We start from the raw sequence: 55090 nt of genomic DNA on the forward strand, positions 1-55090 counted from the left end.
ACCAAGGGCGCGCTCTACTTCCACTTCACCTCCAAGGAAGAACTGGCCCGCGGTGTCCTCCAAGAGGCCGTCACCACAGACGGAGTCTCCCCGCAAGCCTTCAAACTCCAGGAATGGATAGACGCAGCACTCCTGCTGGCCTACCGCCTCCCCCGAGAGCCCCTCCTCAGCGCGGCCATCCGGCTGTCCGTCGACCCCCGCGCACGCAACCTCTTCGGCACCCGCTGGCCGGACTGGATCGCCTACGGAGCCGAACTCCTCACCGAAGCCAAGGAACGCGGCGAACTCCTCCCCCACGTCAACCCGGCCACCACCTCACGCCTCCTCGTCGGCGCCTGGACCGGAGTACAGGTAGTAAGGGAATCGATGCCCGAGCGCCCACTGGCCCTCGTCACCGAAATCTCCGCCCTCTTCGAAACCATCCTCCCCAACATCACCCAACCCGCCGTGCTGGCTCGCCTCGACACTTCTCCATACCGCGCCGAACGCATCATCGGCCAGACGACAGCTGCCGCCGCCCCCTGACAGTCGGCTCCCCCACCGGCACCCGAACAAGCGCCCGCCCCCCTGCCCATGAAAAACGGCCCTGAGCCCCCTGGTCGGGCCGTGAACGGTGCGTGAGGGAGGGCGACGGGCACAGTGCACCTCGCTTCCGCAAGGAGGAGTGCCGCTGCGGAGGGGGCGGCCCTATGTCTTCAGTGGTGAGTCCGCGTGTACGTACCGGTGGCCCCCTGCTGCGCCGTGGTGAGTTCTTGTCACCGGCCGGGGTTCCGACCCGCGTGCGGGCCCGCGCCGGCGCGCCGGCCCGTGCCGTCGAAGCAGGCGCACGGCGTAGCCCGGTGGTCGCAAGGCCGCCTACGCGGCCGGCGCGCCGCTCTGTTCCGCCTTGCGGTGGCGGGCGGTCAGCCGCGAGCCGGACTCGCGGCGGGCGGCGCGGCGCAGGAGAGGGACCGCGAGGAGGAACCCGAGGACCGCCCAGGCCGTGAGGACCAGGGCGACCATGGGCAGTTCCCAGGAGCCGACCGCCTCGGCGGTCCGTGCCGAGTCCGGGAGCAGCGCCGAACGCAGGCCCTGCGCCATCCACTTGAGCGGAAAGACCGAGGCCACCTGCTGGACCGGCACGGGCAGTGCGGTGATCGGGAACACCGCCCCCGAGGTGAGCAGCAGCCCCATCGTCGGCAGCATGATCAACGCCAGGGCCTCGCGGGGGTTGGGCAGTACGGCGCCAATGGCGGCGCCGAGCGGCACGACGGCGAGCAGACCCAGCGTGGTGACCCACAGCAGCGTCAGCCAGTCACCAGGCCCGTGCGGCAGTGGCCCGTCCACCAACAGCGCCCCGGCGACCAGTAGCAGCGCCAGTGTGCCGATCGCCAGGACGACCACCAGGAGGCACTTGGCGACGAGGTAGGCCGGTATCCCGCCGGGCGTGGCACGCAGCCGCAGCAGGGTGCCTTCCTCCCGCTCGGTCACGAGGATCTGCGGGAGGTTGATCAGCCCGACCTGGAACAGCAGGTAGGCGGCGAAGCCCGCCAGCACCAGATGAGTCATCGGGGTTCTGGTCCCGGGCACGTCGTCGCCGGCGTAGGCGGCGACGAGCAACGCGACGACTACGTTGGTCAGATGGCCGGACATCTCCTTGCCGTTGCGCAGGAGGTGCCGCAGCTCGATTCCGCCGCGTTGGAGCCCGGCACGCCAGCTGTTCGTCATATGTGTCCCCCTCATGCGGCCGGTGTCTCCTCGTCCGCGTCCCTGTCCGTGCCGTCGGCTTCGTCCGTGCCCCCGGCCTCCCGGTGCACCATGTGCAGGTAGGTGTCCTCCAGCGTCGGGCGGCGGACCTCCAGGTCGGCGATCGGGCTGTCCGTGTGCCGGTGGAGTTCCCAGACCAGCCGTGAGGGGTCCTGTGTGCGTTCGCGGCGCGGCGTCCCGTCGTCGGCCGTCCAGCGGACCTCGGCCTGGGCGGCGGCTCGCCGGGCCAGTTCCGCGGGTGTGCCGCAGGCCCGGATCCGGCCGCCGACCAGCATGGCGATCCGGTCGGCGAGCCGCTCGGCCTCCGCCAGGTCGTGGGTGGTGAGCAGGACGGTGACGCCCTCGTCGCGGGCCAGCTGTTCGACCAGGACGTGGAACTCGTGCCGCGCCTGAGGGTCGAAGCCGGTGGTCGGCTCGTCAAGGAAGAGGAGCTCGGGGCGGCCGACGATGCCGAGCGCGACGTCGAGGCGTCTGCGCTGGCCGCCGGACAGCCGGTCCACCTGCCGGCCGGCCTGGTCGGTGAGGCCGACCAGGGCGAGCAGTTCGGCCGGGTCGCGCGGGTCGGGGTAGTAGGTCGCGAAGTGGGTCAGAAGCTCGGCGACCCGCCAGCGGCGGTGGTCGCGCCAGGACTGCAGGACCAGGCCGATCCGGGCTCGCCACGCGTCGCCGCCCCGCTCGGGATCCGTACCGAGGACGCTCACGTCCCCGCCGGAGCGCTGCCGGAAGCCTTCCAGGACCTCGACGGTGGTGGTCTTCCCCGCGCCGTTGGGCCCGAGCAGCGCGAAGACCTCGCCGCGGTGGATATCCAGATCGACGCCGCGCAGGACGTCGACGTCGCCGTACGCCATGGTCAGATCGGTCACCTGGATTACGGGCCGGACGTCGGTTCGTCCGAACGTCGTCATCGGCCCGCCTCCGCGTGGGGCTGCTGGTGTGCCGCCCCGGTCGCGGGTCCGACGCTGTCGACGATGGCCCGGAGGGCCGCCACATGTCCCTCGAACGCGGTGCGACCGCGGTCCGTCAGCCGTACCTTCGTACGGCGGTTGCGGCCGCCGCCCTCCTTGTGGGTCTCCAGGTATCCGGCCCCCTCCAACGTGTGCAGCTGCTTGGAGAGCGCGGAGTCGCTGAGCGAGAGGCTGTCGCGGACGAACGCGAAGTCCGCCCACTCGGTGGCGGCGAGCAGCGCGACCACCGAAAGTCGGGTGGCGGGGTGGATCAGCTGGTCGAAGCCGGCGGGGGTGCTCATCGGCCCGCCTCCGCATCGGCCGCCCGTTCGCCGCCGCTCCGCACCGATTCGGCCGCCCAGCGGTTGGCGGGACCGAGGGAGAGCAGGTACACAGCCACCGCGGCCGTGGCCTGGACGGGGCCGGCGTAGATCGGCTCCAGCGGCTCGGTCAGGTGGTCAGCCAGCACGACCGTCCCGCCGACCAGCACCGCCGCCGCACCGAACGCGGCCCACATACGCCCGGGACAGCGAGTGTGGTGAAGTTGCATCCGGTTCCTGCGGCTACTCACTACGATCAGCGCACTCAACAGGCCGACGTAGGCGGCAATGAACAGTCCGACGCCCCACTGGGGCAGGTCCATGCCGACGCCGGCAAGGAACACCCACATGAGCGCGGCCGTGCCGTAGACCATGCCGCGCCCGCCGGACGCGGATCGCTCGAACTCGTCGTACACCCGCTCCTGCGGCACTCGGATGCGCTGGAGATCCTTCCATGCCTGTTCGGCATCCACCGGCGTGCTCACGGCCATCCCCCTCCCGTCCCCGATAACTTTCCTACAAGGAAAGTTACTCTTGGCTTTCCTGGTAGGCAAGTCGGAAGTTTGCCCGTACCGGGAAACGGGAGCCGCGAAGGTCCGGCCACGGAGTGACCAGCCGCTCGTCCCGCCGCTCCCGCGCACGAAGCGCACCTGCGGACTGCCCGTGGTTCCAGCCCACTTCGTCACCGGTCGGGGAGGCACTGAGCCATCGATGCGGAGACGAATTGTTCACGAGTGAGTTTTGGCTCTGGTCCACTTCTTGTGGTCTCGTACGCAGCGTGACGGTTGGCCGTCGCTCGATGGCGGGTGACGTCGCCGGAAAATCGACCTGCCCGAGCCGAGCATGTGCGCTCCTTCGCCCACATGCTCACCCAGTTGCAAGGCCACCAACTGCCGGCATGGATCGAAGCGGCAACCAACGCCGACCTGCCCAGCCTCCAGCGCTTCCCAGCACCTGGAACGCGACCTCGACGCCGTCACTGCCGGACTCTCGCAGCCCTGGAACTCCGGAGTCGTCGAAGGCCATGTCAACCGGATCAAGATGCTCGAGCGCCAGATGTTCGGCCGCGCCGGCTTCGAACTCCTCCGCAAGCGCGTCCTGCTCTACTCCTGAGCTTGCCGTTCAGCCTTCAGCATCCGGCGAAAGTGGTTCGTTTTCGGCGGTGAGGGTGACCTGGGCGGTCCATGACCAGGGCTCCTGAGGCGGATCCCAGCTCACCTCCACGTCGGTGTCGTGAAAGTCGCGCGCGAGTTCCGTCACCATCACCGCCGCCGCAGCCCGCGCGTCTTGCGGGTCAGTGTTGATCGGAATGTCCAGCCGCCCGCAGAGATTTCCGCTTTCGGTGAGGACGCTGGTGCGCCAGCCCTCCGGCGTCGCAAACAGGAAGATCCCCTTCGGAACGCCCCAGGCGGGCCGCTTCTTCTCCTTCTTGCGTCTCACCATGCCGCTATCCAACATCGTCGAGTTCATGGTGATGAGTCTGGGTGGAGGATCACCCGCCGCGGCACGGTTTGGTGCCAGCCTTGCGCGGCAAGCTGAAATCCTTCAGGACAGATCGTCGATGAGCCCGAAGCCCTCCGGGAACTCCTCCAGGAACTCACGGCGTACGGGGTTGGTCTCGGCAGCTGCCATCTCCCCGAGCAGGGTGATCAGCTCCTGCTGCTGATCACTCGGCAGCGTGCTGACCACGTGGGCGATGCCCTCCATGACCTTGACCGCTTCGTCCTGATCCATCTGCTCGTCTTCACTGCCGTCGATGAACCACAGGACATCGACCAAAGCCTCGGCCAAGGCACGAGTCAGGGACGGGTACGAAGACGTCACGACGATCTCCCAGCAGATCAACGGCAGAGTCCGGCCATCCCACCACACACCACCGACATCACTATCCGTGAGCCTCCACAGAAAGTGGACCAGAGCCTGAGTTTTGGAAACACTTGCCCGGCGTGTTGACGTCAGTCGACGGCCGACGGCGATTGCCGTGCCCCTGCTCGCTGCGCGGGCGTCGCCTCTCAGCATCGGGCCCCCGTCGGTGGGGTGGCGGCGCCGTTCAGGCAGTGGTCAAGAAGTGCGTGCATACGAGGGACTGGCAGAGACGGGTTGGCCGCGGCGCCCTCAGCGGTGCGCAGGTCGGTCAGAAGGGTTTCCAAGGTCTCCGGTGTCAGGGTCGAGTTGGCTGCGGCTGCCCGGCGTACTGCATCGTCTGGGTCTTCCAGCGGAGGTTCGGGCAGGGTGGGGTCGGCTGCGGCAAGGGCGCGAACCTCGGGGTCCGGGTGGCCGATGAAGTGGCTCCAGCCGGTGCGGGGGAACGCGGGCAGCGTCAGAAGGTGCGGACGGTGGGCCGGGCGCGTCACGAAGACGTCCAGGAGAAGATGCGGCGGAGCCAGTGGGTGGTGGCAGGCCAGCTGTATCCGTACCTCCTCGTCATCATCCAGCGCCAGTGCCCCGGCGAGCTCTGCGGGCAGGCCGGGCCAGCTCGCCGCAACCCGGCGGAACACCGGTTCTTCGGACGCCGCGCAGGTGGCGTACCAGTCCGGCGACGGCTCGGTGGCCGGCTGAGTGATCGGGCAGGTGCAGTCGGGACCGTGCCCGACGACCTTGTGGACCTCCTGGAATTCGGCCCAGGTACGGATGGATGGCTGGAGGCGGGCACGCATCCGCACGTCCTCGTCCGGATCCTGCCTCAGCTCCGCCGCCGCCGGTCCCAGGTCGGGCCGGGTGGCGACCAGCCTGCGGATCTCTGCATCAGGGTGGCGGGCGAGCCGGGCGAGGGCGTCGGCCGGGGTATGGCGGTTGCGGGCCAGCGGGTGGACCACGTCGTCCGCGAAGCACAGCTCGACGACGGCGGGTGACAGGGCACACGTGCTGAGCACGGACACCGCGTGGCGTGAATCGATGGGCGGCAGCGCCGCCTCCACCGCCTCCGGGTCCAGCTGCCGGTTACTCTCCCTGGCTGCTTCCCGTACGGCGGGGTCGGGGTCGTCGAGCAGGGCATCGTGCTGCGCAGTGGTGAGCGACTGCCACTGGAAGGCGGCGTACAGACGGAGTGCTGGATGGTCGTGACCGGCCATGTCCCGCGGGAAGGACACAGGGACCTGCCGGGAGGACCAGAGCTCACCGACGATGTCCCGTTCAGTGACCCTGCCGACCTCGCCTCCGTCCTGGGCGGTAAGGAAAGCGACGAGGATGTCGTCCGGCAGAGGCCGGACCCACCGAGGCTGGAACCGTGTACCGCCGGCGAGATAGGCGCGGACGAGTCCCGAGGGGTCCGATGCCAAGGGAGCGAGTCGTGCAGGGTCGACGTGCAGGTTGCGGGCGAGGGCGCGGCGGATCCGCCCGACCGGGTGGCAAAGGCCCTCGTCGATGACGGCGTCGGGCAGGTCGCGCCCCTCGCACATCAGCAAGCCGGCCTCACCGGCCGCTTCGTCCAGAAGACGTATCAGCACGTCGGCCGGAGCCGCCGCGTTGAAGGTGATGCCGCGCAGCCACAGTTCACGGAGAGAGTCGGACACCGCGTCATCCTGCCACCTCGCCTCCTGAACCGGGCCGCCCGACGGCTACTTCGGCGCTGACCGGCGGCTCCGGCCGCAGAGCTTCGGACCATGTGGCGGAAACATTGCTCATCATGTGTGCCCCCGTACGTGGCACACCGCCAGGCTCCGCATCCACCCCCGCCGGCGGACGCACGACATCCGGGGCAAGTTCAAGCCGCCGGGCGTTGCGGAAACTCGGCCACATCGCCTTCCGTGCCCTCTCGCTACCGAGCGACAAAGCCAACCGGACGATACTCACCGCCACGGCGGCATTGGGGCTCATGCGCACCTGCTGGCGTCCCCGCAGGTGCGCATGAGCGTCCGTCCGATGCTGTTCCCCCGGCAATGTCACACAGCTGGACATTCAAGTTTCTGTTCTGTTCCTGGGAAGCGGCGTACGTGTGCCGGGCCCCGCACGCGACGGTCCTGCCGTCGCCCTTTGCCCGGCGCACGGTCGTGACCTTCGCCGTGGCAGTGACCATGACGCCCGCAGCGGTGGCCGACGCCGACCCGAACATGCTCGAAGACGGATCGCCGTCCTTCGGGTCGTGCCCCCGCCACGCTTGATGCCCAGCCGGAGGCGGCGGATCGACAAGCACGTACGAGCACGTGCGGTTCGGAGCCTTGCTCCCGCCGCCGGTCGAGGCGATGTCCGCGTGGGCCAGCGTCGTCGACGCCAGTTGAAGCTCGAATGCTGCACGTCAAGTAGCCACCGTCACAGCTAGGTTCGGACTCGTGGACAGGCCAGCCACCCGGACGGGAACCCCGGCCACCCCTCCGGTGAGGACGGGTCGGTGGCCGGGTTCGGGTCAGGCCTCTCGCCTTTTGTGCTCGCCGGCCGATCCGATCGTCACCCCGGAGCCCCCCGATGGCGCGCTGCGCGGATTTCAGGCGTCGAGGGAGTTGGCGTTCCTCAGTTCCGCGAGCAGTTCGTTCTGTCCGGCCAGCAGTTCGGTGAGGATGCGCCGGGCTGCCCGCAGGAGTTCCGCCACGTCGCCCCCGGCGAGTGCGTAGCTGACGGTGGAGCCCTCGCGGATGGAGATGACGATCCCCGAGCGGCGTAGTACGGCCAGTTGCTGGGAGAGGTTGGACGGTTCGATCTCGATGGCGTTCAGCAGTTCGCGTACGGGTACGGGGCCGTTCTGGAGGAGTTCCAGTACACGGATTCGGACGGGGTGTCCGAGCATGCGGAAGAACTCCGCCTTGGCCTGGTACAGCGGCACTTGCATGCGAATTGCACTCCCACCCGTTTCGACCATTCCATGAGCCGGCAACCAGTTCTTGCTGGTCCTCGGCGCCCAGTCCGTACATCCTCCTGCTTCCCGAACCCCTTGCACCCCTGGCTGAGCACTTTCAGATGTGCCGAGTTGAAGAGTTCTTCAACTCGTGGGCGTGCGGAGCCGGGAAGCAGGAGAAGCGGCTAGAGTTCCAGTTCCGTCTCGATGCGTCTGAGCTGGTGCCTGGCCATGGCGAGGTTCGCCCTTCCCTTGTCCAGGACGAGGTAGAGGAACAGGCCGTTGCCCCCGCGCCCCTTGATCAGTCGGATGAGGTGGTACTGACTGCCGAGGGTGATCAGCACATCCTCGATGTCCTCCCTGATGCCCAGCATCTCCATCGTGCGGATCTTCGCCCGGACCACATCGGTGTTCCCCGCGGCGGCTACGGTCAGATCGAGGTCCTTGCCTCCTCCCAGTGTTCCCAGGGCCATACCGGACGTGTAGTCGACGAGCGCAACCCCCACGCTCCCCTCGATCACGGTCATCGCCTCCTTCAGAGACGTCTCCACACTCAACATCGGTACTCGCTCCCTCAGCCTCAGACGAACCCGGCCCGTTTCATACCTCCGAACCAGGTGGTGATCGCAGACGCTACCCACCGGCGCCCAACAGGGTTGGAAAGAGCGGGAATTCGGCGGAAAACGAGCCCACACCCTAGGATGCGGCACCACCTAGAGGTCCCACAGCCCCGGTTGTCCGCACGATGTGGCTGTAACGTCCCTCACCGGCAGAGAGCTGATCGCCTCACCGCCCTACCGCCCGGTCCCGAACATGTACGCCCGGCCCCTTCGGGGAATGCACGAGCCGGCGGCACTCCCCGCAGCGGAAGTCTCCCGCCGGGGTGATCGCCGTGCCACGCTTCACGTGAGGGAACCTGTCCCGCACCGCCCGGTCGCGCTGCTCGGCGCTCCACCTCCTCGGCCTCCCGCGCCGGCGCCGCGCCCGCCGCCGCGACAGTGGCTGCGGGGCTCTACGTCCAGCTGGAGCAGCAGGCAGAGGCCCCCAGGAGCTCGGGCGCGCGGTCGGTCGATCGCCGCGCGGGCCGAGCCCGTACTGCCCGCCCCGGGCAGCAGACCCGCAGAACTTCACCGGCGGACTGCACACGTCCCGACCGGCACGGCCTGAACCTCCCCCTGGCCCCGTAACTCCCCGGCCATGGCGCGGAGCGCGGCGTACAAGCGGGCGGCGGGAGAGTCGCTGCACCGCGACTCGCTGCCCAATCGGCTGAACGTACGCTGCTGCCGGAAGTGAACGAAGCCTCCTGCCGTCGCTCCGGTGTTGGTACAACTGTCCGGTTCTCTGCCCGGGAACTGCCGGATTCCAGTCTGCCCCCACCCGCATGAGAGGGAGTTATCCAGAAGTACGCCCCGCGCTGCATCCGGCTGGCCTGGAGCGGAGGAATAGAAGCAATGACTCACACCGTGTTGTACGACCCGGAGAGCGTCGTGGCGCAGTCCATGCCGCTCGACCGCGAGATGCACCTGGCGCTCACCGCGGCCGTCCTCGCCTGGGAACCCGGTGAAGCGGGACTGCGTAGTGCCGACGTCGAGCAGATCAGCCTGCAACTCACCGGCCACGCACGCTGCGTCGCCTCCGACCTCCGCAACGCTCTCGAGCACCTGCCCAAGGACAGCGAGCTGCGGCCGCTGACCGAGGCGGTACTCCGGGAGGCGGCGCGCCGGCTGTCCGTGCCCTCCCACAACAGCGTCCCGCACGCACAGAACCGGGCCCGCCTGGTACGGGCGTTGCATCGGGCGCTCGACCGCCTCGACGCCGTACGGCCCGCCGTGGCCACCTGATCCGCCTGGAGCCTCACCCGTGGCTCCGGCGTACCGAAGTCCCCCGGCGGTGGGCGCCCGGCGCGGCCCGCCGGGGGACTTCTCCATGTCTCCGCGCACGTACGAGGGCCTGGACCGTGACCAGGAGCTGGTCCGGCTATGGGAAGAGCTGCTGGAGTGCGCCGGTCGTGAAGGCGAACGCGAGGCTGTATGCGCAGCTCGCACAAGCCCCGTACATCTTCCGTACCCCAGGCGGCGGCCGCCCACGCTCGACGCGTCGCCGTCGGCGTGCGGAGCTGGCTGTCAGGTGCGTGGGCGCGGCCAGGAGTCGTGCTGTGCGGCGGAGTCCGGGCGGCGCGCAGGCGGGATGACCCGCTCCAGCTCGCTGCCCGGTCGCTGGGCTTCAACGCGTACCTGGGCCGGGATGTCGCCCCGTTCAACGATGAGACGGTTCTAGATCGGGGTCTCCTGGAACGCGGGCTGTCTGCCTTCTCAATCGGGGGGATGGTGCTTGTGCCGTCGACCCCGGTGGCCGTCTAGAGCTACGGGCTGAGGCCGAACTGTGTGGTCAGGTCGGTGAAAAGCTCCTGGGCGGCTTCGTGCAGCGCCGTGTCCCCACCGTGCGGGGACAGAGCCGAGGTGAAGTCCTGGATGCGGTGCGGGCGCCGGGAGTAGATGAACGCTCCCACATGCTCGGAGACGACCGACACCAGCGGATCAGAACCCTTGCTGGAAACAATGACCGCGGTCAGGTGCAGGGCGCTGCCCACCCCTGTGAGTAGTTGAGGTACAGGCAATCCTGGTAAGAATGATCTTGCTAGGGTCCACCCAAGACCTGGGGCGTTCAACACATGGGAGGTGGTCAGGCGATGACCCCTGACGAGCGGGATCTGGTCATGGGCCTGGGGGTCGCACCGTGCTCGCCCCCGACGCGCACGATCGACGAGGTGCTCGCCCACTTCGGCGAGTCCGACGGTGGGGCCCTGGCGCTCCGGCTGCTCCGGGACGCCATGGAGCGCCGGGACGCCGACGATGTCGAGATGGCGTTGATCGTCCATTGGGCCGCCGACGCCTCGGTCGAGGAGTTCCTGGAGCCGTTGACCGAGCTGTTCCCTGCCGACTGGCACAGGGGGTAAGAGGACATCGTGTCCATGCTGGGCAAGCTCTGCTCGCCCAAGACGGTGCCCACGCTGGTCTTGGCGACTCGCTGGGTTCCCGAGTACCTGGACTGGGACGAGAACCGGGCGCTCGCGGTGAAGGCGATCTGGGCTCTCGGAGCCATTCCAGGCCCGGAGGCCCGAGAAGCCCTCAATGCCTTGCGCGACGAAGAGAACGAGATCATCCGTGAGAACGCGGTGAATCAGCTCGCACGCCGCGGCGAGCTCTGACCGCGGAGTCGAAGCCGTTCGTCTGGAACGCGCGGCCGCGTTTCCTCGGCCGGGCGTTCCGCCGTATCCGGAGCCTGCCGAGAGGCGGGGCATCACCCCCGCGCCTCACCGCCCCCGCGCGTCCACCTCCAGCCGTTACCGGGGGGGCGACACCGCGGCGCCGATCGCGTTGGCGGTGGAGGAGGGATGTCTTCCGGTTCGCCTCCGCGTCCTCGACACCCACCCGCTACCGTCGGCTGCGCCGAGTCGGGGGACTGAGGGGCCCTTACTGACACGCCGATACCTAGGGCTTTCAGGGAATACAGCACATCGTGAATGACGCTCCCCGCCAGCTGGCGGCTTCGCCTGGGACCCCAAACGGCGCGAGGCGTACGCGAACGACCAGGACGCCCCCCTCACCCTGATCGCCGTCGCCGCGAAGTCGAACCGCTCCCAGTCCGACAAGGACCGGCGCAATGGCTCGCCCGGCCGCCGACTACCGGTGCCAGTACGCGGCAGAGTGGACCGCGACGAAACTGCGCTGGGACCTGGCCGCCGACGAGGCCGAACACGAAGCACTGCTCGGTCTCGCCGCCGAATGCCCGACCACCACGGCCGTCTACGAGACCGCCTCATAGGGCTGACACCCCTCAACGAGCAGGAACACGCCTGCCAGCCAGGTGCGCGGCGGCACGTAGGCCCAGTTGGGGGTGTTGGGGCCCGGCAGGTCCTACAGCGGTGCGGGGTGAGCCGACAGTGCCCGGGAGCGGGGAGGGCTCCTACGGTACGCAGGTCGCCTACTCGTGCTGGCCGGTGGCGTTGTTCTTCTTGCCGTCGGCGCGGGTGTTCGCGTTGTTGTTTGCGAGGCTCTGCACATCGCTGTTGATGTTCGAATTCAGCGCAGAGACGTGGTCGAGGACATCAGCGTTGTTCAGGGTGCCGTCGGCGATACCGGCGTGAGCCGGAGCGGCAAAAAGGAGCGCGGTCACAGCGGTGAGGCCGGCGGTGGCGAGGATGTTGGTCTTCATGACTTGATCAACGACGCGTGTTCAAGCCGGTTACCGGAGCTCAGGTGATTCCTGAGAGACGCATCGTGTCCTGTCGCAGCGCAGGCGGCAGTTGACGTGACGCTGACTTGCATAGGTACCAGATGTTCGGAGACTGCGGGCCGGGGCCATCTCAAGCGATCTGGCTTTCGCGGAAGTGGTGATGGTGCCAGGTAGACCGTCCGTCGTCAGTGGCGCCTGTGAGGGTGCTCTTCGTGAACCTTGAGAACTTCCGGGAACTTGTAGAGACGTTGTCGCCGACAGGCAGACGGCAGGGATGCGCGACTTGCATGGCTTCGTTCTGATTCGTCGCGCAGGCCGCTGCCGGAGATCGTCGACAGCGTCAACCGTTTTCCGTTCGGGGAACGGTCACCGTGAACGTTCCCCGAACGCTTCACCCAGCTCCGGCCGGCCCGCCCGCTGGCCACCGGCCTCCGGCGGCCCTGGGAGAAGCCAGCACTGCCGAACAGGCTCACGCCCGCCCGCGTCCGCAGAGGGTTCAGGAACCTACGGACGAAGACCGGTGCACCGGCCGGTGCACCGAAACCCTGCCGCCCCGGCCCCGGCCGACCGCTCGGCTCAAAGAAACCACCGCCCTGCCATCCGTCACGATGTGGGCCGAGTCCTCGCCACCGGCGAGGCATACAGCCGCCCCACCCACCACAAGGCAGGCACCGAACCCCGCAGAACAGGCTGACAAACGACGACGGGGATCAACACACTGAGCACATGCGATATGAGAGAAGAGCCGAAAGAGCCAAGGTCAGGGCCGTTAAGGCCCTGATCTCGCTGGCCATCCTCGTCGCCTCACCGGTGCTGCTGATCGCAGGAGCCCTGATCCGCCGCCGCTACTTCCGCTACATCTACCGCGATGAAGCCCCGCCAGTCCTCGACAAACAGCGGGGCCGCGTCAGCGCCCACTACTTCGTCGTCACCCACCCTCTACTCGGATGGCTCTGCCGGCCCACAGAGACGCTCGCCCGCCTCATCAAACGCCGAGGTTGAACGACAAGCTGAGGGCGGTTCGTCCGGCGGGTCCGCCGAGGACTCCCGGCCCGGCTCCCCAGCGGGAGCGCAGGAGCTCGTGCTCGGCCAGCCCAGCCAGCAAGGGCAGGAAATCACACGGTGGGACAAGAGGGGGGAGGCTCCTCAGCACCCCGCTGGAGGTCGTGGAGGGCAGGCTGGAGGCCTCCACGACGCGGAACCCCGTACACCCGGAGGGTCCGCAAGGGGTGGTGGCGAGTCGCCCTGCTCGCGGCCCCGGATCGCGGCTGAGCGGGACCCGACAAGGGAGCGCCCGACCGGGAAGCGGTGGTGTACTGGGAGGAGCGGGCCGTGGACCGCGGTCCGCTCCGGCACCTGCCGACAACCGATCCGGATCTCCCCATGCACAGTCTCCGAAGAGTTCCCCGGGCGCTCGCGAGCGCGATACTCGTGGCCCTGGCAGCAGGCTGCTCGGCAGCGACGGCCGGGCAGGCCACAGCACCGGACCCCGTCCTGACCGCAGCACCGGGCGCACCGGCACCGACGACAGAGCCGGCGAAGCCACCGGCCGACCGGACCGATCCGCGGACCGAGACCGCGACGCTCTCCATCCCGTCGATCGGCCTCAGCGATCTGCGCGTGGTTCCGTACAAGGGGACGACGGACGACTGGCCGGGGACCCGTATCCAGAACCGCGGCGTCGCGGCCAGCCCGTACGGCGAGGACGGCGGCGTGGGCCCGGGCGAGGTCGGCAACTATCTCGTGACGGCCCACCGGCTGTCCGCGGGCGGCCCGCTGCGCGAGCTCCCGTCCGTCGAAAAGGGCGACTCCGTCTTCGTCACGGAGGGCGGCACGGTGTACGAGTACCGGATCACCGAGTCCAGGACGACCTCCTTCCGGTCCGAGCGCTCCCTCGCCGAGCAGCGCGCCGAGGTTCCCGGCTCCCCGGGGGAGAAACCGACCAAGGCGATGATCACGCTCTCCACCTGCGCCACGCCCGAGGACAACGCGGCGGGCAACTTCTGGCGGGACGACAGGGACAATCCCGAACACCGCATCGACAGGATCGGCGTACTGGTGGCCTCGCGGCCGTCATGACGTGTCACAGGAGCGAGGCCCTCATGCCGAGGACCAGGAGTCTGCTGGACGCCGGCCGAGTCGAGATCGACCTTCGGATACCCGGACGGCGTGCGGCAGTCGTCGAGACGCTGGGCCGGGACAACCTCCTCGGCTGGTCGTGGCTCTTTCCTCCCTCATGTGTGGCACCTGGGCACGCATGTCGTTCATGCGGGGCGGGCGGTGGAGTTCGACGCGGCCGTCCGTGCCCTGTGCCAGGACGTCCTCAGCTCACGTGCGGCTGTCCCTGCTCAAGGCAGGTGTCCCGGAGGGCTTGGCGCCAGGAGGTGACGTTGGGCCTGCGGCGCAGCAGCGCTCGGCGCTCGCGCTCGGTCATCCCGCCCCACACGCCGAACTCCGTCCGATTGTCGAGGGCTTCCGTCAGGCATTCGGTGCGGACGAAGCATCCGGTGCACACTGCTGTGGCCCAGTTCTGGCCCGGCCCCTTCGCGAACAGCACCTCCGGGTCGCCGCTCCGGCAGGCCACGCTTCCCAGTGGTCTTCCCTGCTCAGCATCCTGGCCCTCCCCCGTCGAGACATGCTCCCCGCGACGAGCCTAAGACCGTGTCCTATGTGGTGAGTCGGGCGAGTCGTTTGTAGCAGCAGAGTGCTGCTGCGAGGCCGAGAAAGGCCAGGTAGTTGCGGGGGTGGCGCTCGTATCGGTGGTTGAGTCTGCGGTAGCCGGTCAGCCAGGACATGGTGCGTTCGATGACCCATCGTCGGCGCCCTAACCGTTCGCTGGACTCGACTCCCTTGCGGGCGATACGGACACCGATGTGCTTGCCCCATAGCCATTTCCGCAGGTGAGGTACGTCGTACGCCTTGTCGGCGTGGAGGCGCCGGGGCTTGAAGTACCGGCCGCGGTGGGGGTCGTGTCTCGTTTGGTGACCCTCGATCATGGGCTTTAGAGGTCCTAACAAAGGCGTTGGACGTGGCGGTGGGTGATGAGGCAGGTGGCGAGGCCGAGGAAGGCTTCGTGGATGTCATCACGTCTCTCCCAGCGGACGCGGAGACGTCGGAAGCCGTGGAACCAGGCGATCGTGCGCTCGACAACCCAGCGGTGAACTCCGAGGCCGGAGCCGTGCAGAACACCGCGGCGGGCGATGACCGGTTTGATGCCCCGAGCCCAGACCAAGCGGCGGTACTTGTCGTGGTCGTAGCCGCGGTCCCCGAGTAGCACGTCGGGCCGTCGACGCGGCCGTCCCACGAGCCCTGGGACCGACGGGATCTTGGCAAGCAACGGCATCAGCTGGGTGACGTCGTTGCGGTTTCCGCCGGTCAGGGATACCGCGAGCGGGATCCCCTGGCCGTCGACGAGGATGTGGTGCTTGCTGCCCGGCCGGGCGCGGTCGACCGGGCTGGGACCGCTTTTGGGCCCCGCCGAGCGGCCCGGACGTGGGAGGAGTCGATCACCGCCCGCGACCAGTCGAGCTGGTTCGCCGCTCGCAGCCTGGCCAGCAGCACGACATGGAGCCGGTCCCAGACGCCGGCCTCGTTCCAGGCAGCGAGCCGGCGCCAGCACGTCATGCCCGAACCGAAGCCCAGCTCCTGCGGCAGATACTCCCACTGAATCCCGGTATGCAGGACAAACAGGATTCCGAACAGTGCCTGCCGGTCAGGCACCCTCGGCCGACCGGCTACCAGCTTCGGTCCCGGAACAGGTAGCAACGGCTCGACCAGCGACCACAGTTCGTCCGAGACGATCCACGGACGCGACTCTCTCTTCCCCACGAACAGCCCAACGAGCATCCAAGCCGACAGTCACACCATCAGAGGCTTCTGTTAGGACCTCTTAGCGCGAGGCTGTCGTGGGTGTTGGCCGCGGAGAGGCCGACGAGGAGGGGCAGTCCGTTCGCGTCCGACAGGACGTGCATCTTGGAGCCCGGCTTGCCCTGGTCCACGGGGCTCGGACCTGTGAGTTCGCCCCTTTTTTAGCCCTCACGTGCGCGGAGTCGAGCACCGCCCGGGACAAGTCGAGGAGGCCGGCGTCGTCCAGGCGGTGCAGGATCTCTTCGTGGAGCCGGCCCCAGACACCGGCTCTTGACCAGATCAGGAACCTGCGGTGGGCCGTCGACTTCGATATCCCGAAGCACGGCGGCAGAGCCCGCCAGGCGCATCCGCTGACCAAGACGTAGATGATCGCCGCGAACAGCGCCTCATCAGGCGTGTCCTGCGTCCCACCACCCTGCGGCCGCACCTTCGACGGTGGGATCAGCGGCTCCGCCATCTCCCACAGCCCGTCCGGAACAATCCAACTCCACGTACCCCGCCCCATACGCAGACCAACGAGCCAACCCCCACATAGGACACGGTCTAAGACATCGTTTCTTATGGCGTGATTGCTCGTTGAGCCGCGCATGGCAGGCAGGCTGGTCTGCAAGTAATCGTCTGCACCTCTGGGAGTGGGTGAAGCCTGCCGTTCACCCACAGTGCCGAGCTACGCCCGTCTGTCCAGCACGGAGAGCTCCGTGCCGCAGTCGGTGCAGACGGCCTGTCCGAACATGTATGGCAGCCCGTGTGCCACGACTCTCTGGCCATCTGCCAGGGCCCGGCGGTGCAGCTCCTGTACCGCCCCGCCCGCTTGGGCGGGGTCGATCGGACGCAAGGGCGACCTCTGCGCTTTCGGGTTCGCGTAGTCCTCGCTGGACGCGAAGTGGCCTTCCTCTCCGAAGACGATGGTCAGCATCACTCCGCAGTAGGGGCAGTCGACTTCATGCTCACCCTCCGCAAGGTTCTCCAGATTCCGGTCCCAGACCTCGGCGCCCTGGAACGCCATCCATGACTGGAGCAGGAAGACGTAGTCCACTGCGGTCATGGATGTGGTGAGTGTTTCCTCTGTCAGACGGCAGAACGCGGCCGCTTCCCGGGCTCCCACCTGAGCTGCCTCGGGTGAAGAACGGGCGCACCCCGTGATCGCTCCCGCCAGGTAGAGCACGTCCAGTCGTTCGCCGGCCGCTCGTCCGGCTGCGATCCCAAGAAGGCGGGGCAGGGCGGCGAAGCTTGCGGAGAAGGCGGTGTCGTACATCGGGCAGAGCCGGTCAACCAGCTCCGTTGAGACAGCTTCGGGGTCCGCCTCGTACCGGTCAAGCAGGTCGGGCACCCCTTCCGCTGAACCGTATGCGTCGCTGAGCCTGGGCCAATCCGTCATGCCCGGCATTCAAGCATCGCCCGTCCAGTCCGAGGCAGCAGGGGCCTACAACAGCAGGTTTCGCTCTACTTGGTGAGGCGGCGGTGACAGATCAGGGTCGCGGCTATGCCGACGAAGGCAAGGAAGTGCTCAGGTTTGCGCTCGTAGCGGCGGTGGAGTCGTCGACAGCCGGCGAGCCAGGACACGGTCCTCTCGACGACCCATCGGTGGCGGCCAAGCCGCTGCGAGGACTCGAGCCCCTTGCGGGCGATGCGGTGGCGGATGCCGCGCTTGCGGAGCCATCGGCGCAGGTGGTCGTAGTCGTAACCCTTGTCGGCGTGCAGTTTCCCTGGGCGACGACGGCGAGGTCCGCGGCGGGAACGAATGGGCGGGATGCCCCGTACAAGCGGCTCAAGGCCCTGACTGTCGTGCATGTTGGCGCCGGAGATGCCGAGCGACAGCGGCAGTCCGTTCCGCTCCGTGATCAGGTGGATCTTTGAGCCCATTTTGCCGTGGTCGGTCGGATTCGGTCCCGTCAGTGGCCCCCTTTTGCAGCCCGCAGACTGACCGAGTCGATCGCGCACCGCGACCAGTCCAGCTCGCCGCAGGCTCCGAGCTCGTCGAGGACGACACGGTGGAGCCTCGCCCAGACGCGGGCCCGGCTCCACTGGGCGAAGCGTCGGTAGACGGTCTGCCAGCTCGGGCCGAACACCGGCGGGAGCTGCCGCCACGTGCAGCCCGAGGTCGCCACGAAGATGATCGCCGCCAGGGCCTCGCGGTCACCGGCCCGTCGCCGACCCCCGCCCTGAGGACGTATCACCTCGGTCGGCGGGACCACCCGCCGGAACAACACCCACAACTCGTCCGGCACCAGCCGCTCAACCAGATTCGCCATGCACTGCTCAACGAAGGATCAAGCCATAAGAAACGACGTCTAAAGCCGTTTTGGGGGCGTTTTGCTGATGCGCGACGGGAGCGAGGCGGCGTCGGCCGCGGGGTGATAGCGCCCAGCGGAACGGCACCGGGGGAAAAAGGCCGGTATGGCCGGAGCGCGTCCGGTTCCCATGGAGGAGCGGAGCAACCTTCCCGCGAGATACACCCCACTCGTTCCGGTACGAGGTGGTGGGATACGCCAACCTGCCCCGGCCCTCCGACCAGTAGCATCCCGCACCAACGCCGGGCTGATGGTGAGAGGGATGGAGCGGGCCTGGAATCCGTTGCTGCGGGCCTGCTCGGCGTCGCGGTGGGTGAAGTCGAATCCTGCGGGCTTTCCTCAAAGACCCGATGCTGGCGGTCATGCGGTCTGCGGTGTCGGAGTCGACGGGCTCGGGCACGCAGCCGCGAGGGTGGGTGAGCGCGGTGCAGAGGAGGGCTCTCTCGGCTTCGGTGGGTTTCGGGCTGAGGGTCGCGCTCATGGGGGCGGCGCAGTCGGCGTCGTTCGACGGGTCCTCCTTGATCACGTGCGCCCGGGGCGTACAACCCTGGGCCGGATCCGGTTGTCTGTACGTGTGCAGATCAACTGCATTCGAACGTGCGACGACTGCCGGGTGAACGTGCCCGGAAGTCTGCGCGCACTCTCCCGCTAAGGAGCCCGCGTGGCATCCCGTGCACTCGGCACCAGTGTGGTCCTCGCCCTCACCATGGCGTCCACGCTCGTCGCTCTGCCCACCACCCAGGCCGCGATGCCGTCCGGCCCGGCACAGGCGACGACCGCCTTGCCCGGGAAGAAGAGCGACTTCAACGGCGACGGTTACGCCGACCTGGCCTTCACCGCGCCCGGGGCCACGGTCGACGGCCTCGCGGGCGCCGGTTACGTCGGCGTCCTCTACGGGTCGAGCACCGGCTTGAAGACCACCACCAAGCAGGTCCTCACCCAGAACTCGGCCGGCATACCCGACGCGGCCGAGGCCTCCGACGCGTTCGGCACCAACATCGTCTCGGCCGACCTCGACAAGGACGGCTACGCCGACCTGGTGGTCGGTACGTGGAGAGAGTCCGTCGGCACCGTGTCCGGGGCAGGCTCCCTGACCGTCATCTGGGGCGGTGCGGGCGGACTTTCGGGCGGCGCCACGCTCCTGACGGGCGAGACCAATGACTACGTGGGCAGCCAGCTGGTCGTCGGCGACTTCAACGGGGACGGCAGCCAGGACATCGGCACGACGCGCGCCTCCGTCCTCCAGGTCCTGAAGGGTCCGTTCACCCGCCAGGGCTCGGCAGCCGGCATCACTGCCGTGTCTTCCGACCACCACCTCAGTTGGTTCGACATGGCCGCGGGCGACCTCAACGGAGACGGCTTCGACGAGATCGTCGGTGTCTCCGGGGGCGAGGACTACCGGGACGCCAGCATCGCTACCGGCGGCCCCGAGGGCCCTGGGCCCTTCGTGGGGATGATGCACAGCGACGTACGCAGGTTCGAAGGCGGCGAGACCGTCGCCATCGGCAACGTCAACGGCGACGCATACGCCGACATCGTCGTGGGCCGGAACGACGGCCTGGACGGCGACGAGGACTTCCCGTTCTCCTTCGGCGGCATGATCACATACGTGCCCGGCGGCGCCACGGGCCCCCAGATCGGCAGGTCGAAGATGATGAACCAGGACTCGACGGGCGTGCCCGGTGCCGCCGAGTACCTCGACGGGTTCGGTTCGTCCCTCTCCATCGCCGACACCAACGGTGACGGCTTCGGCGAGGTCGCTGTCGGCGTCCCGAACGAGGCCCTGGAAACCACCAAGAGGGCCGGCGGCATCGTGATCCTGCCCGGCACGGCGGCCGGGCCGACCGGAACGGGTTCCACGGGCTTCAACCAGACCACGGCGGGCATCACCGGCACTGCCGAAGCGGACGACCTCTTCGGCGGGGCCGCCGCCTTCATCGACGGCAACAGGGACGGCCGCGCCGAGCTCGCCGTCAGCGCACCCGGTGAGAACGCCGGAGAAGGTTCCATGTGGGTCATCCCGTCCATGACGACGGGCACCGGATCCTTCACGTTCGGTCACGGCACCCTCGGCACCGTGGCAGTGAAGGCCGCCCTCGGAGCGTCCATCAACCGCTGACAACCGGTGCAGCCCTCGGCTCGGGGCCAAGAGTCCGCAAGACGCGGGCCAGGGGCGGTCGTGCAGGTCCTGCGCAAGGTGCGGCCCGAGGTTGGCGAAAATCGAGGAGCTCGCCGCCCGAGCCCACGTGGTGCCGGCCAACCGGCGGCAACATGAGCTGTACGGGACGCCTCCCGGCCGGCCGGCCGGGCGGACCAGCGCTCCAGCTCATGGAGCAGGGCTACAGCACTCGGGAAGCCGCGCGGATCGTCGGTATCAACCTGCGTACCAAGCGGTGGCGCAACGGTTGGCGACGGTCGCCCGGGAACTCCGGATGACCTGCCGAACCGTTCAGCGCCCAACCGACGCGGCAAGCCCGGAAGAACTCTTCCAAGGACAGTGGCAGAACCGCAGAACGAAGCTCGACGACTTCAAGCCGCACTTGCACGAGCGGTGGGCCGAGGGCTGCACGAATGCCAGGACTCTCTGGAAGGAGATCCAAAGCCACGGTTACGCAGGCGGATACGGTGCCGTCCGTGCCTGCCTTCGTCCCGGGACGCCGCGCCGAAGGGCGGCCGGCGTCCCCCAGGACCATGGCCGGGTGGGTGCGCAAGCGGGCACCACTCGCCTACTGACATCGCTGTCAGCGGCTAATGCGACGATCCCCAGGCAGCCACGCGTGGAGAGACATGGGTACCTGGGACGTTGGCCCCTTCGATAACGACACCGCCGCCGACTTCGGCGGTGACCTGGACGAGGCAGCACTGGAAGAACGCGAAGCCATGATTCGGGGCGTGCTCAAGCGTGCCGCCGGGCCTGCGGACTTCCTGGGCATCTACGACGGCGAGCGCGCAGTGGCCGCGGTGGCCCTGGTCGTCGCCCAGCATCCTGACGGAGATCCGGCGTGTTCGAACTATGGCCCATCAGAGCCGCTACCGCAGTTGCCTGCAGACCTTCACATGCTCGCCGTCGACGCCCTGGACCAAGCGGTCTCCAACAGGTCTGAACTCGCCGAGCTATGGGCCGAAGCTGCGAACTGGTCGAAGTGGCGCCAGGGCATCACCCGCCTTCGCGACGTCCTTGACCCTCCGGTCCCGCCCCAAGAGGAAGCCCTTTTCGAGATCTAGTCGGTGACCCACAGTAACGAACTACAGAAGTTGGGCCAGAACCCCATTCCGGGAGGCACCCTGGTCGGCAGCTGTTCGACGTCAGGTGACACCTGTGAGCGGAGCGGTGTCGCTCATGGCGGCGCCCGTCACCAGCGTTCGTACGCGGTGAAGGGTTCGTTGTAGCTGTCCGAGCGGACGGCGATGATCCGGTCCCGGTACGGGAGCAGGTCGTCGACGGAGCCCGTGCCGTCGCGGAAGGCCCGGTCCTCCTCCTCGTCGCCGGTGGCCGCGTCGAAGACGTACAGAACGTCCCCGTACCTGGAGGAGCCCTTGACTGCCATGACCCGGCCGGCCTCTGCGTGCAGTCCCTGGACGACGTAGGCGGCACCGCCGATGTCCTGCTGCCACAGCTCGTCCCCGGTCTTCAGGTCGAAGGCGGCGAGGAGCCCCCACTTGCCGCCGTTCGTGAGCGCGAAGAGCCGTCCGTCGGAGACGGCCACGTTGGTGCCGATCGAGCCGTAACCGTCGCCGGTGACCTGAACTTGCGCCCCGGGGCGGCCGTCCGGCCCGAAGGTGAGGAAGGCGTTGACGCCCCGGTCACCCTCGTCGACCCGCAGCACGATCGGCTCGGTGGCCGTGATGGTCACGCTTGCATCGACGGGGACACCGTGGCGGGCGTCGAGGGACGTGGTCCACCGCTCCCTGCCGTCGGCCGGGTCGAAGGCGGCCAGCTTCATCTCCTCGCCGCAGGCCAGGACGGCCAGAATCTGCTTCGGCGCGGTGTTCGTCCCGGAGGGAACGCAGCCCTTCGGCACCGCGGCCGTCCAGCGCGCGGAGCCGGTGCGCAGATCGACCGCGCGGACGGCGGGGACACCCTTTCCGGTTCCGGCATCGAGGACCACGCCGAGTCCGCCGCCCACGGCGAGGGCGCCGACACTGTTGGACGTGTCCCCGGTCGCCGGGGTGAGGTCGGTGTGCCACAGTTCGCGGCCATCGGCGAGGTCGAGCGCGGCGATGGTGGAGCAGCCCGCGTCGGGGTTCCTGAAGTCCTCGTCGTACGCGATCAGCACGCGGGTGCCGTCGGCAGTGGTGCTGGTGGCGCAGATGTCGGTGCGGCGGGGCGGGGCGAACTCCCAGCGCTCTTTGCCCGATCCGGCGTCGAAGCCGGTGACGGCGTCGTAGCGGACGCGGACGAGGGTGTCATCGACGAGCCAGGCGTGGTGGGTACTGTCCTCGGGTGCCTGTTCGTCGCTCCGGGTCTCCCAGGCTGTCGTCATCGACGATCCCGGCCAGTAGCCCGTGTTACTCAGGAACACCCAGGCGATGCCGACGACGATCGCGAGCAGGAGGCCGATGGCGAGCAAGCCGCGGAGCACGTCCCGCCATGCGCTCGGCTCTGCCGTGCCGCCTCTTCGGTCGCTGGTCGTCCGCTCCGCCATACAGATCCCCACCCCTGATCCAGCCACTCTGATGGCGTACAGCGTAGGGGACCAGTGATCATCGGTGCCGCTCAGGGACACGATGGCGGTCCCGAGTTGCCTAGGTCGCGGCCCCTTGTTCCGGCGGACCCGGCCGCGGGGTCGCGCGTGTTCCGCCCTACCGGGGGTACCCGCGCGGCATGACTGTCCTCAAAACGAGTGTTCTGGTCCTGGACTGTGCCGAGCCCATGGAGCTCGCCGGGTTCTATGCGGCTCTGCTGGGCGCCGAGATGCGGGTCGGCAGCGATCCTGACTTCGTCGAGATCGTCGGCAACCAGGGTGTGCACCTGGCCGTCCGCCGCGACCACGGCTACGCGCCCCCCAGCTGGCCCCGCCCCGAGGATTCCCAGCAGGCGCATCTGCGCGTCCTGGTGGACGAGGGGGACATGGACGAGGCCGAGCGCGAGGCGATCGGCCTCGGCGCCCGGCCGGTGGACACGAAGGACAGCAACAGCGGTCCGCGTGATGTCCGCGTCTACGCGGATCCGGCCGGGCACTCCTTCTCGCTGGCCGCCTACCCCTTCGACGCCGAACGGCGGCGCAGCGTGGGCTCGGTGAGCACGGACGGGGTGTAACCGGCGTCCCGTGCGGACAGGTTGGTGCCGGGCGGGACGATCTCGTCGATCCGGTCGAGGACGTCCTGGCTCAGCCCGACCTTGTCCGCACCCAGCTGGCTGTCCAGCTGTTCGAGGGTACGGGGGCCGATGATCGCCGAGGTGACGGCCGGGTGCTCCAGGACGAAGGCCAGGGCCAGCTGTACGAGGGTCAGCCCGGCCTCCTGCGCGAGCTGGGCCAGGGCTTCAGTGGCGGCGAGCTTGGCGGCGTTCTCCGGTGCGGTGATGTCGAAGCGAGCGGCCTGGTGTGCCGCGCGGCTGGAGACGGGCTGCTCGGCGCCCGTGCGGTAGCGGCCGGAGAGCCAGCCGCCGGCCAGCGGGCTCCAGGACAGGACTCCGAGTCCGTACCGCTGGACGACGGGCAGCACCTCCCGCTCGATGCCGCGGGCGAGCAGGGAGTACGGGGGCTGCTCGGCGACCACGCGCTCACGGCCGCGCCGCTCGGCGAGCCACTGGCCCTCGACGATCGCGGAGGGCTCGAAGGTGGAGGTGCCGACGTAGCGGATCTTGCCCTGGTGGACCAGGTCGGAGAGCGCCCCGAGGGTCTCGTCGAAGTCCGTGTCCGGTTCGGGACGGTGCACCTGGTAGAGGTCGATCCAGTCGGTGCCGAGTCGGCGCAGGCTGTTCTCGACCTCCCGGATGATCCAACGGCGGCTGTTGCCGCGTTCGTTGGGGTCGTCGCCGAGACTGCCGTGGAACTTGGTGGCGAGCACCACGTTGTCGCGCCGGCCGCCGGCCAGCGCCTTGCCCACGATGGTTTCGGACTCACCGGCGGAGTACACGTCGGCTGTGTCGACGAAGTTGATGCCCGAGTCCAGGGCGTGGTGGATGATCCGGACGCTGTCGTCGTGGTCCGTGTTGCCCCGGGCGCCGAACATCATGGTGCCCAGGGCCAGCGGGCTTACCTTGACGCCGGTGCGTCCGAGGGTGCGGTATTCGGTCATCCTGCGTTCTCCTTGACGAGTTCATCGGTGGTGAGGTGGTCCGCCGGTGCGGGGTTGCCGGTCTGCCGGAAGGCCTCCCAGAGGCGGTGGTAGGCGCCGCGCGCGGCGAGCAGTTCGGTGTGCGTGCCCGACTCGACGACGGTTCCGGCGTCGATGACGACGACCCGGTCGGCCCGTGCGGCGGTCGTCAGCCGGTGGGCGACGACCACGGTGGTACGCCTCCTGGCCAGTGCCTCGGTCGCCGCCACGACACGGCGCTCGGTCGCCAGGTCCAGCGAGGCGGTGGCCTCGTCGAGCAGCAGGATGTCGGGGTCGACGAGTTCGGCGCGTGCCAGCGCGAGGAGTTGGCGCTGCCCGGCGGACAGGCCCCGGCCCCGCTCCCCCACCGGCTGGAGGTATCCGAGCCGCAGTCCTGCGACCATCTCGTGCGCGCCGACCGTGCGGGCCGCCGCCTCCACCTCGGCGTCGGTGGCGTCGGGGCGCCCGTAGGCGATGGCGTCGCGGACGGTGCCGCTGAAGAGGTGGGCCTCCTGCGGAACGATGCCGAGCCTTCGGCGGAAGCCGGGGAGATCGAGGTCGCGCAGGTCCTGGCCGTCGACCCGGACCGTGCCGGCCGTCGGGTCGTAGAACCGGGCGAGGAGCTTGACGACCGTCGACTTCCCGGCGCCGGTGGCGCCGACCAGGGCGACGCTCTCGCCGGGCGCGATGCGCAGCGAGAGCCCGTGCAGCACCTCCTGGCCGTCGCCGCCCGCGTATCCGAAGGAGACCCCGTCGAATTCGACGTCCCCGCGCAGTTCCCGGACGGGCCGGGGGCTCTCCGCCGGCGGGGTGCCGGCCGGGGTCCGCATCAGGCTGCGCAGCCGGCCGAGGCCGATGACGGCCTGCTGGTAACCGTCGAACACCTGGGACAGCTGCTGGATCGGTGAGAAGAACAGTTCGACGTAGAGCAGGAACGCGATGAGGGTTCCCGCGCTCAGCTCACCCGCCCTGACCTGCCCCGCACCGATCACGAGCACGGCCGCGGTGGAGAGGGTGCCGAGGAATTCCACGAACGGGAAGAAGGTGCCCATGTAGCGCTGGGCGCGCAGTCTCGAGGTGCGGAAGGACCAGGCCAGTTCCGCGAAGTCGCGTGCGTTGCGCTGTTCGCGCCCGAACGCCTGGGTGACGCGGATGGCGGTGACGTTCTCCTGGAGGCAGGCGTTGACGGCGCTGATGCGCTCCCTGGCCTCCCGGTAGGCGGGCACGGAGTGGTGGCGGAACAGTGCGGTCGCGCCGATCAGTACGGGGAGTGCGACGAGCAGGACGACGGCCAGGCCCGCGTCGATGACGAGGAGCGCGACGAGGACTCCGAGGATGGTCAGCAGACTGACGACGGCGGTGATCAGCCCGGTCTGCAGGAAGTTCGACAGGGCGTCCACGTCGGTGGTCATCCTGGTCATGATCCGGCCGCCGAGCTCCCGCTCGTAGTAGTCGAGGCCGAGGCGCTGGAGCTGCGCGAAGGTCTTCAGTCGAAGGGTGTAGAGGAGGCGTTCACCGGTGCGCCCCGTCGTGCGGACCTGGGCCACTCCGATCAGCCAGTTCACCGCCACCACGAGGGCGGCTGCCGCGGCGGCGGCCAGCAGCACTCCTCCGGCATGGCGGGCCACACCGTGGTCCACTCCGTACCGTACGAGGACGGGCACCGCGATCTGCGCGGCGGCGTCCAGGGCGACGAGGAGCAGCCCCAGCACGAGCGGCAGCCGGAAGGGCCGCAGCAGGGTTCCCAGGTGGAAGTCGGGGTCGGCGGCGACCGCTTGCGCGGTGGGGACCTCCGGGTCGGCCGCGGGCAGCGGCAGCCTGGCGAGGCCCGCCATCAGTTCGGCGCTCGGCGGGGCCGAGCCGAGCACTCCGCCGCCGGGCCCGCCCCGGCCGGGTCCTGAGGTGGCCGCCGCTTCGGCCAGGGCCTGGGCGGCCCGGACCGCCGTGCCTTCCTCCGTGGCGGTGGCGGCGCTCTCGGCGCGGTGCCACAGGTGTGCGGTGACCCCGTCGGCCGGAGGGCCCGCGGGTGCGCCGGCCGCCTGGTCCGCGGCCTGGGGACTCTCGGCGCTGGACAGCAGCGTTCGGAACAGGGCGGATCGCGAGCGCAGTTCGTCCAGTGTGCCGGTGTCCGTGATCCGGCCGCCGTCCAGGACGGCGATCCGGTCGGCGAGCTCCAGTGTCGACCTGCGGTGCGCGACGATCAGGGTGGTGCGGCGACGGGTGGCCTCGTGAAGGCCTGCGTGGATCTCGGCCTCGACCCGGGCGTCGATGGCCGAGGTGGCGTCGTCGAGTACGAGCACCGCTGGGTCGCCGACCAGGGCCCGGGCCAGGGCGAGGCGCTGGCGCTGGCCGCCGGAGAGGGTGAGCCCCTGTTCGCCCACGACGGTGTCGTAGCCGTGGGGCAGCCGCTCGATGAACTCGTCGGCGCGGGCGGTCCGGGCGGCCCGGCGGATCTGCTCGTCGGTGGCGTCCGGGACGCCGTACGCGATGTTGGCGCGCACGGTGTCCGAGAGGAGCAGGCTCTCCTCGAAGACGAAGCCGATACGGGAGCGTAGCGAGGCCAAGGTGAGTTCGGTGACGTCGGTGCCGCCTACCCGTACCGAACCGGTCGGCACGTCGTAGAACCGCGGCAGCAGGGCGGCGGCGGTGGACTTCCCGGAGCCTGCGGAGCCGATCAGGGCGAGTGTCTCCCCCGGTTGCACATCGAGGGTGAAGCCCCGCAGCAGTGGGGCACCGTCCCCGTAGCCGAAGGTGACGTCCCGCCAGGAGAGGGCCGGTGGCCGGTCGGGAAGGTCACGGGCGCCGGGAGCGTCCGTGATCACCGGTGCTTCGTCGACGACCTCCAGGACACGTTCGGCGCCGGCCCGTGCCTGTTGCCAGACGGTGAGCAGCGTCGCCACCTGGCGTACGGGGGTGACGAAGGAGCCGAGGTAGGTGGTGAAGGCGAGGAACGTGCCCAGCGAGATCCGTCCGTGGAGGGCCATCCAGCCACCGAGGGCCAGCACGGCGACCTGGCCGAGGGCGGGCACCGCCTGGAGGGCCGGGTTGTAGCGGCTGGTGAAGCGGACGACCCGCAGCCGGGAGGCGAACAGGGTGCGGGCGCGCTCCTCGAGGCCGTTCAGTTCCCGCGTCTCCTGGCCGAAGCCCTTGACCACGCGGACGCCGGTGACCGTGGCCTCCACGGAGGAGGCCACCTCGGCGGCCTCCTGCTGGGCGTGCCAGTTGGCGGGGAACAGGTCGCGGCGGCTGCGCAGGGCGATGAGGTAGAGCAGTGGACCGACGACCAGGGCGACGACGGTCAGCAGCGGCGAGAGCACCGCCATGAAGATCACGGAGCAGAGGAACATCAGGACGTTGCCCGTGAGGTTGGGCAGGAACTGCAGGAGCGTCTGGATCAGGGTGATGTCGGAGATGGACCGGCTGACGATCTGCCCTGTGCGCAGATCGTCCTGCTGGGCGCCGCCGAGCCGCAGCAGTGCGGCGAAGGCGTCGTTGCGCAGGTCGTACTGCACGCCGAGCGAGAGCCGTCCGGAGCGGTAGCGGCGGGTGAAGCTCGCTGCGAAGCGGATCGCGCCGAGGCCTGCGAGCAGGAGGGTCCAGGGGAGGAGGGATCCGGTGGTGCCCCCTGCCACCCCGTCCACGACATGGCGCAGGACGAGGGGCAGGGTGGCGGTGGCGACGGCCGCGACCAGGGCCGCTCCGAACGCGAGGAGCAGGTCGGTGCGGTGGCGCAGGCAGTACCCCAGCAGCCGCCGCGCCCAGCCGGGCGGCGGCTGCTGGGGCGTCGCGGTCTGCTGGGGCGTACCGCTCTGGGGTGGCGTACCGGACTGTGCTGACGTACCGGACCTTGCCGGCGTACCGGTCTCTGGTGGCGGACAGTCGGTCACCGGGCCGCCGCCGCGAGGCCGATACCGGTGTGGCCCGCGGAGGTGTCGACCGGGTCGAACAGCCGGTTGGCGGGCCGCGGCAGACCGTAGTGCTCGCGAAGGGTGGCGCCGGTGTACTCGGTGCGGAACAGACCCCGCTCCTGAAGGATGGGGACGACCCGGTCCACGAAGACCTCCAGGCCGGAGGGGAGCACGGCGGGCATGATGTTGAAGCCGTCGGCCGCCCCGCTTTCGTACCAGTGCTCGATGGTGTCGGCGACCTGCACGGCGGTTCCGGCGAAGGTGCGGTGACCACGCCCGCCACCGAGCCTGCCGATCAGCTGACGCACCGTCAGCCTCTCGCGCCGGGCCAGCTCCACGACGAGTGTGTAGCGGCTCTTGGCTCCCTCGATCTGGTCCTCGTCGGGAAGACCGTCCGGAAGTTCCTTGTCGAGGTCCAGTTCGGCCGGGTCGAGCTTCAGCGTCCTGGCCAGCTGGCGCTTGGCGTACTCCGGGACGATGAGCCGGTCGAGTTCGGCGTCCAGCTCCAGCGCCTCGGCCTCGGTGTCACCGATGACGGGGACGATGCCGGGAAGGATCTTGATGCCGTCGGCGTTGCGGCCCAGCGCCTCGGTGCGCTGCTTGACGTCCTTGTAGAAGGCGATGCCCTCCTCAAGGGTCTGCTGCGCGGTGAACACCGCCTCCGCATAGCGGGCCGCGAAGTCCTTGCCGTCCTCGCTGGAACCCGCCTGCACGAGCAACGGGTAGCCCTGCGGGGGGCGTTCGACGTTGAGAGGGCCGTCGACCCGGAAGAACTCGCCCGTGTGACCGATGCTTCTCACCCGGTCGGCCAGCGCATGGACCCCGGCCTCCTTGTCGGCCACGACCGCGTCGTCCGCCCAGCTGTCCCAGAGCTTCGTGGAGACCTCGACGAACTCGACGGCGCGCCGGTAGCGGTCGCGGTGCAGAGGTGTGTCGTCGAGACCGAAGTTGCGTGCCGCGTCGGCACCGGCGGTGGTGACGATGTTCCAGCCGGCCCGCCCGCCGGAGATGTGGTCCAGCGACGCGAAGCGGCGGGCCAGGTTGTACGGCTCGTTGTAGCTGGTGGAGGCGGTGGCGATCAGGCCGATGTGCTCGGTGACCCCGGCGAGCGCGGTGAGCAGGACGGTGGGTTCCAGTTTGGCGGCGGGCCGTCGGCCGGGGTCGCCCATGAGGACAGGGCCGTCGGCGAGGAACAGCGAGTCCAGGAACCCCCGTTCGGCGATGCGGGCCAGGTTCTTGTAGTGCTCCAGGTCGGAGTTGGCTGCGGCGCGGCTCTCGGGTAGCCGCCAGGACGCCTCGTGGTGGCCGGTGGACATCAGGAAGGCGTTGAGGTGGAGCTGCTTGCGCGGCATGGTGTCTTCTCCTCGGGAATCAGTTCGTGAGCTGGGGCTGTGCCACCCCGAGGGCGGTGAGCAGCGTGTCGCGGTACTCCTGGAAGCGCGGGTCACGGCGGGAGCGCGGTGACGACAGGTCGATCCTGAGGTCGACCGAGATCTGGCCGCCCTCCAGTACCAGCACGCGCTCGGCGAGTTCCACGGCCTCGTCGACGTCGTGGGTCACCAGGAGCACAGCGGGGCGGTGGCGTTCGTACAGTTCGCGCAGGAGGCCGTGCATCCGGATCCGCGTCAGCGCGTCCAGGGCGCCGAACGGCTCGTCTGCCAAGAGGAGTTCGGGGTCGCGGACCAGTGCGCGGGCCAGTGCGGCGCGCTGCTGTTCGCCGCCGGACAGCTCGTGGGGCCAGGAGCGGTCGCGATCCTCGAGGCCGACCTCGGCCAGCGCGGTCAGACCGCGCTCACGGGCCTTCGGACCTCGCAGACCGAGGATGACGTTGTCGAGCACCCGGAGCCAGGGCAGCAGACGGGAGTCCTGGAAGGAGAGCGACACCCGTTCGGGTACGAGGAGTTCACCGGATCCTTCGACCGTGTGGTCGAGGCGGGCTACTGCCCTCAGCAGGGTGGACTTGCCGGAGCCGCTGCGGCCGAGGAGCGCGGTGAACTCCCCCTGCGCAACGGAGAGGTCGAGCTCCTTCAGTACGACCCGGTCGCCGAACCTGCGTACCAGCCCCGTCGTGCGTACCGCGGGCCGCTCGTCCATGGTCCCGGTCCCGGGCAGAACCTCTGTCAGCCCGCCAGAGTGCGTCGCCATGACAGGACCCTCCTTTCGACTGCGCGTACCGCCGCGTCGGAGGCGAAGCCGAAGATCCCGTAGGCCACCAGCCCCACGATGATCACGTCGGACTGGGCGTACTGCTGGGCCTGGAACATCATGTAGCCGATGCCGCTGGTGGCGTTGATCTGCTCGACCACGATGAGGCCGAGCCAGGACGAGGTGACTCCGAGGCGCAGGCCGACGAAGAAGCCGGGAAGCGAGCCCGGGGCGACGACCTTGCGGATGAACTGCCAGCGTCCCAGGTCGAGTCCCTCGGCGAGCTCCACGTACTTGCTGTCGATGCCGGTCAGCGAGGCGTACGTGTTGATGTACATGTTCACCGCGACGCCGAGCGCGATGACCGTGACCTTCATCTGTTCGCCGATGCCGAGCCAGAGGATCAGCAGCGGGAGCATGGCCAGGGACGGGATCGCCCGCTTGATCTGGAGAGGGCCGTCCAGGAGGTACTCGCCGCTGCGGCTCAGTCCGGCCGCCACGGCAAGGATCACGCCGGCCGACACACCGAAGAACAGGCCGAGTCCGGCGCGCTGGAGGGAGATCAGGACGTTGTCCTGGAGCCGCCCGGTGGAGACCAGGTCGCCCGCGGTGGCGAGCACGGTGCCGGGCGAGGACAGGATGCGGGGGTCGAGATAGCCGGACGCGGAGGCGGCCCACCATGCGGCGACGAGCAGCACAGGCCCGATCAGCCGCCCGAAGGGCAGAGCCCGGCCGGGGCCGAGCCGTCGACGGGGGTCTCGGGACGCGGGTGCAGGTGCGGCCTTCGCGACCGCCGGTGGAACCTCGGTGACGTCCGGCCCGGTCTCGCGCGCCTTGGACAACAGATCTGTCATGCCCCCTCCCGGTACTCGGCGGCCACGGCCTCGGCCGCCAGCCCTTCGAATCGGCGGTCGAACAGCTCGGAGGCCTTCAGCTCGGGTACGAAGCCGCCCTCGGCCAGCAGATCCGCGGTCTCCTGCTCCCAGGCGATGGCCTCATCCCAGTTGGGCGGAAAATGAGGCTTGTTGAGGGAAGTGACGATGCGCTTGCCGTCCGCCTTGGAGACGCCCTGGTCCTTCACGTAGTACGTGTCGATCCACTCGTCGGTGTTCTCCCACGCCCAGACCTGGCCTCGCGCCCACAGCGGTATGAAGCTGCGAACTGCCGCTGCCTTCGCCGGGTCGTTGAGGACCTCGTTCGGCGCCCAGAGGACGGTCAGCAGGTCCACGACGTCCGTCTTCACCCCGCGGGCGCCGTCCTTGGCGTACTGGGAGAGGTATTTGGTGATGGTCGGCTCCCCCAGTGGGGCCACATCCACCTGCTTGGACTGCAGGGCGGTCAGGAACTGGGTGCTGGGCAGGGCGACGAGCTCGACGTCGCCGTTGCTCAGGCCCGCGTCCTTCAGCGCGCGCAGGACCACGACGCCCTGGGCCTGCCCCTGGGAGAACCCGATCTTCTTGCCCCGGAAGTCCTCGACGTTCCTGATGGACGATCCGGGTGCCGTCGCGAAGATGTAGGTCGGCTTCTTGCGGATCTGCACCCCGACGATCTTCGCTCCGACGCCGATGGCGTGTGCCTGGATCGGCGGGATTCCCGCATTCGTGGCCAGGTCGATCGACTGCGCGCGGAACCCCTGGATGATGTCGGGACCCGCGGTGAGGTTCGGCCATTCGGAAACCGTGAACTTGAGTTCTTTCGAGAGCCCGGACGGCTCCAGCTGGAGTCGCGACGTACGGACCGCGATGGTCAGTTTCGTGCCGGCAGGCGGATCTCCGGTGGGTAGTGCGCCGACGGGTTCCGCGCTGGCCACGGACTTGGTCTGCGGAGAGCAGGCGGCAAGGCTCAGAACGGTTCCGCCGGCCAGTGCGAGGAATGAGCGGCGGGCGAGTGTCCGCCGGCTGTCATGGTGCGTCATGGTGTATTCCCTGATCACTGATCGGTCGTGGGGCGGATGGAGTGGTAGGAGCCGTTGTGGAACAGCAACGGGCTGCGTCCCTCGTCGAGCCAGGACTCCTCGACCCGGGCCACGACGATGCGGTGGTCGCCGGCCGGGACGATGTGCCGGACGGTGAGCCGCAGCCAGCCGGTCACCCCGCCGAGCACGGGCTCACCGCCCGCCAGCCGGCTCCACCGGGTCGGCGCGGCAAAGCGGTCGATGCCGCTGGTCGCGAACGTGGTGGCCAGCGCCTCCTGTTCGACGCCGAGGAAGTTCACCACCGCGGTGGTGGCCCGCTCGATGTGCGGCCAGGACGAGGTGGACGTCCCGATGCCGAAGGAGACGAGCGGAGGGGCGAGCGACAGCGAGGTGAGGGAGGTGGCCGTGAAGCCGACCGGCCCGTGACCGGCGTCGGCGGTGACGACGACCACACCTGCGGGATACCTGCGGAAAGCCTGCTTGAAGCGTTCCGGGGCAATTCCGGGCGCGTCGGGTTCGGTTGATTGGACAGCGGCATACGAAGACACAGTGACGGTCAACGTCTCTCCCCGGTCGGAAAGGCGGAAAATGGGTGCACGAACAGAAGGGCGGCAGGGTGAACACGCACAGAGGCGCGGGCCGCACAGAAATGAGGACGAGAGTTATCGGTTACCCGGACAGGGGCGACAACAGGAGTGCCGGGCGAAATCGCTCACCGGCTCAGCCGCGCGACAGGGACGTGCCACCTGGGGCACGTTCCCTGAATTCCGCTTTCGGCTGGTCATGAATCCATCTTCCCGTTCGGGGTAAGGGCGGGTCAACAATGCAACGATCTGAATTAAGTCGGTGTTCGCCGGGCCGGTCAGGAGACCGCGGGCAGCGCGGGCCATGGCCCCAGCGGGTCGGCGTACAGCGCGGCGAGCGCGACCGCACCACCCGCGGTGGCCAGCACCGAACCGGTGAAGCTGCTCGGCACCACGGCACGCTCGGGGTCGTCACACACCTCGGAGCGCTCGGCCACCTCGGCCCGCAGATCGGCGAGACACTGCGGCAGCCGGCCGGCTCCGGGCTCGACCACGACGAGGCATTGCGGGTCGAACATGTCGAGCAGCAGCGCCGCGGCTCGGCCCACCAGCCGCGCTCGGCGGCGGAACAGGGTCACGGCTCGCGGCTCGTCGGACATCGCATGATCGAGCAGTTCGCCGAACGACTGGACGTACAGACCCTGTTCGGCGGCCCGGCGGGTCATGGCGCGCTCGGAGACCTCGGACTGGAGACACCCGGTACGGCCGCAGCTACAGGGCTCGGCGTCACCCGATCCACCGGGCCCCAGCGGCAGATGGGCCACGCTGCCCGCTCCCGAGCGCGGGCCCCGGTGCATCTCCCCCGCGGTGGCGAAGGCAGCGTCCACGACGGCGCCGATGAAGAGCAGCACCGTGCTGGCCCGCGTCGACACCTCACCGAATATCTGCTCGGCCCGCACCAACGCCCGCGAGTGGCTGTCCACATGGACCGGCAGCCCCGTCGCGGCCGCCAGGACCTCCCGTACGGGTACGGCGCTCCAGCCGAGATGGGGGTGCTCCACCACCATTCCGGCGGCGGAGTCCACGCGGTGCCCGGTGGCCACGCCGAGGGCCAGCACCGTCCGCCCGTCCGCGGCAGCCCGAATAAGCCTGGGCAGCCGCTCGGACAGGTCGGCGAGAATGCCGAGGGGCTCCGTACTGCGGTGTGGTCTGCGGTCCTCGGCCACCACCCGGCCGCGCAGATCCATCAGGGAGACCGTCGAGTGCGCTACGGCGATATGGGCACCGGCGACCAGGAACCTGGCGGTGTCGATCTCCACCGGTATGTGGGGGCGTCCGAGTCCTCGCGGACCTGTGGTTTCCTCGCTCTCCCGGACCAGGCCACGGGACACGAGGTGTCCCACGTGTCCGGTCACGGAGGCCGGCGACAGTCCGGTGACGCGGGCGACGGTGGAGCGGGCCACCGGGCCGTGGTCGAGGATCGCGCCGAGTACGGCTCCCGTACCGGAGGCGCGGCGGGCGGCCCCGGCCGCGGGGATGTCCGAGCGGCGTGGCGGACCGGTACGGCGGGCGGGCGCAGGCAGACTCTTCACAGGTGTCTTCCAGGTCCTCGGTGGCAGTGGGCGATACCGGATGCGGGTCCACCCCGGCCGAGGTGCGGGGCGTTTCCTCGTGGCGGAACCGGCCGGTATCGGCCCGGTGACGATTCCGCTTCTCCCGTGCGGCGGGGCGCCCGCAGCGCGCCGGAGGAACGTGTCCCCGGGGCGTCTGTCGCGGGCTCCGTGTGTTCAGGCCCGGTGACACGCCGCGGAGCACACGCGCTTCAGGTCGACATGACCTCGCGTCGTCAGGTGTGCGGATCGCTGCATGCCGCGCAACGTAGCCGGAACGGCGTAAGCCGGTCAAACCACTGACCGAATGCTGGGACACCTGTCCACAAGCGCGTGTTGCCCGCGTATTGCGGCGCGATGATGGGGTGTTGACGGCACATGAAGGCACCGTGTCCGACGTGTTCCGGACCGTCTCCGCGCCGCCTCGCCGGCGCACGCCTAGTGTTTCCAGGAATCAACTTCGTGATGCCTTGTCACTCCCGGCTACGTGCCTAGCTTCTGCCACCTCGGCACAACTTGCGGGCAGTTCACGTCCACATGGCCAACCCCGGCTCCGCCCTGCTCGCGGGCGCCGTCGCCGTCGCCGTAACGCTCTCGGCGACCGCCCTCCCTGCCGCCTTCGCGGGCCCCGTCCTCCACCGCCGTGATCTCCGAGGTGTACGGAGGCGGCGGCAACTGCGGTGCGACGCTCACCCGCGACTTCATCGAGCCGGCCAACGCCGGTTAGAGCCTGTTCGGCCTGTCGGGCTTCAGCGTCCAGTATCTGCCGGGCCCCCGTCCGCCGGCTCCCTGTGGCAGGTCTCCGAGCTGTCCGGCGCCGTCGCGCCGGGTGGCCACTACCTCGCCGGGTGCAGGCCGCGCGCACCGGGGGCAGGGTGGCGCTGCCGACCGCTGACGCCACCGGCACGGTCGCGATGCCCGCGGTGCGAAACGTGTTCTTGGCACCCCGCTGCCCGGAGGGACCACGGTACGAGCACGTGGGCAATCGTCCTGCCGGAGCAGTCCCCGCTCGCGGTGAGCGGAATCCTGGACCACTGGCAGACCTGCATGGACACCGCGGCGGAGAACGACGGCCTGCCCCCTCGCGCCTGGGAAGACGGGCCTTGGTGGCACCCCCCTCTGGGCTCCTTTGGCTAGGGCCTGTCCGGCGGATCTTGCTGGCCGATGGGCGCGGGGCGCCTCGCCTCGGCTGGGCAGGACACGGCGGTGACGGCGACTTCACCGACTCCTGGTCTGGTCTGGTCTGGTCTGGCGAGCCTTCTCCACGCCGTCGCGCGAGCATTGCATGAAGGCGAAGGCGTCCACGGGCTGCACCCCTGCCTCACCGCCCAAGGTGAGTTGTGGTGGGACGAAGAGGGTTGCTCCGAGCTGAACGGTCACCCGCTCGGGGCAGCCCCCAGTGGGGCCTACCTGATCGCCAGTCAGTCTTCATTCGTCCTGGCCACGCACTGAGTTGGGACGGATCTCGTGGCCAAGGCCCAGGTATAACCGGACCTGGCAGTCGCCGACTCGCTCCAGGAACCCACCGGTGCCCAGCCACTCTCCAGCGACTCAAGTACTCAGGTACGCCTACTCATGTGCGGATCGCACGTCACCTCCAAGGATGTCCGCATAACGCGAACCTTCAGCGGAGATGCGGTGACGCCCCCTCCCAGGTGGCGTGTTCCGGCGCTCTCCCATCGGGGAACCCTCCCCTGCTCTACCGAAAGAGGCATTTCATGAGTCGCGAAGTGCAGATACGAGCCGCCGATGCCGAGGATCTGGTCTGGATCCACGAGTTGAGGCACCGTGTGTACGCCCAGGAGCTCGGTCAGCACGCACCGCGCCCGGAGGGACGCCTGCACGACGCGCTGGACGGCGACAACGTCTACCTCGTCGCGGCCCGAGGGCCGGTCCGCATGGGATTCGTCAGTCTGACCCCGCCGTGGCTTGGGCGCTACGGCCTCGACAAATACCTGACCCGCGACGAACTGCCACTGCTTTCCGAAGGCGGAGCCTTCGAGGTGCGCATCCTCACCGTGGAGCCTCGCTGGCGCAGCACGACGGTGGCACCGCTGCTGATGTACGCGGCCCTGCGCTGGATCTCCTCCCGGGGAGGCCGCACGGTGGTGGCCATGGGCCGCACCGAACTGCTCACCATGTACCTGGCGGTCGGCCTGAAGCCCCTCGGGCACACCGTCCACAGCGGTGCGGTGACCTTCGAGGTGCTGACGGGCGAGGTGGCCGGGCTGACGCAGGTCGCCACCGCTCGGTTCCGCACCGCCCTGGAGCGGTTCCGCTCCGTCGTGGACTGGCAGTTGGACATGGAATGGGCGCCTGGCCCGGACGGGTGTGAACATGGCGGAGCTTCCTTCACCGCCATCGGAAAGGACTTTCGCACCTTGCACCGGCGCCACGAGGTCGTTGCTGCCGACGTGCTGGACGCCTGGTTCCCGCCCGCTCCAGGCGTACGCGAGGCGCTCGCGGAAGACCCGGCCTGGTCCACCCGGACCTCGCCCCCCACGGGCGCCGAGGGTCTGCTGTCGGAACTCGCGGAGGCCCGGGCGCTGCCGGTGGAGACGCTCGTAGCCGGAGCCGGCTCGTCCGACCTGATCTTTCGAGCGTTCGGCCGCTGGCTGACCCCGGAGAGCAGGGTGCTGCTGCTGGATCCCGGGTACGGCGAATACGCGCACGTCACCGAGCGCGTGATCGGGTGCCGGGTGGACCGCTTCCGGTTGCACCGGAAGGACGGGTGGCGGATCGACGTCTCCCGGCTGGCTTCCGTCGTCGGGGCGGGTCAGTACGACCTGGTGGTCGTCGTCAACCCGAACAACCCGACCGGACGCCACGCACCCGCAGCCGAACTGCGCACTCTGATCGAGGCCGCCCCTGCCGGAACCCGCTGGTGGATCGACGAGGCCTATCTGGGCTACGTGGACCTGGCCGAGTCGCTTGCCCCGCTGGCCGCGGTGGACCCGCGGGTCGTGGTCTGCACCTCGCTGTCCAAGATGTACGCGCTGTCCGGCGCGCGGGCGGCCTACCTGGTGGCCGAACCCGCCACGGCCGCCCTGCTGCGCCGGTGGACGCCGCCCTGGGCGGTCGGCCTTCCCGCACAACTCGCCGCGGTGGCCACCCTGCGGGACCCCGCGTACTACCGCTCCTGCTGGCTGCGCACCCACGCCCTGCGCCGCCAGCTGGCCACCGGCCTCGCGCAGGTGGACGACACCGTCGTGATCGAGGAGGGCGTCGCGAACTTCCTCAACATCACTCTGCCGTACGACGGGCCCAGCGCTGCCCGCCTGGTGCGGGAGTGCCGTCGGCACGACGTCTACCTGCGCGACCTGTCTCCTCTGTCGCCGCAGTACGAAGGGCGCACGGTACGCGTCGCGGTCAGGGACACGGCGGAGAACGCGCGCATCGTCGCGGCGTACGAAGCCGCGCTGGCGACACTGCTGCCCAGCTCTCCGTCACGGCGGACACCCAAACTCCCGGCCGCCGCCGTCGCCGGGTACGCCCGGTGACCGACGTCGCCTCCCTCGCGCCCTTCCTCGGCGGCGCCCTGGCGGTCGGCGGGGTCGCCGCGGCGCTGTCCGGCCGCCGTGAACTGCTGATCCGGTGGTGTTGCTGGGCGGTCGGAGTGCCTCTGGTCGCCGCTGCGTTCTGGTGGGGTACGCCGGGAGTGACGCTTCTCGCCCTTGTGGTCGCAGTGGTAGCGGCACTGGAGTTCGGCGGGCTGATGCGTCTGTCCCTGCCCGACAGGGTCGTACTGGCCGTCGCCGTCTGCGGCGTGGTGCTGACCTCCTGGCTGGCGCCCGGGCAGGAGGTACGGGCGGTTGCGGTCGGGGCACTGACCATTGCCGCAGTCCCGCTGCTGGCGGGTGACTCGACGCACGGTCTGCGGCGGCTCGGGGCCGGTCTGCTCGGGCTGATCTGGCTGAGCGTGCTCGCTGCCCTGGCACCGCTCGGCGCGACCGCGCTCGTCCTGTTCATCGCCGTCTCGGTGGGCGACATCGTCGCGTACTTCACGGGCCAACGGCTGGGAGGACCGAAGTTGTCACCGCTCTCCCCGGCCAAGCGGTGGAGCGGCACCCTCGCCGGCGCCGCGGCCGCCGTCGGCGTACTCGCCGCGCTGTCCGCTCTGAGCTGGCCGACGGCGGTCGCGGTGGCGGTCGGCGCCCCGGCGGGAGACCTGCTCGAGTCCATGGTCAAACGAGGAGCGCGGGCGAAGGACTCCGCTCACTGGCTGGCCGGCTCCGGTGGCCTGCTCGACCGGATCGACTCACTCCTCCTGGCCCTGGCCGTCCTGCTCCTCCTGCGCTGAATCGGCGACACAGGGCGCCGGGGCAACCCGGGCGCCGGAGCCCCTGCGAAGGGTCGAGGGACGACCGGGCCAATTGGCTTTTGACTTGGGCCCGTTGGGCTCGTCCAAGGTCGATGAGGGCCGAACCGCACGGCGGGCGATCTCCGATGACCCGGTACGGGGCTTGAGTCCGCCACCCCGACCCGCTCCAGGGCAGGGGCGGCGACCGCACACCCCCTGGCCGTCAGCACGCAGGGGCGCCGCGCCGGCCCAGGTGGCCGACGCGCCGCCCCCGTCGTCCTCTTCCCGTCGGTCAGCGGGGGCGAAGGTCCTGGCGAAGGGCGTCCAGAACCACGGCCGCCTCGGAGTAGCCCGCCTGGTGGCAGCGGGCCGAGGCGACGGTCAGACGGGTGATGGCCTCGGCGGCGCGGTCGAGGCCGTTGCCCTCGATCAGGGATGCGATGCGGACCGCCTCGGCCCGCGGGAGTTCGCCCCGTTCGCCGCCCTCGTCGAGCGCGGCGACCGCGGCCTCGGCCTCCGGGAGCGCCTCGTCGAAACGGCCCGCCTCGGCGAGGACCTGAGCGCGGCGGTAGTGGTTCTCGCCGCGTTCCTACCAGACAGCGAAGTCCTCCTCGCCGGAGGGCAGGGTGGCGAGGACCGCGTCAGCGCGGGCCAGGTGCTCCAGCGCCGTGTCGGTGCCCTCGCTGTCGCGGGTCTGGAGCGTGAGGCGGCTGCTCGCCGGTCGACCAGGCCGCCAACCGCAAACGCCTCGGCAGCTGTGGCGGCACGCCGCAGGCCTTCAACCGTGAGAAGCCGTTGCCATACCGATCATGGAGTCTGTCGATCGAACGGGAGTCTCGATCGGGTGATCGCGGGCACTGCCCGGCATGAGGCCGGTCCTGGCGGTATACGGGCAAAATCTAAAGGACCGGAGGGCCGCTCGCTGCTACGGTCGGGCGCTATGAGCTGGCTTCCCGATGACTTCGTCCATCCCGTCCTGGTGCCGCTGCCGGGCAGTGGTCATCACCTGCGGCCGATCCGGGAGGCGGACACCCCGCTCGACTATCCGGCTGTGATGGGTTCGCGCGAGCGGCTGTGGACCATCTTCGGCCCGGCCTGGGGCTGGCCCGCGGCCACCATGACCTACGAGGCCGACCAGGCCGACCTGTTGCGGCACGAGAAGGAGATCGCCGCACACCAGTCTTTCAACTACGCGCTGTTCGACGCGGCGGAGACAGCTCTGCTCGGCTGCGTCTACATCGACCCACCGGAGAGGGCCGGCGCGGACGGCGAGATCTCCTGGTGGGTGGTGGACGAGCTGGTGGGCAGCAAGGTCGAGCAGGCCCTCGATGAGCTGGTGCCGCAGTGGATCGCCGCCGACTGGCCGTTCGAGCAGCCGCGCTTCCTCGGCCGAGAGATCTCCTGGTCGGACTGGCTCACCCTGCCGGAGCACTCCGACGCGTAAGTAGCGTTTGTCGTACCGAGAGGTTCGGTTGCGGGTCGAACTTGGGTGCTCGATTGGGTGCTCGGTTGGGTTATCGGCTCGTGGCCGGTGAATGAAGGCAGGGCCTCCCGCACAGCTCATGGGTGTTGAAGTCCATTCGAGCGTCAGGAGGCCCTGTGCCTCAGTCTTCCGTGCCGGTGTCCGTGGTAGTCCAACCCTGACATCCCGTCGTGTGTCTGTCTCGCCCCATGTGTACGGGAACGGCCGACCACGGTGTGCGAAGGCGTCATTCCCCTCGGACATGACGGACCGGGAGTGGGCCCAGGTCCGTGCCGCGCTGCCGGTGCCCGGCTGGCTGGCGGCCCGTGGCGGGCAGCCGGAAAGCTATTGCCACCGGCAGATGATCGACGCGATCCGCTTCCTCGTGCACAACGGAATCAAGTGGCGGGCGATGCCGGTGGCTTTCCCGCCTGGCACCGGGTCTACGGGTTCTTCCCGGCGCTGGCGGGACAACGGCCTGGTCAAAGAGTTGCACGACCGGCTGCGTGGGAAGACCCGTGGCGCGGCCGGGGCCCGGAGCCACCCGCAGGCATCATCGACTCCCAGTCGGTCAAGGCAGCCGCGTCCGTGCCCGCCTCCTCACGCGGCTTCGACGGTGGGAAGAAGATCAACGGCCGCAAGCGGCACATCGTGGTCGACACGACAGGGCTGCTGTTCACGGTCGTGGTCACCGCGGCGAACGTGACCGACCGGGAGGCGGCACAGGTTCTACTCACCCGGCTGACCAGGAAATTCTTCCTGCTCAGGCTGGTCTGGGCCGACTGCGACTACACCGGTCCTCTGGTCGACTTCGCCGCGAAGGCACTGCGTCTCGCACTCACGGTCGTCAAACGCGAGCGGGCATGTCGGGCTTCGTGGTGCTGCCCCGCAGGTGGGTGGTGAAGCGGACGTTCGGGTGGCTGATCCGCTCGCGCCGGCTGGCACGCGACCACGAAAGGCGGGGACCGCCACGTCCGAGGCGATGGTGCTGTGGTCCATGACCATGGTCATGAGCCGCCGCCTTGCGAAACAGCGACGCTGAAGGAGCCCGCGGTGTCCTCGACGAGCAGCCTCGCGCGGCCAGACGCTTCGCCTTGGACCGCACCCTTTCGATCTTCGCCAGAACGAGCTCAAGGTCCAACAAGCTGGCGAGTTGCCGGCAGATCCCAGACCCTCCACCGGCCCGCTCACGATCGGCCAGGACGTGCATGATCCGCTGGTAGTCCGGCGGCAGCACCGTCACGTCCAGCCCTTCCCGCCGCGCCGGCACCACCGAACCGGGCACCGCCCGGACCACCGCCGGTTCCGGCTCAACCGGCCGGGCATGGGAACTCGCACGTCCTGGGTTCTCCGGCCTCGGACAGCACCTCACTATTCGTTTCCTTCGCGATCACCAGGCGATCCCGCGCAGCCTCCGCCTCCTCCAGCTCGGCAACAAGCCGGTCCAGCTCGTTCCGAGCCACTCAACCCGCTGCCGGGCAGAGACCTCCCGCTCCTCGATCAACCCCATCACCGACGGCGTCTGGCACCTCCACCAAGAGGAGAAGACGACGTGCCATCTCTATTGCAGCGGAGGCAACTTCACGCTCGACCAGCGGACACCCGGCCATCACACCCGGGAAGACAACAGATTCTGACGGGCCTGCTCGTCCTGGTTCTCCGCGTGGCCGACGATCCAGGTAAACGCATCGCAGAGTCTCTGCGCGTTATCGCGGCCCTCCGCCCACCGTTCGGCCAGGTATAGCTTGTGCGGGCTGAGGGTGCTGCGGCGGCCCGGCGGATCCTGTCCTTCCGGCGGCGGGCGGTCCGGTGGGGGCGAATGACCGCCCAGGAGGGTGATCCGTGTCGACCATCCGGAGGTCTCCTCGCGGCGCACGGACAGGGCGTCGGCGCAGATGGTGTGACCTGGCACGGAGCATTTAGAAGTCACACCGGAAGGAAGAACGTCCATGTTCAGGAACACCAAGGCTTTCAGCGGCTTCTCGGTGAACGACATCGACAAGGCCCAGCAGTTCTACGGCGAAACGCTTGGGCTGGAAGTCGAGGCGAGCAGTGAGGAGGGAATGAACATGCTCTTTCTCACTCTCGGCGGCGGGGCACGTGTACTGGTCTACCCCAAGGACGACCACACCCCCGCCGGTTTCACCATCCTCAACTTCGAGGTTGACGACGTCGAAGCCACCGTCGACGAGCTCGGGCGGCGCGGGGTGACCTTCGAGAGGTACCCCGAATTCGAGACGGACGAGAAAGGCATCATGCGGCAAGGCGGCCCGTACATCGCCTGGTTCAAGGACCCTGCGGGCAACGTCCTGTCCGTGCTCCAGAACCGCTGAGCCCTCACGCGGCCCGGTCCCGACAGACGTCAACACCGAGCCACACTCCAACGCCCCCGACGTCTCACCGCCAACTGCCCACGTGCTCGTAGGACATCTCCCTCGCACGAGCAGGCCAGTAGCGTGGAGGACATGGACAACCGCAGCGAGGTACGAGACTTCCTGATCTCACGCCGCGGCAAGGTCACCCCCGACCCGGTGGGCCTCGCCGCCCAGGGCCGGTGCCGCGTGCCCGGCCTGCGGCGCAGCGAGGTGGCTGATCTGGCAGGGGTGTCGGTGGAGTACGACACCCAGCTCGAACGCGGGAACCTGCGCGGCGCCTCCGTAAGCGTCCTGGAAGCCCTCGCCAGGACGGCCGGAAGTGCGCGAGTTCGCGGATTCCTGCACGCGGTCTTGCCCCAACCCGCGCGCCGGTTGCCGCATTGACGAGCCTGCATGTGAGTTCGCCGCTCAGGCGACCAACAGACTGCACCCGTACCCGAGCGTCAAGTTCTTTACTGGGTGAGGAAGCGCCGGGCGGCGCTGGACACGTCGACGCCCGACGGGTAGACAAGCACGTGAAGCCTCTGGTGAGACGCTTCTCGTGTCGAAAACCCATCTACCAGGGGCTTCACCACGTTGTCGCCCCAACTTCCGAGCTGCAGTGGCAGGTCGGTAAAGGCTCACTGGGTCGAGTCGCCTGGCGAGATCGTTTCGTTAAGAAACCCTCATTGGCGCGGACGCCTGGACAGTTCTTGTGAACAGCCTTCTACAGCCCTCCCAGTTGTAGAGGTGCGCCGAACATGGTCACGGGGCCTTGAAATCGGTCACGGCTAGCGACTTGTCCACCCGAGCGGCGGCCAAGTCATCGTGGCGGATCACAAAACTCGTGTCCCCTGCCTTCTCGCGGCCCGCGAGGGTCTGCTCCGCGATGCTGTTGATCACCTCGTCATCGGCATACCCGCCGATGACGATGCCGGCGCCAGACGACCAGAGGTCGTAGGCAAGATCCCGAAGTTCGTCCAGGTGCGGCAGGTCACGCTCCATGTACCGGGCCAACTGCTGTTGGAAGGGCGACATGTCCTCCCAATCGAGATCCTCCCAGTACTCGTGCCAGTCCTCGTCCTCGTCGCCCTCCTGGAGCCAAAGAGGCAGTTCGGCTCTGAGCTCGCCGTAGACGTCGAGCTGCTCGCGAACACACACGGAGCTGGGGGCTTCCGCGACCGTGGTTTCAGTGCCGTCCGGTACATACACGACTCGCGTGTACCTCCCGGAACTGTCCTCATGGTCCATCCCCTGGTCCACGAAGAAAAGCAGCGTCCCGTCCGCCGGCAGGTCGAAGCCGTCGACTCTCGGCAGCGCCCCACAAGCGACGGAAAGGAGCAACGGCAACGGACTGGCCTCGGCAGAGGGCCACTTCATGCTTACCGGCAGCCGGGGAGACCCACCGAACGCCGACCGTGCCAGTGCTCTTCTTTACATCGCCGGTCTCGTCGACGACCAGCACCGCCCGGTCGTCGTGCAGGTGCTCCACCACGTACGCGCACACGTCGTCGCGGACCTGCCCTCGAACGCGTCCCGCCAACGGGCGGGTTCTATGCTGTGACCTGCGGCCACCGTCTCTTCGTCAGTCCAGACAACTCACGATGATCAACGGTGGCCGCACCCGTCTCCACAACGCGTCAGGGTCGCGCAGTTCCGGCTGCCGACCTGAGTCAGGAGGACATGTGCAACGTGGCGAAGTCTGGTGGGTGGGGTTCGACGAGCGGCGGCTGGTCGTACTGCTGGCGGCAGACGACGCGTCCAGGATCCGGGCGATGCAGGTCGTCACTCCTGCGGGCGTCGACATCAGCGGTCTGGGCGTCGAAGTGCAAGTAGGTGCCATGGAAGGACTGCCCATCGAAGGCGTGCTGCGGTTCGCGTTCTCGCGCCCGGGCTTTACCCCCTGCACGTGGCTGACCACCGTGTCCCGGGACGACCTGATCGAGCGGGCGGGCGTCCTGTCCTCCGCGAAGCTCAGCGAGATTGAGGACGCCCTCCGTCTCGGCGAACAGGCGAAGGAACGGACCCCGGCGACAACCGCGAAGCTCAGCGCGATAAGGGACGCCCTCCGTCTCGGTGAACTCCGGTAGGCGGAGAGGCGCCGCTCACCATCGAGATCACGATCTACGGCTGGAGTACTAAGCGTTGCCGGGCGGAGTTCCTGCGCGGTCCGGTGGGGGCGAACACTGGGCAAGTGATGCCGGTGGCGACGGCAACGACGGGCGAGGCAGTCTTCCTTCGCGTTCCCGCCGAGCCCTCGTCGCCCGGGCGCGCTGTCCAGGGGTTCGACAGTCCGGCCCGGCCTCTCTACGAGATGACGTTCAGTGAGTGGTAGCTGGCCTATCTCCAGGGCAGGGACGTGACGGTGTGTTCTCACAACTTCGCGCCTGACCGTGCGTTCTTCGAATTCCTGCCCTGAAAATGATCACGGTGGTATCTCCTGTCCTGGTGACAGCAGATACCACCGCGTGAAGACTTACCCGTGATCACCTCGCCACGCGCGTGTCGGGGGGGCCTTGGTAAGTCCGCCCCGCCACGATGCTCTACAGGATCGAAAGGGATCCGTCGCGTTGCGGGGGAATCGCCACGCCGTTCTGCTGGAGGGCCACGGTACGCGCCGGGGCGGGGATGCGGATGCCCTCCACGCGGTAGCGCTTGTGCAGCCGTTTGATGAACTCGTGCTTGATCCGGTACTGGTCGCTGAACTCACCCACGCCCAGGATTACGGTGAAGCTGATCCGTGAGTCCCCGAACGTGTGGAAGCGGATGGCGGGTTCGTGCTTGGGCACCGCGCCTTCGACCTCCGTCATGACCTCGGTCACGATCTCGGCGGTGACGCGCTCCACGTGCTCCAGGTCGCTGTCATAGCCGACGCCGACCTGCACGGTGAGGGTCATTTCCTGTTCCGGGCGGCTGAAGTTGGTCATGTTGGTGCTGGAGAGCTGGTCGTTCGGGATGATGACGAGGTTGTTGGAGAGGTTGCGTACGACGGTGTTGCGCCAGTTGATGTCGACGACGTAACCCTCCTCCCCACTGGTGAGACGGATGTAATCGCCGGGCTGGATCGTCTTCGAGGCGAGGATGTGGATGCCCGCGAAGAGATTGGCGAGCGTGTCCTGGAGAGCCAGGGCGACCGCGAGCCCGCCGACACCGAGGGCGGTGAGCAGCGGAGCTATGGAGATGCCCAGGGTTTGCAGAACGACCAGGCAACCTATGGCCAGGACGACGACGCGGGTTATGTTGACGAAGATGGTGGCCGATCCGGCGACACCAGAACGGGACTGCGTGACCGCCCGAACCAGGCCGGTGATCACGCGTGCCGCGGTGATGGTCGCGGCGAGGATGAGCAGGACCGTCAGGATCTCGTTGACGGCGTTGTTGACCCGGCCGGTCAGTGGCAGCGCCGCCGAGGCGGCCGCCACTCCGCCGGCGAGCGCCGCGATCGGCACGAGCGCGCGCAGCGCGTCGACGAGGACGTCATCCCCGCTCCACCGGGTACGGGTCGCGTGCTTGCTCAGCCAGCGCAGGAGGATGCGCAGCAGGAGGCCCGCCGCGAGCCCGACAGCCATCCAGACGCCCGCGACGATCCAGTCGTGAAGCGTGAGGTCCCGGTTCACCGGCTGCCTGCCGTCGTGCCGGGACGAGGGCTTACGCCCGTTATCTGATGTGTCGTCACCTTGCTGCCACCTGCTGCTCGAGTCCGGGATGTGCGGGGCCCGCCGTAGCGACGAGTCGTTGACCGACGGGGCCCGCTCATCTTGCTACATGCGCAGGGGTGCTTCGCGGCAGGGCCGCTCGCCGTCGTCCGCGGCACGGCATGAACCGAGACCTTCGGCGCGGTGGAGCCTGCCGGTGGGCGCGCGTCCGGCACCGTCGGACGAAGAAGATGTTGGATGCCGCTGGCGCCGACAGGGAACCTGCGCGGTGAGGAATGCCCGTTGCGGGGGTCGACGTCCAGCCACGTGACGTCGTCTGAGCGCTCATCCGCCGCGCACAGGCGCCGGCCCGAAGGTGCAGGACCAGATCACACGGCCACCGGCCCCCGCACGGCACCGATGCGGTCGAGTCCACCTACGCCAACTGCGTCGAGCGCGAGGACGGCGATGGTGTCGGTGCCACGCACGGACGCCCACACCTGCTGGACGCGCTCGGGCACGTCCCGCGATCGTGATCGGCCGACGCACCGACGTCCCGGCGTGGAAGCGGCTGGGTCACGCGCTGTTCGCCGGGACCTCGACCCCGGCGCCCCGGACATTCCGGCGCAGCGCCCCAACATAGCCAGACCGGTGTTCCTTGACGCCCACACCCGAGACCTGTACGCGGACTGGCCCAGCAAGGCCAGGGCGGTGGCGGGGAGCCTGCGCCTGGTGGCAGGCAGGTACCCGCAGGACGCCGCACTGCACACGCTGCTGGCTGAACTGAGCGCGTGGAGTGAGGACTTCGCTTCCATGTGAGCCGATCACCAGGGCAAGGCGTGCGCGGTCGCCGAGTGCGAGATGAGGCACCCGCTGATCGGCTCACTGACCGTCACGCAGCAGACCTGGAGGCAGGAGTCGGGGCCCAGCATCGTTGCTGCCACCACTGCGGCCAGCTCACCCTCGCGAGCCGCCCTGGACCTCCTCGCGCAGGCCATCACCCAGAACGCCCCGCCCGTTCGGACAGTCGGCTCAGCACCGGCTGACCTCGCACGGATCTTGCTGGTCCGACCGCCGCGGGACCGGCCGAGGGCCGGGTCGCGGAACCCCATATTCGGACTCCGGCCGCGTACTGGTGGGCGCGGACGACCGTCGAGTCGACCGACATCAGCCAGTCGATGTCGCCCGCTGCGTCCGCTCTCGCCCGCGCGGCCCGCAGCATCCGGTCGAACGCGCCGTCCACCCCCTGCGGAAACGGGCGTGGAGCGTGGCCCGCAGCCCGTCACGCCCGGGAACATCCCGCCAGGCCGTCCCGGTGCGGAACTTCCACAACCCCGTTCGGGACTCTGCGATCATCCAGCCGCTGCCGCCCCCGCAACGACTCGGGCGGCAGCGGCCAGACGAACTCCCTCCCGGCATCGGACAGTTCATGACGACGTATCACGACCCCGTGGTCCACTACCAAATCGGCCTGATGGGTCGCGCATTCGGATCTCCTTGTAGGTAAGGTCCGCCAGTCTGTGGACCGTCTGTTCGGCGTCCGCGACAGATTCGCGACGCATCAGCGGCGCACCGACGGGCGGGCTGTTCAGTACCGCTTTCTCGGCGAAGGGCGGGATTTCTTTGGTTGTCCGGCTCTTGGGTGGTCACAACCGACCGGTGCGCGCGATCACCTGGCCGGCGAAGTCGAGCATCTGGTCAAGGCCGGAGAACAGTGCGAAGGCGTCCACGAACGCCTCGTCCGCACCTGACTCTGCGAAGCGCTTGAGCTTGTCGGCCAGCGCATCGACGGACGTGCCCGGTTCGAGGTTGATACGTATGGCCTTCTTCAGCGCGTCGGGATCGCGGCCGGCCTCCTGCGCCGCCTGGCGCGCGAGCGACCACAATTGGTCGGCGACCTCGTCCGGCAGAAAATCGATCCCGAGCCAGCCGGTGGCGCTGCGGCCGACCCGGCGCATCGCGGCCTCGCTGGTGCCGCCGATCCAGATGGGCGGCCCGCCCGCTTGCACCGGGCGCAGGTCGGCGTGAACCGGCGGCAGCGAAAAGAACTCGCTGTCCCAGGACACCGGGTTGACCGTCCACCACTCGTGCAGGAACGCCAGCAGGTCATCGAGCATCCGCCCGCGCCGGCTCCAGTCCGCGCTGCGGGAGATGTCGTGCTCGTCCTTCATCCACCCGAGTCCCACGCCGACCTCGAGACGGCCGTCGCTGAGCACGTCGAGCGTGGTCAGCATCCGGGCCAGGTGCGGCGGCTCGTAGTAGAAGGTGCTGAGCGTGCTCGAATTCAGCCGCACCCGGCTGGTCGAAGTCGCGGCTACGGTCAACAGCAGCACCGGGTCGAGATAGCGCTTCATCTGCGGCGGGTACGGCTGCTCTTTGCCCGGATAGGTGCTATGCATATCGACCGGCTGGACCAGGCGATCGCCGACCCACAACGTGTCATAGCCAAGGTCCTCGATCCCGCGGCAGAACGCGCTCAGGCCGGCTGCGCTGCTGATAGCTGGCCCGATTATGGGAAGTGTGAAACCAAGCTTCATGGCGAGTCCTTTCGGTGATCCGTCAACCGTTTGCTCAGACGGGAAGCCCGGTGATGCCGAGGGCGAAGTCCAGGTTCCCCACCCCGTGGTTGGCGAGGCCCACCGTGACCACCCCCGCTCCTTCCAGCCAGTGCGCCATCTTCAGGCCGCCGACGTCCAGCGGGCGCATCCCGAGGCTCTCGATGAACGCCTCCACACGTGCCTTGGCCTGCGCATCGTCGCCGGCGATGAAGACGTCGGGCCGGCCCTTCTCCAGGACATGGCGGAAGACTGTGTTGAACGCCTTCACCACGCTGGCGCCGGCCGGGGCCGCCTTGGCGACCTCCTGCGCGATGGAGGTCTCCTCGCGGTGGGCCAGCCCGTCGAACGTGGAGTTGAAGGGGTTGCTGATGTCGACGATGACCTTGCCCGCGAGAGCTTCTCCGTACTGGGCGACGGCCGGTACGACGCCGTCGTGCAGCAGGGCGACGATGACGATGTCCCCGGCCGGGGCGGTGCCCCATTCTCCCGTCGCGGCGGCGCCGCCGAGAGCTTTGGCCAGGTCGGCGGCCTTGGACTGATCGCGGCCCATGATCTCGACGGTGTTGCCGCCCGCTATCGCCCGCGCGCCGATGGTGCGGGCCATGTTCCCGGTGCCGATGATGCTGATGTTGCTCATGAGGTGTCCTGTCCTGGTTGTGTGTTGTTCGGTCTAGATGGCGGTGGTGCCGCCGTCGGCGACGAGTTCCATGCCGTTGACGTAGCTGGAGTCGTCGGAGGCGAGAAAGAGGGCGGCGGTGGCGATTTCGTCGGGGCGGCCCATCTGGCCGCGGGGGATGAGGGACTCGAACTGGCGCCGGGTGGCCTCGTCGAAGAGTTCTTCCTGCTTGGCGGTGGCGACCTGGCCGGGGGTCAGGACGTTGACGCGGATGCGGCGGTCCTTGAGCTCGTTGAGCCAGATTCGAGCCCATGCCTGCTGGACGGCCTTGCTGCCGGCGTAGACGCTCCAGCCGGGGAAGGCGCCGAGGGAGGCGTTGGAGCCGGTCATGAGGATGGAGCCGCCGTCGTTGAAGAGCGGAAGGGCCTTCTGGACGGTGAACAAGGTGCCGCGGGCATTGAGCCCGAACCATGTGTCGAACTGGGCCTCGGTGATCTCGCCGAGCGGGGCGGGCTCGCCCCCGCCTGCGCTGGCCCACAGCACGTCGAGGCTTCCCTTCTCCCGCTTGACGGTGTCATACAGGCGGTCCAGGTCGTCCAGGTCGGCGGCGTCCCCCCGGACGCCGGTGACGTTGCGGCCGATCTGCTTCACGGCCTCGTCCAGGGCGTCCTGGCGACGGCCGGTGATGAAGACGTGCGCTCCCTCGTCGACGAACAGCTTCGCGCCTGCCAGCGCCATGCCGGTGGTGCCGCCGGTGATGACAGCGACCTTGCCGTCGAGCTTTCCCATGGCCATTCCCTTGGTCGTTGGTGCCGTACGTGCTTGGCAAGACAGTTAAGTACACCGCCCTGTGTGCTTAACGTACGGGGCGGGCAACCGGGACGCAAACTATGTACACCGATCGTTACCTAGCTGCGGTACGCTGGGCCCATGACGGAGTTGGAGAAGGGCCCCACGGGCCGCCGCCGCGGTCGGGGCGCTCGCGAGCGCATCATCGGCGCGGCCCAGCAACTGTTCCGCGAGCAGGGCATCAACCGCACCGGCATGGACCAGCTCTGTGCGGCGGCCGAGGTGTCCAAGCGCACGGCGTACCAGCACTTCACCGGCAAGGACGAACTCGTCGCCGAGTACCTGCGCAGGTTCGACCCGTCCGTTCTGTCCGGCGTGTTCGACCGCACCGACCTCACGCCCCGGGAACAGCTCCTCGCCGCCTTCGACATCCCCCCCACCACCCCTCTGTGCCCCTACATCGCCGCCGCCGTCGAACTCCACGACCCCCAGCACCCCGCATCCCAGTACGCACGCGACTACAAGAAGGCCGTCGCCGCGCGGCTCGCCGACACCGCCCGCGCAGCCGGCGCAGCCGACCCTGAACAGCTCGGCGAGCAGCTCGCGCTGCTCATCGACGGCGCCGCGGCGCGCACCCGGGTCCTCGGCGCAGATGCCTTCCCCACCGCTGCAGCCATAGCCGCCGTCCTGATCGACAACGCCATCCCCGCCACAGCCGGCGACGACCGACGACGGGAGAAAGCGTCGAGTTGACGTGGCACTCCGCGGCCGGGGTGGACGCGTGGCTGCACCCGCCGGCAAGCCACACCAGCCGCCCGGCACGTGGCTCGGACCTGCCGGCTCTTACGGAACTGGCCGCCCGCCCGCTGAAGGCCACCGGGGAGAACAAACACCGGCTTGTCCAGCACCGGGGAAACCGGCAACCGCGTGGACCAGCCGATGCTGTCGGCCTGGCAATTGCTGGCACGCCGACGTGGTCGGCCTGGCAGCTGCGGCGCCGCACGTTGCCATAGTGCTGAACAGCCTCAGCGCTCTGCCGGACAACTCGGACGAGACGATCGACGCGGCAGTAGACGCTGCATGCACGGAGGCCCGGTACCGGGTAAGCCACGCGGCAAGCCTGCGGAGCACGGAGCGCAAGCCTGCGGAGCGCCGAGCCGCGTGGCTTCTTCCAAGAAGCCTCCCTCGCCCACGAGGCCGCCTGCGCCCTGCGCGACATGGGCCAGGCCCCGCATCGTGCTCCTCGACAGGTCGGTCGGCCCCCAAAGCAGCCTCCGCCCGATCGAGAATGGAGGTGTAGCAGCGCTCCCACCGGCTGTTCCCGCGCGCCGCAGACCTCATCGCGAACATGCTGGCCGCCACCGGGGGCGCCGCGCTATGAAGCGCTGCCGCTTCCGCTCCCCGGCAGGCTCCGTCCTCATCCGAGGACCTTCACTTCAGGACAAGCGCGGGAAGATCACGGCCAAGGGCGGGGCGGCGGATCGGATGCCACCTCCGCGCGGCAGATGGCATCCGACCGGCCGGGCGCCGGAACCAGCTACGTTCTCCGGGTCAGCAGACCGGCGTCGATGACCTCAGCGACAAGGGCGGCGCCGCGGCTGTTCTGGTGGATGTGGTCGGTCGTGAGCACGAGACCTCGGCGCCGCGAGATCGTGTCGAGGCTGCGGCGCAGCACGGCGTGCTGGACGAGGACGCCGACGACCGCTGCGGGCGTCACCTCCCGGTAGGGAATCGGCGGCGGGTCCGATCGGCGCAGCTCCTCGATCTGGCGTTCGTGGAGCGGAAGGTAGACCACCTCGTCGGTGGCCGCGACCTCGGCGATCAGCCGGCTGTACGCCTGCGATGCCTGGGCCGCCGCTCCGTCGAGTTGTTGGCCGAGTACCGGTAGCGACAGCAGACCGATCGTCGCGTCGGTCTCCGCTCGCAGCCGTGCGACTACGGCTCCCAGGCACTGTTGGAACCAGCCGGCTGACGGGCGATCGGGGAGCTGCTTGCGCTTCATGGCCTGCTCGACGCGGTAGCCGGCAAGGCTCGCTCGGGCGTCGTTGCTCCCGATCAACACGGTGATCACATCGGGCGGGTTCGTGACAACGGCGTCGAGGCGCTGCAAGAGGTTGTAGGCGAAGTCGCCGTTGGTACCGAAGCGGGCGAGCTGCACGTCACCTGGAGGGTGGCGTCGTCCGAGAGGATCCAGGTAGTCGACGCTGAACTGCGCGCGGGTGAGGCTGTCGCCGAGGCACGCGATGCGTGTCGTCACGGCGCTTCCTCCGGGCCGGGCGTGCCGACGCGTTCGGTCGGGCGGGTGCCGGTCCGAGGACGGTGGTCGGTGCCGAGGCTCGCGGTGATGGCCAGGATGGACGCCGGCCCCTCCATGTCGACCACGTGCCATACCCCGGCCGGATTGATGGTGGCCTCGCCCGGCCCAAGCAGAACGCGGCAGGGCACCCCGTCCACGTCGCGGGTGACCGTCACGGACCCGCTGAGGCAGACGACCAGTTCGTCGCCTGCAGGGTGGCTCTCCCAATGGTCGCCGAGCCCGTCGCCGTCGAAGATCATCACCATCCGGCCCTCGGCGCCATCTGCCTCGACCGCGGCGCTGTAGGCCTGGAGCACCCCCGGGTCCCAGGCGAAGCCCTCGACGGGGTTCGCTCTCGATCCCAGTCCGAGGTGCACCGGGGTGGTCCGCAGGTCCATGGCGTTGCGTTCGTGGTCGACGAGTCTCATGCCGACGATCGTCCACGACAGTGATCGGGCGGTCTTGAAGAAAAGGGAAGGGGAGCCGGCGCCACGGGCAGTCAGCCGGCGGCTACCCGGATCCGAGGAGGACTTCGCTGCGACGCCAGGCCGTCGGCGATCGGCCCGTGAACTCGCGCCAGTCCCGTACGAGATGGGCCTGGTCGGCGTAGCCGGAGACGGTTGCCACATCGGCCCAGGGGAGCGGGTCCTGCGCCGCCGCCAGTTCGTGCGCGTGCTCGAAGCGTAAGACTCGGGCAAAGGCCTTCGGCGACAGGCCCACCTCACCGCGAAACCGCTCGGTGAGGTACCGACGGCTCCAGCCGAGTTCCGTAGCAACCGCACCAACCTGGACACAACCCCGCGCGGCGACGAGGCGGCGCCACGCCTCGGCTACCTCGGGGCGCACCCGGCGCACACCGTCGCCGCAGGCGTCACGGCCGACAGCTCGGAGGAGCAACTCGTCCAGTGCGGTGAACCGCGCCGCCCATGTTGTCGCCGACCGGAGCCGGTCGATCAGCTCGACAGCAAGCGCTCCGAGAAGCTCGTCAAGTGGGACCAGTCGGTGGGCGAGCTCGGCAGCGGGAATGCCGTAGATGGCCCGGGCCCCGAGCGGTGTCAGCGATACCTGCACACCTTGCTGGCGTCCGTCGTGGTGGATCGCGACGGACCGGCACATCAGACCGCCGGCCACGCTGCTGAATCGGGTGACCGGTGACCCGTCGTCAACGCCCGCCGCCACCTCCAAAGGATCTGACAGGCTGATCACCGTGGTGAGCGCGCGGCTCGGCGGGCCGCAGTGCACCCCCGTCGGTAGCCCGCGGAGGTCGAAACCGACGTACGAGTCGACGTACTGCCGCAAGGCGGGCGCCGGACGTACACCGATCCCGGTGGCCGTGTGGTCCTCCATTTCGTCAGTGTACGAGCCGCCCAGCCCAACTGTGCTACTTCGCTTTGGACGCAACGGACCACGCCGACCACGCCGACCACAAGGAACGGGGCAGCATGATCCGCCGCTTCATCATCTGGCGAAACCGTCACTCCGAAGACCGGCGATTACGCGCCGTCGTCGACAGGGCAGACGTTGCCCTGATGCGGCACCAGCCGCCCGGTCACAGTCGCTTGGCCATCCCCTGGTGCCGGAAACGCCTCAACCTCATGCGGTTGGCCCGGCACTTAGCATCCCGACCCCGCTGACACCCCCCAAGGCCACCGACGCGCCCACGCGCACCGACGCCTCACCTGCCTCCGCCGACCGGCCTCGGCCGGACCGCCGCTCCCGGTGGTCGGTGCCGGACGGGAGACATAGACTTGAGTCAACTTCTGTTGGTCTGGCCGCTCTTTCTGTGAAAAAGCAGGCGGCAGAACGAGCCCGTCCCGGCTCTCGGTCGACGGTAGGACCAGGCGCATGACTCCGGATGATTTCGGTGATCCTTGGCTGTACGCCGCGGAGATACTCATGAACGTCACACCTGAGCCGACCGCCCCCACTCGTAGACGTCCGTGGATTCGCCGGGATACTTCAGGCATCAACAGTGCGGTCGAGGACCCCTTTTACGGATTCAACGAAGGGTCCGCGCACGTGCGTGTAGGGGGCGACAATCAGCCCAGCCAGATCGGGAACGCGCGCGTGCCGGGGGCGCACACGGCCTTCGTGCACCGTAGCCACAGTGGCCGTTACTGCCTGGTCAACTCGAAGGTGGGGTACCAGAATCCGCGTCGGTTCCTCTTCGGCGACCGGAAGGTGGAGGCCACGCTCGTCGGCCATCGCCTGCCCTCTGCGGAGGACCATGTCGCCCGGCTGGCCGAAGTGCAGTTGTCCGTTCGTGGCCTGCCCATCGTGATGCACGAACGACTAGAGACGGATGATGAGGGGCCCGACGAACCTTCCGACGGAGCCTTCGCCCTGGCGACAGTCTTTCCCGGCAGTTCCCTCACCCGGCCGCCCGGCAGCCCGGCGATGCGGTACGCACTGCATCTGCGGATCCTCACACTGCGGGAACGACGGGGCATTCTCCTGTTCAAGGATCACCTTGAGCGGGCCGCCGACTTCGACGACGTACTCATCGTGGACATCGGCACGAGCGAGTCCGGGCCGGGGATCCGGG

Annotated in this window: 55 protein-coding genes and 7 pseudogenes (1 of these 62 cut by a window edge); 25 read left to right on the top strand and 37 right to left on the bottom strand. The window is 68.9% G+C overall.

Annotated elements, in window-relative coordinates; genetic code table 11:
* Positions 1-525, top strand: a 525-nt coding sequence (locus AB0C82_RS33020) for a TetR/AcrR family transcriptional regulator (protein WP_362849509.1), incomplete at its 5' end; no start/stop codon positions are given.
* A 330-nt stretch (positions 526-855) separates the two neighbouring features.
* On the opposite strand, the gene AB0C82_RS33025 is transcribed toward AB0C82_RS33020, so the two are convergent.
* From AB0C82_RS33025 to AB0C82_RS33040, 4 genes are read right to left on the bottom strand one after another with little or no spacing between them, the layout of a single operon-like run.
* The gene (locus AB0C82_RS33025; protein ID WP_362849512.1) at positions 856-1722 is read right to left on the bottom strand and encodes an ABC transporter permease; all 867 of its coding nucleotides are present in this window, start codon (positions 1720-1722) and stop codon (positions 856-858) included.
* On the bottom strand, positions 1719-2651 hold the full coding sequence (locus tag AB0C82_RS33030; RefSeq protein ID WP_362849515.1) for an ABC transporter ATP-binding protein: 933 nt from the start codon (positions 2649-2651) through the stop codon (positions 1719-1721). Before AB0C82_RS33030 ends, AB0C82_RS33025 begins: the two co-directional genes overlap by 4 nt.
* Positions 2648-2992 carry a transcriptional regulator gene (locus AB0C82_RS33035; protein WP_362849517.1) on the bottom strand — a complete coding sequence of 115 codons (345 nt, stop codon included), beginning with the start codon at positions 2990-2992 and terminating at the stop codon, positions 2648-2650. The genes AB0C82_RS33030 and AB0C82_RS33035 overlap by 4 nt, the downstream gene beginning before the upstream one ends.
* The gene (locus AB0C82_RS33040; protein WP_362849520.1) at positions 2989-3501 is read right to left on the bottom strand and encodes a hypothetical protein; all 513 of its coding nucleotides are present in this window, start codon (positions 3499-3501) and stop codon (positions 2989-2991) included. The genes AB0C82_RS33035 and AB0C82_RS33040 overlap by 4 nt, the downstream gene beginning before the upstream one ends.
* 352 nt (positions 3502-3853) lie before the next feature.
* On the opposite strand from AB0C82_RS33040, the gene AB0C82_RS33045 reads away from it, so the two are divergent.
* Positions 3854-4123, top strand: a complete 270-nt coding sequence (locus tag AB0C82_RS33045; protein ID WP_362849690.1) for a hypothetical protein — start codon at positions 3854-3856, stop codon at positions 4121-4123.
* Between the two features lie 9 nt (positions 4124-4132).
* Here the strand turns inward: AB0C82_RS33045 and AB0C82_RS33050 are convergent, their stop codons facing one another.
* The 5 genes from AB0C82_RS33050 to AB0C82_RS33070 all read right to left on the bottom strand — a co-directional run bounded on the left by AB0C82_RS33050 (position 4133) and on the right by AB0C82_RS33070 (position 8338).
* Positions 4133-4480, bottom strand: a complete 348-nt coding sequence (locus AB0C82_RS33050) for a hypothetical protein (RefSeq protein WP_362849523.1) — start codon at positions 4478-4480, stop codon at positions 4133-4135.
* A 75-nt stretch (positions 4481-4555) separates the two neighbouring features.
* A complete protein-coding gene (locus AB0C82_RS33055) occupies positions 4556-4801 on the bottom strand; it encodes a hypothetical protein (protein WP_362849524.1) in 246 nt (81 codons plus the stop codon).
* A 221-nt stretch (positions 4802-5022) separates the two neighbouring features.
* Complete coding sequence (locus tag AB0C82_RS33060) at positions 5023-6522, bottom strand: hypothetical protein (protein WP_362849526.1); 1500 nt, start codon at positions 6520-6522, stop codon at positions 5023-5025.
* A gap of 908 nt (positions 6523-7430) precedes the next feature.
* The gene (locus AB0C82_RS33065; protein WP_329204919.1) at positions 7431-7772 is read right to left on the bottom strand and encodes a metalloregulator ArsR/SmtB family transcription factor; all 342 of its coding nucleotides are present in this window, start codon (positions 7770-7772) and stop codon (positions 7431-7433) included.
* 191 nt (positions 7773-7963) lie between these two features.
* Positions 7964-8338, bottom strand: coding sequence for a hypothetical protein (locus AB0C82_RS33070; RefSeq protein WP_362849530.1), 375 nt, complete (start codon positions 8336-8338; stop codon positions 7964-7966).
* Between the two features lie 891 nt (positions 8339-9229).
* Here AB0C82_RS33070 and AB0C82_RS33075 point away from each other — a divergent pair.
* Positions 9230-9619, top strand: a complete 390-nt coding sequence (locus AB0C82_RS33075) for a restriction endonuclease (protein ID WP_362849533.1) — start codon at positions 9230-9232, stop codon at positions 9617-9619.
* A gap of 521 nt (positions 9620-10140) precedes the next feature.
* Here AB0C82_RS33075 and AB0C82_RS33080 read toward each other — a convergent pair.
* Complete coding sequence (locus AB0C82_RS33080) at positions 10141-10368, bottom strand: hypothetical protein (protein WP_362849535.1); 228 nt, start codon at positions 10366-10368, stop codon at positions 10141-10143.
* A gap of 99 nt (positions 10369-10467) precedes the next feature.
* On the opposite strand from AB0C82_RS33080, the gene AB0C82_RS33085 reads away from it, so the two are divergent.
* The 3 genes from AB0C82_RS33085 to AB0C82_RS33095 all read left to right on the top strand — a co-directional run bounded on the left by AB0C82_RS33085 (position 10468) and on the right by AB0C82_RS33095 (position 11603).
* The gene (locus tag AB0C82_RS33085; RefSeq protein WP_362849538.1) at positions 10468-10734 is read left to right on the top strand and encodes a hypothetical protein; all 267 of its coding nucleotides are present in this window, start codon (positions 10468-10470) and stop codon (positions 10732-10734) included.
* A gap of 15 nt (positions 10735-10749) precedes the next feature.
* Complete coding sequence (locus AB0C82_RS33090) at positions 10750-10986, top strand: HEAT repeat domain-containing protein (protein WP_362849541.1); 237 nt, start codon at positions 10750-10752, stop codon at positions 10984-10986.
* Between the two features lie 455 nt (positions 10987-11441).
* Positions 11442-11603 (top strand): hypothetical protein, encoded by a 162-nt coding sequence (locus AB0C82_RS33095; RefSeq protein WP_362849544.1) that lies wholly within the window; start codon positions 11442-11444, stop codon positions 11601-11603.
* A 159-nt stretch (positions 11604-11762) separates the two neighbouring features.
* Here AB0C82_RS33095 and AB0C82_RS33100 read toward each other — a convergent pair whose 3' ends face one another.
* Positions 11763-11993: a hypothetical protein gene (locus tag AB0C82_RS33100; RefSeq protein WP_362849547.1), complete on the bottom strand. Its 231-nt coding sequence runs from the start codon at positions 11991-11993 to the stop codon at positions 11763-11765.
* Positions 11994-12407: 414 nt separating this feature from the next.
* On the opposite strand from AB0C82_RS33100, the pseudogene AB0C82_RS33105 reads away from it, so the two are divergent.
* The 3 genes and pseudogenes from AB0C82_RS33105 to AB0C82_RS33115 form a co-directional block, all read left to right on the top strand.
* Positions 12408-12708: pseudogene (locus AB0C82_RS33105) on the top strand (transposase); the annotation flags it as partial.
* Between the two features lie 32 nt (positions 12709-12740).
* Positions 12741-13016, top strand: coding sequence for a hypothetical protein (locus tag AB0C82_RS33110; RefSeq protein ID WP_362849550.1), 276 nt, complete (start codon positions 12741-12743; stop codon positions 13014-13016).
* Positions 13017-13397: 381 nt separating this feature from the next.
* On the top strand, positions 13398-14093 hold the full coding sequence (locus AB0C82_RS33115) for a sortase (protein WP_362849553.1): 696 nt from the start codon (positions 13398-13400) through the stop codon (positions 14091-14093).
* Between the two features lie 244 nt (positions 14094-14337).
* Here the strand turns inward: AB0C82_RS33115 and AB0C82_RS33120 are convergent, their stop codons facing one another.
* From AB0C82_RS33120 to AB0C82_RS33145, 6 genes and pseudogenes are all read right to left on the bottom strand, one after another.
* Positions 14338-14607, bottom strand: coding sequence for a WhiB family transcriptional regulator (locus tag AB0C82_RS33120; protein WP_362849685.1), 270 nt, complete (start codon positions 14605-14607; stop codon positions 14338-14340).
* A 73-nt stretch (positions 14608-14680) separates the two neighbouring features.
* Positions 14681-15019 (bottom strand): annotated as a pseudogene (locus AB0C82_RS33125) (transposase); the annotation flags it as partial.
* Positions 15020-15024: 5 nt separating this feature from the next.
* Positions 15025-15860 (bottom strand): IS5 family transposase gene (locus AB0C82_RS33130; protein ID WP_362849556.1). Its coding sequence is split into 2 segments (ribosomal slippage): positions 15025-15506 and positions 15506-15860, totalling 837 coding nucleotides; the frame shifts between segments, so codons are not numbered across the junction.
* Positions 15861-15910: 50 nt separating this feature from the next.
* Positions 15911-16386: pseudogene (locus AB0C82_RS33135) on the bottom strand (IS5 family transposase); the annotation flags it as partial.
* Positions 16387-16548: 162 nt separating this feature from the next.
* On the bottom strand, positions 16549-17259 hold the full coding sequence (locus tag AB0C82_RS33140; protein ID WP_362849559.1) for a hypothetical protein: 711 nt from the start codon (positions 17257-17259) through the stop codon (positions 16549-16551).
* Positions 17260-17324: 65 nt separating this feature from the next.
* A protein-coding gene (locus AB0C82_RS33145) for an IS5 family transposase (RefSeq protein WP_362849562.1) occupies positions 17325-18133 on the bottom strand; the annotation gives its coding sequence in 2 pieces (ribosomal slippage) (positions 17325-17783 and positions 17786-18133; 807 coding nt in all).
* 700 nt (positions 18134-18833) lie between these two features.
* Between AB0C82_RS33145 and AB0C82_RS33150 the strand changes: the two genes are divergently transcribed.
* Positions 18834-20291 carry a VCBS repeat-containing protein gene (locus AB0C82_RS33150; RefSeq protein ID WP_362849564.1) on the top strand — a complete coding sequence of 486 codons (1458 nt, stop codon included), beginning with the start codon at positions 18834-18836 and terminating at the stop codon, positions 20289-20291.
* Between the two features lie 668 nt (positions 20292-20959).
* On the top strand, positions 20960-21397 hold the full coding sequence (locus tag AB0C82_RS33155) for a DUF4259 domain-containing protein (protein ID WP_362849567.1): 438 nt from the start codon (positions 20960-20962) through the stop codon (positions 21395-21397).
* Positions 21398-21525: 128 nt separating this feature from the next.
* Here AB0C82_RS33155 and AB0C82_RS33160 read toward each other — a convergent pair whose 3' ends face one another.
* Positions 21526-22818, bottom strand: a complete 1293-nt coding sequence (locus AB0C82_RS33160) for a PQQ-binding-like beta-propeller repeat protein (RefSeq protein WP_362849570.1) — start codon at positions 22816-22818, stop codon at positions 21526-21528.
* Between the two features lie 179 nt (positions 22819-22997).
* Here AB0C82_RS33160 and AB0C82_RS33165 point away from each other — a divergent pair, with 179 nt between their 5' ends.
* Entirely contained in the window at positions 22998-23432 is a 435-nt protein-coding gene (locus AB0C82_RS33165; RefSeq protein ID WP_362849572.1) for a VOC family protein, read from the top strand.
* On the opposite strand, the gene AB0C82_RS33170 is transcribed toward AB0C82_RS33165, so the two are convergent.
* From AB0C82_RS33170 to AB0C82_RS33205, 8 genes are all read right to left on the bottom strand, one after another.
* Positions 23372-24415: an aldo/keto reductase gene (locus tag AB0C82_RS33170; protein WP_362849574.1), complete on the bottom strand. Its 1044-nt coding sequence runs from the start codon at positions 24413-24415 to the stop codon at positions 23372-23374. The two genes, AB0C82_RS33165 and AB0C82_RS33170, sit on opposite strands and share 61 nt — an antisense overlap.
* The gene (locus AB0C82_RS33175; protein WP_362849688.1) at positions 24412-28182 is read right to left on the bottom strand and encodes an ABC transporter ATP-binding protein; all 3771 of its coding nucleotides are present in this window, start codon (positions 28180-28182) and stop codon (positions 24412-24414) included. Before AB0C82_RS33175 ends, AB0C82_RS33170 begins: the two co-directional genes overlap by 4 nt.
* Before the next feature lie 134 nt (positions 28183-28316).
* Positions 28317-29693 (bottom strand): LLM class flavin-dependent oxidoreductase, encoded by a 1377-nt coding sequence (locus AB0C82_RS33180; protein ID WP_362849576.1) that lies wholly within the window; start codon positions 29691-29693, stop codon positions 28317-28319.
* Positions 29694-29712: 19 nt separating this feature from the next.
* Positions 29713-30486: an ABC transporter ATP-binding protein gene (locus AB0C82_RS33185; RefSeq protein ID WP_362849579.1), complete on the bottom strand. Its 774-nt coding sequence runs from the start codon at positions 30484-30486 to the stop codon at positions 29713-29715.
* The gene (locus tag AB0C82_RS33190) at positions 30462-31340 is read right to left on the bottom strand and encodes an ABC transporter permease (protein WP_362849582.1); all 879 of its coding nucleotides are present in this window, start codon (positions 31338-31340) and stop codon (positions 30462-30464) included. Before AB0C82_RS33190 ends, AB0C82_RS33185 begins: the two co-directional genes overlap by 25 nt.
* Positions 31337-32401, bottom strand: coding sequence for an ABC transporter substrate-binding protein (locus tag AB0C82_RS33195; RefSeq protein ID WP_362849585.1), 1065 nt, complete (start codon positions 32399-32401; stop codon positions 31337-31339). Before AB0C82_RS33195 ends, AB0C82_RS33190 begins: the two co-directional genes overlap by 4 nt.
* Positions 32402-32415: 14 nt before the next feature.
* On the bottom strand, positions 32416-32961 hold the full coding sequence (locus tag AB0C82_RS33200) for a flavin reductase family protein (RefSeq protein WP_362849588.1): 546 nt from the start codon (positions 32959-32961) through the stop codon (positions 32416-32418).
* A 302-nt stretch (positions 32962-33263) separates the two neighbouring features.
* Complete coding sequence (locus AB0C82_RS33205) at positions 33264-34517, bottom strand: ROK family transcriptional regulator (RefSeq protein ID WP_362849590.1); 1254 nt, start codon at positions 34515-34517, stop codon at positions 33264-33266.
* Between the two features lie 555 nt (positions 34518-35072).
* On the opposite strand from AB0C82_RS33205, the pseudogene AB0C82_RS33210 reads away from it, so the two are divergent.
* The 6 genes and pseudogenes from AB0C82_RS33210 to AB0C82_RS33235 form a co-directional block, all read left to right on the top strand.
* Positions 35073-35458: pseudogene (locus AB0C82_RS33210) on the top strand (hypothetical protein); the annotation flags it as partial.
* A gap of 795 nt (positions 35459-36253) precedes the next feature.
* Positions 36254-38035 carry a histidinol-phosphate transaminase gene (locus AB0C82_RS33215; RefSeq protein WP_362849593.1) on the top strand — a complete coding sequence of 594 codons (1782 nt, stop codon included), beginning with the start codon at positions 36254-36256 and terminating at the stop codon, positions 38033-38035.
* Positions 38032-38835, top strand: a complete 804-nt coding sequence (locus tag AB0C82_RS33220) for a phosphatidate cytidylyltransferase (protein ID WP_362849596.1) — start codon at positions 38032-38034, stop codon at positions 38833-38835. The genes AB0C82_RS33215 and AB0C82_RS33220 overlap by 4 nt, the downstream gene beginning before the upstream one ends.
* Positions 38836-39775: 940 nt before the next feature.
* Entirely contained in the window at positions 39776-40279 is a 504-nt protein-coding gene (locus tag AB0C82_RS33225) for an N-acetyltransferase (protein WP_362849598.1), read from the top strand.
* Positions 40280-40559: 280 nt separating this feature from the next.
* Positions 40560-41003: a transposase gene (locus tag AB0C82_RS33230; RefSeq protein ID WP_362849601.1), complete on the top strand. Its 444-nt coding sequence runs from the start codon at positions 40560-40562 to the stop codon at positions 41001-41003.
* Positions 40886-41200: a transposase gene (locus AB0C82_RS33235; protein WP_362849604.1), complete on the top strand. Its 315-nt coding sequence runs from the start codon at positions 40886-40888 to the stop codon at positions 41198-41200. The genes AB0C82_RS33230 and AB0C82_RS33235 overlap by 118 nt, the downstream gene beginning before the upstream one ends.
* Before the next feature lie 706 nt (positions 41201-41906).
* Here AB0C82_RS33235 and AB0C82_RS33240 read toward each other — a convergent pair.
* Entirely contained in the window at positions 41907-42293 is a 387-nt protein-coding gene (locus AB0C82_RS33240) for a hypothetical protein (RefSeq protein ID WP_362849606.1), read from the bottom strand.
* Here AB0C82_RS33240 and AB0C82_RS33245 point away from each other — a divergent pair.
* Both AB0C82_RS33245 and AB0C82_RS33250 read left to right on the top strand, forming a co-directional pair.
* On the top strand, positions 42247-42630 hold the full coding sequence (locus tag AB0C82_RS33245) for a VOC family protein (RefSeq protein WP_362849608.1): 384 nt from the start codon (positions 42247-42249) through the stop codon (positions 42628-42630). The genes AB0C82_RS33240 and AB0C82_RS33245 overlap by 47 nt on opposite strands.
* A 132-nt stretch (positions 42631-42762) precedes the next feature.
* Positions 42763-42981 (top strand): annotated as a pseudogene (locus AB0C82_RS33250) (helix-turn-helix transcriptional regulator); the annotation flags it as partial.
* Positions 42982-43416: 435 nt separating this feature from the next.
* On the opposite strand, the gene AB0C82_RS33255 reads toward AB0C82_RS33250, so the two are convergent.
* Together AB0C82_RS33255 and AB0C82_RS33260 are read right to left on the bottom strand one after the other, a co-directional pair.
* Positions 43417-44031: a DUF1963 domain-containing protein gene (locus AB0C82_RS33255; RefSeq protein ID WP_362849610.1), complete on the bottom strand. Its 615-nt coding sequence runs from the start codon at positions 44029-44031 to the stop codon at positions 43417-43419.
* A pseudogene (locus AB0C82_RS33260) lies at positions 44027-44173 on the bottom strand (IS701 family transposase); the annotation flags it as partial. The pseudogene AB0C82_RS33260 and the gene AB0C82_RS33255, both read right to left, overlap by 5 nt.
* A 163-nt stretch (positions 44174-44336) precedes the next feature.
* On the opposite strand from AB0C82_RS33260, the gene AB0C82_RS33265 reads away from it, so the two are divergent.
* Positions 44337-44741, top strand: a complete 405-nt coding sequence (locus AB0C82_RS33265; protein ID WP_362849613.1) for a type II toxin-antitoxin system PemK/MazF family toxin — start codon at positions 44337-44339, stop codon at positions 44739-44741.
* Between the two features lie 453 nt (positions 44742-45194).
* Here the strand turns inward: AB0C82_RS33265 and AB0C82_RS33270 are convergent, their stop codons facing one another.
* On the bottom strand, positions 45195-46268 hold the full coding sequence (locus tag AB0C82_RS33270; protein ID WP_362849615.1) for a mechanosensitive ion channel family protein: 1074 nt from the start codon (positions 46266-46268) through the stop codon (positions 45195-45197).
* Between the two features lie 407 nt (positions 46269-46675).
* Positions 46676-46807, bottom strand: coding sequence for a hypothetical protein (locus tag AB0C82_RS33275; protein ID WP_362849618.1), 132 nt, complete (start codon positions 46805-46807; stop codon positions 46676-46678).
* A gap of 130 nt (positions 46808-46937) precedes the next feature.
* Here AB0C82_RS33275 and AB0C82_RS33280 point away from each other — a divergent pair, with 130 nt between their 5' ends.
* Positions 46938-47105: a hypothetical protein gene (locus AB0C82_RS33280; RefSeq protein WP_362849621.1), complete on the top strand. Its 168-nt coding sequence runs from the start codon at positions 46938-46940 to the stop codon at positions 47103-47105.
* A gap of 827 nt (positions 47106-47932) precedes the next feature.
* Here AB0C82_RS33280 and AB0C82_RS33285 read toward each other — a convergent pair.
* Genes AB0C82_RS33285 through AB0C82_RS33295 form a run of 3 tightly spaced genes read right to left on the bottom strand, consistent with a single transcriptional unit; the run spans position 47933 to position 50249 of the window.
* Positions 47933-48823, bottom strand: coding sequence for a TIGR03619 family F420-dependent LLM class oxidoreductase (locus tag AB0C82_RS33285; protein WP_362849624.1), 891 nt, complete (start codon positions 48821-48823; stop codon positions 47933-47935).
* Positions 48824-48857: 34 nt separating this feature from the next.
* Entirely contained in the window at positions 48858-49481 is a 624-nt protein-coding gene (locus AB0C82_RS33290) for an NAD(P)-binding domain-containing protein (protein WP_362849627.1), read from the bottom strand.
* Positions 49482-49514: 33 nt separating this feature from the next.
* The gene (locus AB0C82_RS33295) at positions 49515-50249 is read right to left on the bottom strand and encodes an SDR family oxidoreductase (protein ID WP_362849630.1); all 735 of its coding nucleotides are present in this window, start codon (positions 50247-50249) and stop codon (positions 49515-49517) included.
* Between the two features lie 141 nt (positions 50250-50390).
* Here AB0C82_RS33295 and AB0C82_RS33300 point away from each other — a divergent pair, with 141 nt between their 5' ends.
* Positions 50391-51002, top strand: coding sequence for a helix-turn-helix domain-containing protein (locus AB0C82_RS33300; RefSeq protein ID WP_362849633.1), 612 nt, complete (start codon positions 50391-50393; stop codon positions 51000-51002).
* Between the two features lie 784 nt (positions 51003-51786).
* Here the strand turns inward: AB0C82_RS33300 and AB0C82_RS33305 are convergent.
* The 3 genes from AB0C82_RS33305 to AB0C82_RS33315 form a co-directional block, all read right to left on the bottom strand.
* Positions 51787-52506, bottom strand: a complete 720-nt coding sequence (locus tag AB0C82_RS33305; protein ID WP_362849636.1) for a GDSL-type esterase/lipase family protein — start codon at positions 52504-52506, stop codon at positions 51787-51789.
* Positions 52503-52973 carry a cupin domain-containing protein gene (locus tag AB0C82_RS33310; RefSeq protein WP_362849639.1) on the bottom strand — a complete coding sequence of 157 codons (471 nt, stop codon included), beginning with the start codon at positions 52971-52973 and terminating at the stop codon, positions 52503-52505. The genes AB0C82_RS33305 and AB0C82_RS33310 overlap by 4 nt, the downstream gene beginning before the upstream one ends.
* Before the next feature lie 82 nt (positions 52974-53055).
* Entirely contained in the window at positions 53056-53892 is an 837-nt protein-coding gene (locus AB0C82_RS33315) for a helix-turn-helix domain-containing protein (RefSeq protein WP_362849642.1), read from the bottom strand.
* 29 nt (positions 53893-53921) lie between these two features.
* Between AB0C82_RS33315 and AB0C82_RS33320 the strand changes: the two are divergent.
* Together AB0C82_RS33320 and AB0C82_RS33325 are read left to right on the top strand one after the other, a co-directional pair.
* Positions 53922-54071: pseudogene (locus tag AB0C82_RS33320) on the top strand (IS630 family transposase); the annotation flags it as partial.
* Between the two features lie 319 nt (positions 54072-54390).
* A protein-coding gene (locus AB0C82_RS33325; protein WP_362849644.1) for a peptidoglycan-binding domain-containing protein crosses the window boundary here: on the top strand, positions 54391-55090 show its 5' end (the start). It continues 1124 nt past the right edge of the window; the window shows 700 of its 1824 coding nt (coding positions 1-700); its start codon is at positions 54391-54393; its stop codon lies beyond the right edge, outside the window.

This window comes from Streptomyces sp. NPDC048560 (assembly GCF_040650955.1).
In the GTDB taxonomy this organism is placed as follows: Bacteria; Actinomycetota; Actinomycetes; order Streptomycetales; family Streptomycetaceae; genus Streptomyces.

Excerpts from the sequence above, each read along its gene's own strand:
- AB0C82_RS33085 (WP_362849538.1), top strand. The coding sequence starts at position 10,468 with ATGACCCCTGACGAGCGGGATCTGGTCATGGGCCTGGGGGTCGCACCG.
- AB0C82_RS33300 (WP_362849633.1), top strand. The coding sequence starts at position 50,391 with ATGACGGAGTTGGAGAAGGGCCCCACGGGCCGCCGCCGCGGTCGGGGC.
- AB0C82_RS33195 (WP_362849585.1), bottom strand. The coding sequence starts at position 32,401 with ATGACGCACCATGACAGCCGGCGGACACTCGCCCGCCGCTCATTCCTC.
- AB0C82_RS33045 (WP_362849690.1), top strand. The coding sequence starts at position 3,854 with ATGTGCGCTCCTTCGCCCACATGCTCACCCAGTTGCAAGGCCACCAAC.
- AB0C82_RS33030 (WP_362849515.1), bottom strand. The coding sequence starts at position 2,651 with ATGACGACGTTCGGACGAACCGACGTCCGGCCCGTAATCCAGGTGACC.
- AB0C82_RS33190 (WP_362849582.1), bottom strand. The coding sequence starts at position 31,340 with ATGACAGATCTGTTGTCCAAGGCGCGCGAGACCGGGCCGGACGTCACC.
- AB0C82_RS33070 (WP_362849530.1), bottom strand. The coding sequence starts at position 8,338 with ATGTTGAGTGTGGAGACGTCTCTGAAGGAGGCGATGACCGTGATCGAG.
- AB0C82_RS33170 (WP_362849574.1), bottom strand. The coding sequence starts at position 24,415 with ATGACCGAATACCGCACCCTCGGACGCACCGGCGTCAAGGTAAGCCCG.
- AB0C82_RS33295 (WP_362849630.1), bottom strand. The coding sequence starts at position 50,249 with ATGGGAAAGCTCGACGGCAAGGTCGCTGTCATCACCGGCGGCACCACC.
- AB0C82_RS33035 (WP_362849517.1), bottom strand. The coding sequence starts at position 2,992 with ATGAGCACCCCCGCCGGCTTCGACCAGCTGATCCACCCCGCCACCCGA.
- AB0C82_RS33225 (WP_362849598.1), top strand. The coding sequence starts at position 39,776 with ATGAGCTGGCTTCCCGATGACTTCGTCCATCCCGTCCTGGTGCCGCTG.
- AB0C82_RS33180 (WP_362849576.1), bottom strand. The coding sequence starts at position 29,693 with ATGCCGCGCAAGCAGCTCCACCTCAACGCCTTCCTGATGTCCACCGGC.
- AB0C82_RS33185 (WP_362849579.1), bottom strand. The coding sequence starts at position 30,486 with ATGGCGACGCACTCTGGCGGGCTGACAGAGGTTCTGCCCGGGACCGGG.
- AB0C82_RS33215 (WP_362849593.1), top strand. The coding sequence starts at position 36,254 with ATGAGTCGCGAAGTGCAGATACGAGCCGCCGATGCCGAGGATCTGGTC.
- AB0C82_RS33285 (WP_362849624.1), bottom strand. The coding sequence starts at position 48,823 with ATGAAGCTTGGTTTCACACTTCCCATAATCGGGCCAGCTATCAGCAGC.
- AB0C82_RS33065 (WP_329204919.1), bottom strand. The coding sequence starts at position 7,772 with ATGCAAGTGCCGCTGTACCAGGCCAAGGCGGAGTTCTTCCGCATGCTC.
- AB0C82_RS33165 (WP_362849572.1), top strand. The coding sequence starts at position 22,998 with ATGACTGTCCTCAAAACGAGTGTTCTGGTCCTGGACTGTGCCGAGCCC.
- AB0C82_RS33115 (WP_362849553.1), top strand. The coding sequence starts at position 13,398 with ATGCACAGTCTCCGAAGAGTTCCCCGGGCGCTCGCGAGCGCGATACTC.
- AB0C82_RS33040 (WP_362849520.1), bottom strand. The coding sequence starts at position 3,501 with ATGGCCGTGAGCACGCCGGTGGATGCCGAACAGGCATGGAAGGATCTC.
- AB0C82_RS33230 (WP_362849601.1), top strand. The coding sequence starts at position 40,560 with ATGACGGACCGGGAGTGGGCCCAGGTCCGTGCCGCGCTGCCGGTGCCC.
- AB0C82_RS33025 (WP_362849512.1), bottom strand. The coding sequence starts at position 1,722 with ATGAGGGGGACACATATGACGAACAGCTGGCGTGCCGGGCTCCAACGC.
- AB0C82_RS33315 (WP_362849642.1), bottom strand. The coding sequence starts at position 53,892 with ATGGAGGACCACACGGCCACCGGGATCGGTGTACGTCCGGCGCCCGCC.
- AB0C82_RS33090 (WP_362849541.1), top strand. The coding sequence starts at position 10,750 with ATGCTGGGCAAGCTCTGCTCGCCCAAGACGGTGCCCACGCTGGTCTTG.
- AB0C82_RS33110 (WP_362849550.1), top strand. The coding sequence starts at position 12,741 with ATGCGATATGAGAGAAGAGCCGAAAGAGCCAAGGTCAGGGCCGTTAAG.
- AB0C82_RS33240 (WP_362849606.1), bottom strand. The coding sequence starts at position 42,293 with ATGTCGTTCACCGAGAAGCCGCTGAAAGCCTTGGTGTTCCTGAACATG.
- AB0C82_RS33100 (WP_362849547.1), bottom strand. The coding sequence starts at position 11,993 with ATGAAGACCAACATCCTCGCCACCGCCGGCCTCACCGCTGTGACCGCG.
- AB0C82_RS33255 (WP_362849610.1), bottom strand. The coding sequence starts at position 44,031 with ATGAAGTGGCCCTCTGCCGAGGCCAGTCCGTTGCCGTTGCTCCTTTCC.
- AB0C82_RS33050 (WP_362849523.1), bottom strand. The coding sequence starts at position 4,480 with ATGAACTCGACGATGTTGGATAGCGGCATGGTGAGACGCAAGAAGGAG.
- AB0C82_RS33095 (WP_362849544.1), top strand. The coding sequence starts at position 11,442 with ATGGCTCGCCCGGCCGCCGACTACCGGTGCCAGTACGCGGCAGAGTGG.
- AB0C82_RS33245 (WP_362849608.1), top strand. The coding sequence starts at position 42,247 with ATGTTCAGGAACACCAAGGCTTTCAGCGGCTTCTCGGTGAACGACATC.
- AB0C82_RS33290 (WP_362849627.1), bottom strand. The coding sequence starts at position 49,481 with ATGAGCAACATCAGCATCATCGGCACCGGGAACATGGCCCGCACCATC.
- AB0C82_RS33140 (WP_362849559.1), bottom strand. The coding sequence starts at position 17,259 with ATGACGGATTGGCCCAGGCTCAGCGACGCATACGGTTCAGCGGAAGGG.
- AB0C82_RS33310 (WP_362849639.1), bottom strand. The coding sequence starts at position 52,973 with ATGAGACTCGTCGACCACGAACGCAACGCCATGGACCTGCGGACCACC.
- AB0C82_RS33075 (WP_362849533.1), top strand. The coding sequence starts at position 9,230 with ATGACTCACACCGTGTTGTACGACCCGGAGAGCGTCGTGGCGCAGTCC.
- AB0C82_RS33160 (WP_362849570.1), bottom strand. The coding sequence starts at position 22,818 with ATGGCGGAGCGGACGACCAGCGACCGAAGAGGCGGCACGGCAGAGCCG.
- AB0C82_RS33155 (WP_362849567.1), top strand. The coding sequence starts at position 20,960 with ATGGGTACCTGGGACGTTGGCCCCTTCGATAACGACACCGCCGCCGAC.